Genomic DNA, 41,283 nt, shown 5'->3' with positions numbered 1-41,283 from the left:
CACTCGCACCTTGAAAACTGAAGACATCAACAAGACATCAAATTTTTATAACCATGTCATTAGACGTGTGTTCTTAGAATACCAAAATGCTAGATCAAGGTATGAAGGGCGTACGGTGGATGCCTTGGCACTAGGAGCCGATGAAGGACGCGACGAACAGCGATATGCTTCGGGGAGCAGTAAGTATGCTTTGATCCGAGGATTTCCGAATGGGGGAACCCACCATCCGTAATGGGATGGGACATGTTACGTGAATACATAGCGTAGCGTGAGGCAGACCCGGGGAACTGAAACATCTAAGTACCCGGAGGAAGAGAAAGCAAATGCGATTCCCTGAGTAGCGGCGAGCGAAACGGGAACAGCCCAAACCGGAGAGCATGCTCTCCGGGGTTGTAGGACACTCTATACGGAGTCAAAAAGGAAGACAGTAGGTGAACGACCTGGAAAGGTCGGCCGAAGAAGGTGACAGCCCTGTAGCTGAAACTGTTTTCCCTCCAGAGTGGATCCTGAGTACGGCGGGACACGTGAAACCCCGTCGGAATCCGGGAGGACCATCTCCCAAGGCTAAATACTCCCTAGTGACCGATAGTGAACCAGTACCGTGAGGGAAAGGTGAAAAGCACCCCGGAAGGGGAGTGAAATAGATCCTGAAACCGTATGCCTACAAGTAGTCAGAGCCCGTTAATGGGTGATGGCGTGCCTTTTGTAGAATGAACCGGCGAGTTACGATAGCGCGCGAGGTTAAGCTGATGAGGCGGAGCCGTAGCGAAAGCGAGTCTGAATAGGGCGCACGTAGTGCGTTGTCGTAGACCCGAAACCAGGTGATCTACCCATGTCCAGGATGAAGGTCAGGTAACACTGACTGGAGGTCCGAACCCACGCACGTTGAAAAGTGCGGGGATGAGGTGTGGGTAGCGGTGAAATGCCAATCGAACCTGGAGATAGCTGGTTCTCCCCGAAATAGCTTTAGGGCTAGCCTCGAGGTTGAGAGTTCCGGAGGTAGAGCACTGATTGGACTAGGGGCCCCCACAGGGTTACCGAATTCAGTTAAACTCCGAATGCCGGCAACTTATACTCGGGAGTCAGACTGCGAGTGATAAGATCCGTAGTCAAGAGGGAAACAGCCCAGACCGCCAGCTAAGGTCCCAAAGTGTATGTTAAGTGGAAAAGGATGTGGCGCTGCCTAGACAGCTAGGATGTTGGCTTAGAAGCAGCCACCATTCAAAGAGTGCGTAATAGCTCACTAGTCGAGTGGCGCCGCGCCGAAAATGTAACGGGGCTAAACATACCACCGAAGCTGCGGATTCCGTAAGGAATGGTAGGGGAGCGTTCCAAACCGCTGTGAAGCTGTACCGGAAGGAGCAGTGGAGCGTTTGGAAGTGAGAATGCCGGTGTGAGTAGCGAAAAGAGGGGTGAGAATCCCCTCCGTCGAAAGCCCAAGGTTTCCTGAGGAAGGCTCGTCCGCTCAGGGTTAGTCTGGACCTAAGCCGAGGCCGAAAGGCGTAGGCGATGGATAACAGGTTGATATTCCTGTACCACCGATCCACCGTTTGAACAATGGGGGGACGCAGGAGGATAGTGACGCATGCGGATGGAAGTGCATGTGTAAGTTTCGAGATCGTCTGATTGGCAAATCCGTCAGGCACCAAGATCGAGGAACGACGCGGAGTCCCCTAGGGACGAAGGTCACGATTTCACACTGCCAAGAAAAGCCTCTAGTGAGGTGGAAGGTGCCAGTACCGTAAACCGACACAGGTAGGCGGGATGAGAATTCTAAGACGCGCGGGATAACTCTCGTTAAGGAACTCGGCAAAATGGTCCCGTAACTTCGGGAGAAGGGACGCTCTACATGAGTAGAGCCGCAGTGAATAGGCCCAAACGACTGTTTAGCAAAAACACAGGTCTCTGCTAAATCGCAAGATGACGTATAGGGGCTGACGCCTGCCCGGTGCTGGAAGGTTAAGGGGATGGGTTAGCGCAAGCGAAGCTTTGAACCGAAGCCCCAGTAAACGGCGGCCGTAACTATAACGGTCCTAAGGTAGCGAAATTCCTTGTCGGGTAAGTTCCGACCCGCACGAAAGGCGTAACGATTTGGGCACTGTCTCAACGAGAGACCCGGTGAAATCATAGTACCTGTGAAGATGCAGGTTACCCGCGACAGGACGGAAAGACCCCATGGAGCTTTACTACAGCCTGATATTGAGGCTTTGTGCATGATGTACAGGATAGGCGGGAGACGTCGAGACCGGAGCGCCAGCTTCGGAGGAGTCACCCTTGGGATACCGCCCTTCATGCATAGAGTCTCTAACTCGCAGCCGTAATCCGGCTGGAGGACCGTGTCAGGCGGGTAGTTTGACTGGGGCGGTCGCCTCCTAAACAGTAACGGAGGCGCCCAAAGGTTCCCTCAGAATGGTTGGAAATCATTCGTAGAGCGCAAAGGCAGAAGGGAGCTTGACTGCGAGACCTACAAGTCGAGCAGGGACGAAAGTCGGGCTTAGTGATCCGGTGGTTCCGCATGGAAGGGCCATCGCTCAACGGATAAAAGCTACCCTGGGGATAACAGGCTGATCTCCCCCAAGAGTCCACATCGACGGGGAGGTTTGGCACCTCGATGTCGGCTCATCGCATCCTGGGGCTGGAGTAGGTCCCAAGGGTTGGGCTGTTCGCCCATTAAAGCGGTACGCGAGCTGGGTTCAGAACGTCGTGAGACAGTTCGGTCCCTATCCGTCGTGGGCGCAGGAAATTTGAGGAGAGCTGTCCTTAGTACGAGAGGACCGGGATGGACGCACCGCTGGTGTACCAGTTGTTCCGCCAGGAGCATCGCTGGGTAGCTACGTGCGGACGGGATAAATGCTGAAAGCATCTAAGCATGAAGCCCCCTCCAAGATGAGATTTCCCTTTGAGTAATCAAGAAAGACCCCTCAGAGACGATGAGGTAGATAGGTCACGGGTGGAAGCATGGTGACATGCGGAGCTGAGTGATACTAATCGGTCGAGGCCTTGTTCTAGCAGATGATTGCCCTTCTCGAGAAGGGCTTTCTCCGCCAATGTATAGCGAACCGGAGCGTCCTTTTTCACGATGACGGATAACCCTCGTTCCTGACAGAGTTGATCGCTCTCCTCACGGATCCGATGTAGGTCCTTCTTCGTGGACTGATACTTGCTGCCACTCTCGAAATTCACGGCATTGATGATGATGTGATTATGAATATGCTCCTTGTCCGTATGCGTGTAGATGACGGCTTCATGCCCTTTAGAGATGGCTCGAGCGAGTTCTTGTCCGATCTCGTTCGCTTGTTTGGCTGTCACTTCCCCTGGCTTAAAGGATTGAATGACATGGTGGGCTTGAATCCCGTCCGGTTTGCCCCATAATTCTCTCGTCGCCTTCATCTGAGACTTAGCATACTCTGGCGGACAATCGACCCCTGATCGTTCTTCTGCTCGTTTCTCGGCGTAAGAAATGAGTTTGTTGGCTACTTTTGTATTGCCGAGTTGAATTGTTGCCATATCTGATTCAACTCCTTCTGTATGTTTTCCAGTTCTTCTTTCGGTACTGATTTGCCCTCATTTGCGTGTTTGGTCATCTGATTTACGTTGTTCCCAATGGCACGCAATTGCCGGGCAATCTCAAATGCGCCCTCTCGATCAATCTTCGGTGGTCGCATTCTCGATCCTTGTGCCTGCTTTTTGACATAAGCCGGCACACTCATTTGAAAACTTTCTGCTATCTCAGAAAGTTTCTCAAATTCGGATTCACTCACTCGAAAATTGACCTGTCGGTTCTCTTTTCGGTTCGCCTTCACAACAACCGCCCCCTCTGAATACGTACGAATTATGCCTCGAAAGATGGACGAGTAAAATCCTTTTACTCGTCCATCTTATTCTATTCATAGAGGGGTTGGCAAGCTTCGTATTTGCTAGCCACTTTGTGTCGCACATACAGCTTGTCGGGGGTTTCCCCGAGCCCCTTTCTTCGGAAAAAAAATAGAAATTTAATCTGATGTATTTTTTCTCTTACGAAAAATGTTATATTTTTCATATATTTAAGAGAGAGGTGTGTTTTTTTGGAAAGTACGTTTACTTTACTTAATGCTGTATTTTATTTAATTACCATTCTGATTTTATTTAACGTTCTTTATTTAGTATTTTTAAAAGCAAAAATATCTGGATCGATATACATTGCGTTTAATTCACTAGTTCTGGCAGCAATAGTAGTGATTCTATTATTCAATTCAGGTTATTTAACTGATGAATTAAATTTATCTGGAAGTAGTGTTCCTTTTTATACAACTATAATTAGCGGGATATTAGCAATTGTATCCATTCCGTTGTCCTTAAAAAACAAATAAAAAAAGCGACTGATCAATTCAGTCGCTTTTTTTATTTGTTTTTATTTAGGGTTACAAGCCTTAGCCATTGTTGCAGGTAGACTAGTAGTAGTTCTGTGTGGTTCTAAATTCCAAGGAGTTTTTGCTTTTCCAGCACCAAGAACATGACAATGGAATTGGGCGCTCATGGCACTTGTATTCTTCCATTTTGAACTACTTGACCATTTAGCTTTTAAAAGTGAAAATGCATGACCTGCATGTGCCATTTTTATGTTGCCATTAGAAGTGATTAAGGGTGATTTTTTATCTGGATGTATGCTCAAAGAAACAACACCATCACGCGTAATCCAAGAAACTGAGTCGAAGTAATCTGAATATTTATAAGAATCTAATGAACCCGCAGCATATGTTGGACTACCCAATCCGCCGACTAAAAATCCTAGTAAAGCTAAACATGCAATAACCTTTTTTAATGCAGACATTCCAAATACCCCCAAAATTAATTTTTATGCCACCAAAATATAGTATAATAATTAAGGATAAGCAAGTTATCTTGGAATAAAGAGCCTTTTTTGAAAAAAAGAAGTTTTTAATAGCTAATTAAATTATATTTTTTTCATAAATCTTCTATTGGATATAGAATGTTTAAATTTCATATAGTAAATAATTCGAGGGATTTAAAGAATAAAAGAGTAAAATAAGGTGTTGTCAGAAAAAAAATAGAAGAGTAAAATAAGCAGTAACAAATTACGGACGAAAACACAAAAAACGCCACTTCTCCTATCTACTTGTCGCCAAACGAGTAGATGATCAACGAAGTGACGCTTTTGAATAGCGAGTGCACGAACACTCGTTATTGAATCGTTGAAGACACACAACACGTGGCTTCAACTAAGATGAACTTATCATACTAAGTAAACCTGAAACATTCAAGGTTTTAGTACAGAAAAAGGACATCATTCAGTAGCGAGTTTAAGAAACTTGCTACTGAATGATGTCCTTTTTGTTTTGCTTTACATAAAAAGAGGTTTGCACTCGCTCTTCAAACGAGTAGGTTCATCTAGCCGACGCAGTAAAATAGATCGGTCATTACCGCAGTTCCAGTAGGTGATGCGACGTTAGCAGGGGAAGGACGTAAAGCCCTGTACATAGCCTAAGTCCTCATAAGGATAGGGTAAAAATCGTTGAGAGGTTCAGACGGGGTCATATGGTACGAGACCGTAGGCAGTCCCACGACAAACGGTGGGGAATTTCCTAGTAGGCGGCTGTATGATTGCTGTGACACGACCTGATGTGGCTTCTGGCCACGTCAGAGTGGATTATATGACGAGTCGCCGAAAGGCAGCAAGGTAGGGCGTGGAAACGCCTTGTGTGCGCGATGATGCGCAGCGAGTCATATCGTGGGGGCGTGATTCCCCTGCAGTCTTGGAACGCCTAGACATACGGATACCTCGTCCTACACTGGACGCAGAAACGTTGGGCAGATTTAATCCTTTTATTTTCAAGGGGTTAGTCTGCCCATCCAGCCGTTTTCCTCGCCTTCCTACCGCAGTATGTACTTGCTCTTCTAGTGCATCAAGTCTTTTAGATTAAAAAAAGGAAAAGAAAATGCAGGAAAGATGAAGATCAACGACTGGAGAACATGTCGTGCGAGGAACGTTGAAGGAGGGAGCGAAGCGAGTCCATTCAATGTGACGCAGTACGCCAGCAAACGAAGTGAAGGCGTAAACGCCGAAAACGAAGTGCGGTAGTGATCTAGAAAAAATTTAATATAAAAAAGAAAGCCGAAGGGTTATTTGAACTTTCTCTTTTGTATTAGTGTTTTGATCTCTTGTGTTTATTTAATTCTTTTGCTGCATTGGATTTTTGTTTTTTAGTAGAACAGGGATCTTGTAAAATGCGACCTGCTTTACTGATTTTTGATCCTTTGTGTCGTGTCATGTTGTCACTCCTTTCTTGATAAAAAGAAGTACACTTGTTCTTAAATTTGTACTTTTAATTCACAATATAAAATGTTTCTTGTAAAGATTATTTTTGGGTCATATTTCAGTTTTAAACGCAAGATTGCGTGAAATGACAATTCCTCGCAACGATACGCTTGCTGCAGAGCCAAACACGAAAAAAAGGGGCAAATCCGCCCCTTTTCACAAACTTTTACTTTTTTTATGTTAATAAATTAATATTTGTACTGCATAAACCAAAGCGATTAATAATAGTAAACCAATCGTGTTTACTATTATTTTTTTTGGAAGAGAAATTTCAGAAGAGTACTTGAAAGTAGCTACATAAAGAGCAAAAACTGTTAAATAAAGCACAATAAACGATTCACTTACAGCGAAGATAATAGTCCCGATAATAACAATCATTGATATGACCATGTTGGCTTTACGGTCTGTAATCGTCTCGAACATGCTATCACTCCTTTGCTCAAGCATAATCAATTACAAACGACTATTCTATACATTTTATGGTAATTCTATATTTGCTAGTGAAGCAATGAAACGAATAATAAGATAGATCGGCACGAGGAAGATTGCCGTCATTAGTCCTTGTTTTGCCGCATCCAACCATTCTGTCTTGATGATTTTCCATCTAACGCTCGAGATCTTGTTCGAAAGATTTTTTGATATTTCGTTTAGCTGTTGTTCGTGCCTGCTCTTGAGACTGCTCATTTCTGTCTCGATCTTCTGCGTGTTGTCTTGAAGAATTTGTTTCAACTGGCTTTGTTGCGCGATGATGCTGCTGTTGGCCTTCTCGCTCGTTTGCTTGAGTTGGTCGCTGATCAGTTTGTGGCTGCTGTTCAACTGGTCGAGGTGTGTACTCTGTATGTTCTTCAGCTGCTCGTGAAGGACTTGTTGGTTCTTGGTGAGTTGGCTCGAGTAGGTTTCGATCAATGCCTGAAGTTGTCCGTTTATGCTGCTGGTATGCTTTTCGAGTTCCTTGCTTCGACTGCTCAAGCTTTCGGTTGAATTCTTCATAATCAAATGCGTCACTTCTTCGGTGTCCTTGCTGATCTGAACGAGGTTCTCGATTTCCTGTTGGAACGTCATCTCTTTCTGAACGACCTCCTGCAGGACGGTCGATAGATAGCCCTCGACGGCTCTCAGACGCATCAGAAGCTCCTGTTCGTTCTGAATCAAGGGTTCTTGCGTCCGATGGAGTGGTGCTTCCTGTTTGTTCTCCACGTGATACTCCGGTGTATCCTCTGACTTCACCATCGTTTGTTCTTTCGCCTTCAATTGGTCTTTCAAACCCATCCTTGATGACCTCCCTCTCATAATCTGCCCCGAGTTTGTTGTCTCGTACTCGTTTTTTATTCGCATGATCGTAATACGTCGTCGTGTTTCCCCGTTCTCGTACTTCAATCTCATGTTTTTCAAACAGATAGCCTTTGAATGCTTCGTAGTCCGTCGTTTCTTGCTTGGCTTCCTCGATCTTCGTCCGGATCTCGTCCTTCCAAGAGGTCTTGCCCTTCTCGAGAAGGGCTTTCTCCGCCAATGTATAGCGAACCGGAGCGTCCTTTTTCACGATGACGGATAACCCTCGTTCCTGACAGAGTTGATCGCTCTCCTCACGGATCCGATGTAGGTCCTTCCAGATCGAAAAGGTTCAAGCGAGTATGCTGTCTGAGATGGATTGGTCGGATGAAGAAACAGCAGAAAAGAAAGCAGCTACTATCTTAAAGGGATAAAACAAAACAGCAACATCGCTTTAAAAAAAAAAGCGATGTTGCTGTTTTTGCTTACTTGAAATATTTCTGCTGTAAAATAAACTGTTCAAAGCTGAATTTTGAAATAATCCGATGCCCAGAGCGATCCAACTTCCGTGTTTGAAGATACGCTTCAAATGTGGATACTATCTCTTCCATATCCAATCGTTGTTTAACACCTACGATCATATACGGTTTAAAATTTTCTTCCATTTCTAGAATAAGTGCTTGTGCCTCTGTGAGTGTTTGTTCCATATTCATCAACCTTCCTTCATTCAATGGGATTCCCTTTATTCATCTGCTTATTTCAATTCAATCTTTTTTTCACCAAGCTCTTTTCCCGCCATTCCTTGAGTTGCTTTCAATGTGACGACCGCTTTTGGATCATCGATATCGTAAGCCATGACTCCCTTCGCGGTACCCCCTGGTTTGATGTCATCAAGCTGATGTTCTAAATAAGAGGCATACTTCTCTTCTTGTGGTGTCATGCCTACCTCTAACTTATTGATCGTATCGGTTCCTTCTTGTGTCGCTTCGAAACAGGCAATCCACGTGGTCATTCCATTCAATGGTTCCTTACTATCATTTGTCGTCTCGTATGTGAAGACGAGTTGTGGCTTCTCGCGGAAGTATTCTTTACTTGGCTCAAGCACTTCTGTCGAGAGGATCTTGACTGTCGCCATGTCGATTTTTAGAGTATCGTCCTTGAAATAAACATCCTCTTTTTTCGTTTCCGCTACCTCGACCTTTTCAGTCGGATTCGCTGCTTTTTTAGGTGGATCTTCTATCGTTTCTTGTGTACCGCATCCAACGAGTGATAACCCTAGCCCAACGATCACGACCGCTTGTCCTAACTTATTCATCTGCTTCAGCTCATTTCCTTTTTAGTCTTCCCATAGTTCTTCCATCAACTCATCGATTTCGTCTGACAGTCGTTGCCGCTCTTGGTCATCCTTTTCGATATGACCGTACTCATCGATCCAGATGACATCACCGGATTCAACCGTCATGGGAAAGCGAGAAATAAGGATGTCCCGCATCCCGTCGTCGAACTCGACGACGACCCACTTTCCTTCAATTCGATCGATGATCCCTTTACGCTTACTCATTTTGACTTCTTGATCGTGTAGGACGATCCGTTCCCTTCAAAGACGATTGTCCCATTCTTATCCGTCCGTAGCATCGTCGCCTTCGCCCGCTTCAGGTTTGTCACGACTTCGTTCGTCGGATGTCCGTAAGCGTTCTTCCCAACGCTAATGACGGCATATTTCGGTTTGACGTACTTGAGGAACGTCGCACTTGTTGATGTCTTCGCCCCATGATGCCCGACCTTGAGGACGTCCGCACGCAACGTCTTCTTCTTCGCGATCATGTCTTGCTCCGATTTCAGTTCCGCGTCGCCTGTGAACAGGAACGTATTCTTCTTATACGCAACGTGCAACACGGCGCTCCAATTGTTCAAATCACTGTTCGCATAATCCTTCACCGGTCCGACGAACTGCGCCTTGACGCCTTTGACCGGAAGCGAGACTCCTGCTTTCGCTGTCTTGATCGTCAGCTTCTCGCGTTTGACGGCCAGCAGGAAATCCTTATAGGCTTGCGTCGTGTGTTTGACCTTCGGGGCATAGACACTCTTGACCTTGAATGAGTCAAGTACCTCATCGAGTCCACCAATATGGTCGGCATCCGGATGCGTTGAGATCAGCATCTCGATGTCACCAACCTTCTGCTTCTTCAGATAGGCGACGAGTGCATCGCCTTTCCCTTTGTTACCACCATCCATGACGATATCCTCACCACTCGGCATCTTGATGTAGATCGCATCACCTTGTCCAACATCGATGTAATGGACCTTAATTTTCGGAGTCGCGGCCTCCGCACTCTGTAACGGTCCTACCAATAAGCCCACACTTGCGAGTACCAGACTGGCGCCCATCCATTTTCTCTTCATCTTGCATCGCTCCATTTCTGATTTGTAAGTTATCTTCAGTATACCGTGAATACCAGGAGAATAATGGGTATATTTCCCACCTATCATTTTTTCTTGATAGGTCGCATCTTTTAACAAGAAACATATAAAAAAACAGACCTTTAACGGGCCTGTTCCAAATAGTGTTGCTGAATAAAAGCGAGCAGTATATCGACATCAACGAACCAGGTCACATGCTCGATCGAACCATCTACTTCTCGTACCAATCGAACTTGTGCATCAATGATAGTCACTTTTTGCGAGTGCTCCACCATGTCCATCCATTTTCTAGACTCTTCGTTTTCCAAAGTTGTATTCATTTTCGTCACTCCTCTTTGGTTTGCTTGAACACAGCATATAATCGTGAAGGATATCTTACGAATCCGTTTAATCGAGATAAGCACGACGATAGTTGAACCAACGAAGGAGTTAAGGACGAATCTAGGACTATTTCCACTTCATTCTTTAAAATACGGCGAATCATTTAGAATAGGAATCCCATCATAATTGGTACTTGCAGATTAAATCAGTTTGAGACTCCTAAACTTATTTTCTGGTCTTATCACGCTCCGTGCCTTCCGTCGCAAGGATCAGGAACGTAGAGATGCCTCACGCTAGTGAGTCGCAACTCTCGTTATCGATCCGGCAGGAAGGCAGCGGTGCGATGAGGATGTTGCTGCTACGCAGCCTACAGCCTCACGCATGAGCCCGAAAGTTCTTCTCTTGTCACTACTAACACATACAAACTAAATCGAAACGAACAGAGGATAATCCACTCAAAGATAAAAGATGTACATACGTACACCGACAGCAATTCCACTACTTCTTCTATGACCGCTTCCTCAACAACCAGCACCTCTCACGAATCGACATCAGACGATTCGAAGCCTCTCTAGCCCGCAGTGGATTCGTCCACTGCGGGCTTCTTTCCTCACTTGGATTTGGTACAAATCCATTCCGTATCTGCTTGTACATCTTTCAAAGAAAAACGGATTCGTTTTTCGTCCATGCTTTACGCGCGGACAGGACGGGAGTGTCCCACCTGTCTACGCTGAAGGGTAAATTTAAAGCAATCCTTGGGCTTTTAAGCTGACATAATCGTCTCCTGCCCCGACGACGATATGGTCAAGCAATTTGATACCGATGATGCGTCCGACTTCCTGCAAGCGTTCCGTCACCTCGATGTCCTCGAGGGACGGCTTCGGGTCGCCGCTCGGATGCTGATGGCTGACAATGAGCGACGTCGCATTGTTGAGGATAGCGGACTTGAAAATTTCACGAGGGTGGATAATGCTCGAATTGATGCTCCCGACATGCGCCCGGTGAACGGCGATGACCCGGTTCTTCGTGTTCAGTAGGATGACAAGGAATACCTCACGGTCATCGTCCTGGATGAAGCGTCTGGCGACAAGGAAAGCGTCCTCTGGTGACGTGATATGCGTCGTCTCGAGGGGGACGTCCGGTTCCCGGACCTCTTGGCGGATACGTGTGATTTCAACGAGTTTGGTCAGTTTCATGGAAAAGCTCCTTTCGCGAGTGAGATGCAGTCCGACACGGTGCCGTCCTGTTGACGGGAACGCAGCGAGCGTCGCGAGACGGGGCAAGGGTGACCGCAGGGAAAGATCAAAAAAAGCGAATAGCGCACCGGGACGAAGGCTTCCGGAGCCCGCGAGCGAAAAGCTTGCTTTGAGCCAAAACGCGGAGGAAGACGAGGAACGGCAGCGGCTTTTTTTGATGGCCCTTGCGCCGACGAGGAGCGAGCTAGAGTACGGAAACAGGACGGCTTTCGATCCCTTTCATCAGACAGAGCGGTCCCGCTCTGGTCCATTTGAACATGATTTCAATCTACTTTTTCATCTAATCGTACTCATTCATGATGTTTAGCCGCTGAACTTCATCTTGCAAAGAATATTTTTCTGAATCATTATCCTCAATTCTATGTACTAAAAGCTTAGTTTGTATTACAATGTATTACAAAGGAGCTGATAATCATGAGTACCATTTCCGTACGTCTGGATGATCAGGATACACGACTCATCAAGGAATATGCGAAAGCAAAGAACATCACGATTTCTACGCTTGTTCGCGATGCTGTCCTCGACCGTATCGAAGACGAAATCGATTTACAACTCTATCATGATTCCATGGCAGCACACCGTAAAAACTCAGAAGCTATCTCTTTCGATGATATGATGAAGGAACTTGATTCAGAATGACAGCATATACGGTAGAGTTTGAGCGAGGAGCTCAAAAGTCTCTCAAGAAGATGGATCCCCAACAAGCGCGGATCATCATGTCCTGGATCAAGAAGAATCTGGTCGGGACGGATGATCCGCGTCTTCATGGTAAAGGATTGGTCTCGAATCGCTCGGGTGAATGGCGCTATCGCATTGGCGACTATCGTCTGATTGCTGACATTCAGGACGAAAAAGTCGTGATCTTGATTCTTGAAATCGGACATCGTCGAGATATCTAGAATTAATCGTTCATTCATGTTTGTTTAAAAAAGTAAAATAGTATATTTCAAAGTTTATTTATTTTCAAAGAAGAATATCTTTAATCATTTCTACTCTAATTAATTAAATAACGCAAAAGTATATGTATAAATATTATTAGAAAAGGATGTTGTGACATGCATAAGCAATTAATGCACTATACATTGTTTAAAAACAATATCAAAGTCGCTTCTGGAAATTTAGAAGCGCATGGTTCCTCGGTTTATGAAATGACTGAAGATGTTGTTCAAAAAATAAAAGAAAAGCATTTATTACTGGAATTAGAGTTCATTGATGTTTCAAATTTTTGGACCTTTGAAGGTGAATCAAACAACGAAAATATTCGTTTAGAATTCGCACCTCAAGGCATATATGCGGATAAGTTCGGATTAGAGGAATAATCATCTAATCAGTGAAAAATTTACTTTTAAAGATTAGTAAACTATGATGAATTAGAAACATATATTCGGTTTAGCTAATTAATAGAGAGGTTGTTTTTTTATGAATCACAAAATTTTTTCATTTTTTTCTGGAAGTGGATTTTTAGATTTAGGTTTTGAAATGGGTGGCTTTGATATTGTTTATGTAAACGAAATCCATAAACCTTTTATGGAGTGTTATAAATATTCAAGACAATCATTAAAACTTCCAACTCCTCATTATGGTTATCACGAAGGAGATATTACTGATTTACTTAATCCGGATAACTTAGAAGGATTAAACCGTGCAGTTCTTGAACAAAAAGAATACGGGAATATTACTGGTTTTATTGGTGGACCACCGTGTCCCGATTTCTCTGTAGGTGGTAAGAATCGAGGCGGTGAAGGTGAAAATGGCAAGCTGACAGGAACATATATTGATTTAATCTGTAAGGAGCAACCGTCATTTTTCTTATTTGAGAATGTCAAAGGTTTATGGAGGACTAAAAAACATCGTGCTTTTTATGAAGAGATGAAAGCAAAACTTCATTCCAGTGGTTATGTAACTACAGAAAGATTGATTAATTCATTAGAATATGGAGTTCCGCAACAAAGAGAACGTATAATTTTAATCGGTTTTCATAAGGATTTCTTGGACTCTAACGGTTACTCTAAAAATTTGAATGATAACAATATTCCTGAAAGTCAATTTCCTTGGAAAAAACACATGAAATATACTATGGATCAAATAGAAAGTATCCCTTTTCCTTCTACTAACGAGTTCAAGGAAAATTCTGAATCTATTTGTCCAAAAGGCATACCTAGCGAACTAACTGTCGAGCATTGGTTTAATCTAAACGATGTATTAAATCACCCAAATTCACATCAGTACTTCCAACCACGTTCCGGTTTGGCTAAATTTAAAGTTATCGATGAAGGCGACGATTCTAAAAAATCTTATAAAAGACTCCATCGTTGGAGATATTCACCTACAGCTGCATACGGAAATAATGAAGTGCATCTTCATCCCTACAAAGCTAGAAGGTTATCGATAGCAGAGGCACTAGCAATTCAGTCTCTGCCTAAAGACTTTGAGTTGCCACAAGACATTACTCTGTCTAACGCTTTTAAAACTGTAGGTAATGGTGTGCCTTATTTAGCATCTCTTGGACTTGCTAAAACAATACTGGATTTTTTGGAGGACAATCATGAATCAGATTACCGCAAGGAACTTGGTAACAATGATATCGCAATTACCAAGGAACCAACAGTATAACTATATACACAGTGCGACAAGAGGTGTAATTGAAATTGTTGATGTCACTTTACCTGAAGGACCAATTAGCATTAAGCGTTACAATCCAGCTAAAGGTCAATCTTCAAGTACTTCAGCACCTGTAACTATTTCTTCTCAAATGATTCAAAGGGTTGCTAATGCATTTACTCCAAACAATCCAATAAACTTCGATAGAATTCTTGGAGCAAGTTACAACACTCGATCTGTTTTAGAATCTCTTATAGCACACACTCCTCAGTTTTATCATTGTAAACCAGGTAGAGTTGATAATGTAGGTAGAAATTCAGCTAAAGTCAAAAAAGGACATAAACATTTAGTATGGATGCCTGATAATCCGCATCCTCTTGGTCAACTTGCAGAAACTGAAACTGCTGTCATTATCTCTGAAGTTCCTAGTAATGCAATTTATTATGATCCTATTGATATTACTAATACCCAGAGCCAATTTGAAATAGATGACATTGATATACAACGTCGTCATTCACAAATTCAAGTGGCATTGATTAGAATTGGTGAACAGTTAGGTTTTAGAACATGGATAGCTCAAAATGATAGAGGAATCTTGTATAATAATCGCAGAATTTCTGAAATGTCGAGTGTAGTAAAATCACTTGATACCGAAAATATGATTTTTCCTCACGCAGGTGCCGTTAGATCAGCTCACCTAATTGATTGTATTTGGTTTAAGAATGGGAGATTAATGCCAGCTGTTATGGAGGTTGAACATAGTACGGGTGTAACAAGCGGGTTGACTCGCATGAAGAATTTTTACGATCATATCCCACCATATCGAGATACTCGTTATGTAATAGTTGCTCCAGACGAAGAACGTGGGAAAGTAGTCCGTGAAGCTAATCGACCACAGTTCAGAGATTTAAATACAAGATTTTTCTCATATTCTGCAGTCGAAGAACTTTATTCTTTATGTCAAAGAAGACGAATTCGAGGAATTACAGAAGAGTTTTTAGATAGTTTCATGGAATCAGTTGTAACTGATGCAACTCATTTGCCATATTCATAATATGATCCAATATAATAAGAAAATTTTTCTAATCCTGAAATACAAACTTTTAATGTTGTATTTTAGGATTTTTTTATAAGGATAAGAAATACTGTATGAAAAACGACCATTATGTATACAAAAATGATTAGTCTTTCACAAATGTGTATTTAGTTGGTCTATTACATAATTTAAAGTCTATTAACTCATCTTTTTATCAATATGCTTTAAATAGCGTTTTTTACGTAAATAAGACAAATAGAACCTGCGTTTGTATTTCGACATCGAAATGCAAACGCAGGTTTTACAGATTCATTCATTGAATTAGTACAAACAAGTATTTTATACAGTCTCACAAATTAAACATATTTTAAGTTAAGCAATCAGTAAATACACTTATTTTAGTCTACCGTAATGACTATCGGATACCACTTCCAACCATTCTGGTGAACCAGCTGTGATTGCAATATGCTGGAACCAACTATTTTTAGAAGCTCCATGCCAGTCCTTTACTCCGTCTTGTGTGACGACCACATCTCCAGACGTTAGAAAACGGGCTTCTTTCCCTTCTTCCTGATACCATCCTTCGCCACCTGTCACTAAAAGAATTTGATACCCACCTCGATGGATATGCCAGTTGTTCCAACAGCCTGGCTCAGAGGAACGATGACACTCGAGGTGATTCTGCCAACTTGTGCCTGATGAATGGCGTTATACCATAGGTGATTATCATCTAATTACTTACATTCAAGATGAGATAGTCACTACCTTGCTGGACATTAGAGCAATGTCTATAAATGATATCTATGTATGCGTAAAAAATTTACATCATTCGTGCGGATTTCAATATACATCGCATATTCTGCTGCGAGGCACTATCCAAAATCGTCCGTATCGATAAATATATTGATACCGATTCGATAGAAATGATCTAACGAGCATTAATTAATTACTATCTATATAAATTTAAGGTTTTCGACAAGTTCTATCATGGTTTCAGCAATTTATTCGTTTCTATCATGAAGAATAATGCTCAGGTCTTTTAACTGGATTGGGTCCGTTAGAATTCTGGATTCAAGACAGTTAAGAGTTTTCTATTACTTTAACTACATTTAATAAAAGCAGTTCACCACAGATACACATATTTTTAAATAAAATATAGAGAGTATACAAAAAAGAAACGACTTTAATAATTAGTCGTTTCAAAAGGCATTACTTAAAATTATCCCTTCTAATTCCTACTGCAAGATAATCAGCTTATTTCCTGCATATTTTTTAGTTCTTCTACCCCATAAATTATTTGTGTTTGTCTAACTTTTAATTCTTTATTAAGAATTAATAATTGTGGTGTAGTCTTAACATCAAAAGCTCTATAAGCATCGTCACTAAGTAAGACATTATTATCCATGTCGCCACTGTAGTTCGATGGGAAGACAATTTTTACATTAACGTGAAGTAAATGGCGTTGATTAAAAATTTCTTTGCACGTTACACATGTTTCTGACAGAAAAATAAATGATAAATCTTCTTTCACGGTATTTAGTTCACTCAGTTTAATCGTTTTTTTATTAGAATTTTTAAAAGTAATATCGCCTAATTCCATATCATTTAAAGCTTGATTTTTATAAGTAAGATTCTCTTTCGAAAGTTTGACTAAATTTTGTAGTGTTTTCATTAAAAAGTAAATAATTCCTGATTGGATAAGCAATACTGTAGCAAAGATTAAGTATAAGACTGTATTTTTCATTATTTTTTCTCCTAACATGATTATGATTATGATTATTAGTTTAAAATTTGTTTTGCGTATTTTAACGCGTATGTCGTAAGTATAAGAGTAAATCCTAATTCTAAAATGACTAAGTTAAAGCCAGTAGAACTATACGTTTCTAAATGAAAAAGAGAATAACTTATGCCCATCAAAATTATATTCCTAATTAACAATAAAGATTTAGGAATATTGATCATATCCATAACACCACCACATTCGCATTTTTCTTTAGCGAATAAAATAATGTATAACGTATAAAGCGTTAACAAAGATAGAATTAAAAAATTTGCTTCTATATAGAACAAAAGAATGATTGGTAATATACATTCAATTATTCCAAATAAAACAGCGATTTGTGAAAGATTTTTAAACCCAATCGATTTTACCATGGGATTGATATCTCCCAAAATGGTCGCATAATAATTTTTTTTAGAAATTTTACTCAGTCCTGCTGAGAAAAACAATGTTATAAATATTATTTTGATTAAAGTAGAAAAATAGAAATCAATCAAAATACGGACACCTCACTTTTAGTTAGTAATTTTATTCTTTTGTTCCTCAATTCATAACAATGAGGAGTTATTTCTTTTAGCCTTGGATCATGTGAAATTAAAAACACAATTTTTCCTCGTTGTTTTAATAAATTGAGATCTTGAATAAGCATTTTAATTTTCTGGTCATCTAGATGATTAGAAGGTTCATCAAAAATATAGACATCACACTCTTTCAATAAAGTTCTGGTTAAAAATAAGAGTTGCCACTGACCACCAGAGAGATCAATACCATCCTCAAATTCTAAATCAAGAATTTTTGAAAAATCACTTTCAAATTGTTGGTAAAAACTATTTACCAGTTTAAAGTCGCTATGTAACACAGAATCGTGACTACTTAATAAATTGTGTAGAAAATCTCCGACCATTTTTATATTCCATTGATGTAGCACTGAAGCTTTTTTCTGCATAAAACTTTTTAAAGTCTCTTTGTCTAATAAATAGTTATTGTTGAGACTAACTTGAATATTAGAATCATAAATCCCAGTCAGACAGTTTAAAAGAGTACTTTTGCCTTCCCCATTTGCTCCCTGTAGCGTAAATATTTCTCCACTCTTAATCGTAAGTGGTTCTTCAACTTTCAATATTTCTTTATTAGGAAAAGCATAATTTAAACGCTGCAAGCTAAATGTATGTATATTTTCTTCTAAAATAGTGTCTTCAGGTAATGACTCTTTTTTCGAAGAGATATCTGTACTTTCTAATTTTAAATGAGTAATAAACTCTTCAATATACCTAGTTCTATTCTTAAACTCTCTTAATTCCACGTAATTATCACCTAACTGTGAAATTGAGGACTGAAAGTTATTCATGCTTTGAAGAATCAATACAATTTTAGCTGCAGAAAACGTAGCAGATTTCCAAATAAAGAAGCAAATAAAAATAAAACTGCTTGTCATAATCATTTCAGTAGAAATGTTAAAATGACTAAGTTTCTTTAATTGTTGAGCTTTTATAGATGTAATTTTTTCATAATGTACAACCCATATTTTAAATAACTTTTTAAAGCTGTTATTCAAGTAAATTTGTGGTTGGTTTTTTGAGAACTTCATTTCAGACAATAACTTATCATTCATTCTTGTATCATTTAACAATTCGATCGTTTGTTCAAATTGAAGCTTACCTATGTAACGGTTTACTGCAATCGACAAGATACTCGCAATCAACACAGATAATACAATGAAAATATTTAAACTTAACACTAACAAAAGAGTTCCTGATAATGTAATCAAATTTCTAATAATAGAAAAGAAAGTCTGATATAAGCCTGAAATTTCTTGATCAAATCCTTCTATGATCGATACTTTATTTTGAAATTTTGGTGATTGTAAGTATAAAAAATCTTGCTGTGAATAATAGGTATTCAATGTTTCAACAAAATTCTTTTTTATGTTCTTATTAAGATGTAAAAGAACAATCTTCATATAATCATTTATAACTGGACCGCTTACAATGCTTAAAATTAATAAAAATGAATACAGGATAAAAGAGTCCAGAGACTGATGCTCAGTTACAATCTCAACAATCTTTGTAAAAAGATATACACCTGCAACCGGAAATATTCCTAAAAGAATATTTCCGAATATCAGTTTAATGATATTCTTATCGAAATAGCGGAATAACAAAAAAAACATATTACCTCCTAAATAATTTGAATATTGACAACAGTTAAATATTAACTCATAATCCAATATATAGCCAATATTAATTGTTGAAATCCAATATAAGGTTTCGGAGGTACTATGCTTGTTCTCTTTCTGATCATTTTAATTATTTATATCGCAATACTTTTTAATTTTTCTAAATTATCTAAACGTTCTAAGGAAAATTTACCTATTGTCCTTTCCTTATCTGATATGATACCGTTGGATATAGTTGGAAAAAACGTTTCTTCTGTATTTCCAGAATCAGTTTCAAAAAGTATTCTTCCAGATCAATATTATGTATGGGTATCTAGTACTTGCAATGCTTGTGAGAAGTCCTTAAAAGAGGCCTGTGAACTACTAGATCATAATAACAATATTGAGAAAAAATTATTAATTCTAACTACTGAACCCAATACAAAATATCAAAAATTACATTCTAAATTTGAAGAAGTATCTTTATTCGAAAAAATCTCTACTTATGATATGGGAGAAATTCTTTATTCAACACCTTGTTACTTTAAGGTAGATGCGAACAAAAAATTTTCTGATATTTCACTTAATCCTAATTTTCAGATTTAATATCTTTACTTGAAAGGAGGTGAGAAAAATGACTAAGTTCTTCCAAAAATTAGTGGATAATGGTCCACAATACATTGTTGTATGTTCAAGCACTTTTCGTGATTTCAAATGCCGCAATAAAAGTGGTTGTGGTGGTGTAGGTAGCAATGCTACATATTCTTATGACCGCGATCGTGGTACAGGTACTGACTGTGGCGGTTACAAATTTGAGAACTGCGGATGTTTCATCTAATCAAAAATCCGTAAATATCAAAAAAGAGCATACTCTATGCTCTTTTTTGGTATTTACTAATATACTTGAGGTATCCATCAATGAATGCTAAAAAAATGTATATATTTACACTAACTATTCTAATAGTAGTTGTAATTATAAAATTTACATCGGCTTATACTTACGTAACATATATTAAGGCTCCAGAAAAAAAATATGACACGTTCGACTTTTTTGAGCGAAAATCGACTGGAGTATCTGTTAAAAGACCTGAGGGTGATGGCTATGACCTAAGAACTTCTAATCAAAAAGGTGGAAGCGGAGGCAGCCCGGGTGCAGATACTTCTAAAAGTAGTCTTTGGACAAATACGAAAAGTTTAGTTAAAACAACTAAGTCCTTTACTATCCCTATAGCCTTAGTTGTTTCTATCATTTTAATTTACTTCTATCGACGTAATAAACGTAAAAAAAGACAGAATACTTCTGTTAGTTTTTCAAAAAGTGTAGATGATCTTCAACTTGCCATGCATACAGTGAAACCATTACATACTGAAGAAAATCAATTAATTGATTTCAATTCTAGTTTACGCAAATTAATTTTTACATTTAATGAATCACTATCTTCCAAGCTAAAAAGAAAAGAACATGAAACACTCTCAGAATGGTTTAATCGTATTCACTTTTCTCCAACAAATCATTTTGTATACGAAGAACATCGTTACGGAGAAGTTACTCTCGACAAATTAAATTCGGATGACATTAATTTATTAACTAAAGAAATGAAAGAATTTTTAGGGGGATAAACCTATGCATATTCAAGAACTACTTAAAGAAATCAATACTATCTATCTTGGGAAACCAGAAGTAGTTGAACTATGCTTTACAGCATTGCTAGCTGATGGACATATTTTATTAGAAGATGTACCAGGAACAGGTAAAACGATGTTAGCCAAAACTATATCTGATAGTTTCCATGGAAAGTTTTCACGGATTCAGTTTACTGCTGATTTACTTCCATCTGATATCATTGGTACTGACTTCTTTAATCTCAAAACACAGGAATTTGAGAACAAGCAAGGACCCATTTTTTCAAATATTGTATTAATTGATGAAATCAATCGCGCAGTTCCACGTACACAATCTGCGTTACTTGAAGCGATGGAAGAGCGACAAGTAACTATCGGAAGAGAAACATATCTCTTACCTTCTCCATTCTTTGTTATCGCAACTCAGAACCCAATTGAATCATCCGGAACTTTTCCTCTCCCTGATGCTCAACTGGATCGTTTTATGATGTGTTTAAACATGGGATATCCTGAATCACATTATGAAGTACAATTACTTGAAGAAATTATGACAAGTACACGACGTTCAACTAATCTTTCTATCTCGTTCAATGAATTGATTGAGCAAAAAAAATCAATTTCAAACATTATTATTTCTAAAGATATTTTGCAATATATTGTTGATTTAGCGGGTGCAACGCGTTCTCATCGATATGTAGAAACTGGAGTTAGTCCTCGTGCTACTATCGCCTTGGCTAAAGCAGCACGTAGTTATGCTTACTTAAAAAATCGCGATTTTGTTATTCCCGAAGATATCAAACATTTGGCACCTTTTGTTTTAGCTCATAGACTTACTTTGTCAATAGAAGGTGAAATCAAAACTACAAAACAAGAAATACTACTGGAAATTTTAGGTCAAGTTCACGTACCGGTAGAAGTAGGGATGTGATTATGTGCATACTACATCAGATATTCCTTTCTACTTAGAGAGGAAACTAATTCCCATACACATCACTTTTATTTTAATCTTTTTATTTTTTCCTTATACATCTTGGATTTCTTATATTTTTGCTATACTTTTATCCTTATCGATTTACATTGAGTTGTATCGGAAAAAGTTACAATCAAAATTCAAAGTTACATTTTCTCAGGAAGATCAAATTCTTTTTAAAGAAGAACGCAGCACATTTTCTATGAAAATTGAGAATAGAATTCTTATGAATGATATGAGCAAGGTTATTCAAATTCGTAAACCACATAGTAATGCGTATTCTGTAACATTTAATAATGAAAACGATACAATTTTCCAATTGAGTGAACTTCCTGATACGTTAAACTTTGATATTGTCGGTCATCAACGAGGACCTTTCCTCCTCGATGAATTTGCAATTATGGTGAAATTACCTTTAGGCATAGGTAATATCGTAGTCTCAGTACCTCCTCTCTTAAACTGGACTGTATATCCATCGATTGAGGTTAAAAATCCAAGGAAAATCCGTACTTTATTTAATTTAGGAGATCGAGCTACCAATCATTCTCCAATCAAAGATCGCTCGCAGCAAATTTCATCACATCCCTATACTATTGAACCTTCGCGACAAATCGATTGGTTTGCAACTGCTAAGCGAGGTAGTCTACAAGCTAAAATTTATCAGCCAAGTGCACAAGATACATTTACTATTATGCTTGATCTTTCTGCTTTAAATGGACCCGGTCTTCATCATCAGTATGAAGAACTCATTTCTCAAACTGCACTTGTAAGCAGAGAACTTATTTCAGAAGGCGGTAAAATCGAGCTATTTATTAACAAAATAGATGGGACAGGTAGAGTGACACATCTAAAAATACAAGAAGGTGCTGGTCACTTAAAGAAAATCTTGTATGTTCTTTCACAACTCTCCGAACGTGATGTATATGTCCCACATGTTAGATATAATTCTTACGTCAATCGAGTAAAAAATAAACAAAGTCAGTTGGTAGAAATCGCATTACCTTAATCATCAATCTTTAGAAATTAAAATTTTTGCTCATAGTGAACTGAGCCCTGAATAGCGGAAGATTGATAAAAAAAACCATTCGGTTTTTTTCAGATTGTAGACAAACCCTCATTTCGTAATTGAAATGAGGATTTGTTGTATGTAATGGTGACTAACATATGAATAAGACACGTTCAATTGTTTCCTGATATTTTCGATACAACGCTCGATTCACATCTGTTTGTCTGAGATGCTCTACTTAGTCCATCGCTTCTTGCCAGAGATGACCGAGAATGATTTTTCTGTGATCACGACTCTGCGTACACCGCGAAAGGCGTGGACATGTCTCGCAAATACGAGGATCAGAGACATACTCCCAATATTTATCCCGTGTCGTCGTCCGATAATGGAGAACTTGATTGTTTTCGCATAAATAACAGTCATAATGTTCGTCATAGTAAAAGTCTTTTGTTTTTAACATTCCTTTCACGCCTCTGGGGCGTGTACAAGGGAAGACGACACTGTCGTGGACATTGCCAGGTGTTACAATCATTCCTAGGATAAAAACATGCCGATTCAGATGGTATGACACGAATAAGCGAATTGCTTCTAACGTTCCTCCTTCACGTAATAGCCACTCTCCGGATCTGTCGTACTCTCCTTTATCTGACGTTCTTTAACACTCTTCGTTTTTGGGATGAAGGGCTTTTTTCCATGTAAGATCCGATCCTCTTGAACTAATTCGTCTTTTTACTGTTGGGCAGCGCGTCGAACGAGCTTCTTCTTGAAGTTTCTTTGTTTGCGTTCGCCTTGATGTGGGTTGAGTCGATAAAGATGACCGAAGGGGCACACGAACCCGACTTCGACTCCTTGGGTGAGGACGCGATAAAAAAATACTCTCAAAGACGTCCGTCCCCTGAAAGCGACGGACGTCTTTCTTCCCGAATGTAGAGAAATGGGGTACCTTCTGCCAGCCCAAGACCTAAAAACCAACGGTACGGTACGCCATGTTAGTCTCAATCTCTTTGATGGTACGTCGCATGGAAAGAATACCGAATACATATTGAAGAAGCGCCATCTTGATTAACAGGACGAGGTCGATGCTTGGTCTGCCGGTGTTTTCGCTATGCAATTTCTCAACGGCACGATAGATGAAGTCGACATCGATGACTGCATCGATTTTTCGGACGAGATAGTCTTCGGAAAACGATTCGAGGTGAATAAAAAAAGCGTACTCTTTCTTATTTAAGAGAAAAAACTGCACTTTGTCTTTAGTCTGAAAAGTGTACGCTGGCGAACACTTTTTTATCAAAAAATCCAAAACTAGTTTTTATAATAATGAGGATGAACTAGTATTTTAAAATTTTTCATTGATTTATAATAGAGAAGTCAGCTGTGGAATATCAATAAAGAAAAGTGTTATGAAAAGGATTATAAAAATTGGTCTTATTAAATTAGAGAATATAAAACAAAGAAAGGTGACGTAGGGTTACTGGTGACTACACAATTACTCAAGTTCATATCTAACTCATCAAGGAAAAACAGACCGGAAATGCGGTCGCCGAGATTGCGAAGTACTCTGCTAAAAGTAATGACATGGGCGTCAGTCTAGCAATATTCTAGACCTTCTACAATTCTTTGAAGGGTAAGCAAGTCATTTCTTGTAGTGGTCTCTTTAAAGAGTACATGTTGAAGTACAAAGCAAATGAATTAGAACATTACATGGAGAAGGATAAGAGCGAATACTTTTACAAAATCATGGCGAACTGGATTGCTGATTAATCTGAAGTTGTGCTGGAGTAATCCAGTTAACAGAACTCGAAAAATTAAAATACAATGGCAAAAATATTGATGAATTTGATATAGATTGATTTTACGAAAGGGTTGTTTAGATGAGTAAAAGTAAAGAGAATAATTTTTGGAAAACTTCATTTTTTAGTGGTATAGGTCCTGTTATTTTTACAGGTTTAATTACATTTTCGATAGCGTATATGAATTTAATTGCTGATGGTAAAACTAAGCCGATAAGTTTTAAAGGTTTCTCTCTTTCGGAAGATGTTCAGTTTATTTTACTTTTATCTTTTGTGGTTTTTATAGTTCTTTTAACTTTGAGAAGTATAAGAAATGCGATAGTTAAGTACAATGATTCAAAGCAAGAAACAGAAAGTTTAGGCGGGTCTTTTTATGGCGGCAATATTAAAGGGAACTTAGTTTTTAGAGAAACTTCAGAAGTGAGTTTTTTCTTTGAAACTGAATCTACAGTTTCTTCGGATCTTTATGGTAATGACAATTCTCCAATGATTTCCAATGTATATGTCAACGATATTTCTGGACCTTTTTGTAATCAAGATGATTTAGAATATGATGGGGTATGTGGTACAGAATTAACTGAATCTAAAACTTTTTTTGGACGCTACACATACGAATGTGTCGGTTGCGGAAAAAGAATAAAATCAAATTATTCTTCTCCCACACTAAGAGCAAAGGTTGAAAAACTTACTCTATCTTCGTTAAAGAAACAACTTAAAACAGGGCAGTTAAAAAGATAATTTTATCTTTTTGTAAAACATTAAATCTAAAGGAGAACGGAAATGGCTCAACAAATCTTTTTAAAAAAACAAGAGAAGATCGAAAAAATTCTTTCTGAATACGAAAAACAACCAAGTATTGAAGAATTAAAAAGAGCATTCAAATCTTTTTATCCTGATGATTGGAATAAAATAAACGCTAGATATAATAAGCATGAACAAAAAAGTAAAGGTAAACCTTTCCCTATGCCTCATCCTGAAAAGTACTTAGAAAATATATTCAAAGTACATTTAAAGAAAAAGAAATTAGAAGATCAAAAAATGATTGTGTAATGCAGAATAGGAGTGCAGACTTGTGCGACGGAAACGTACACAGTTCTGCACTCCTTTTGCGAAAAAAGAAAAGGACTTGCCAGCACCCACAAATTCATCCTAACGTTTAAGTTGCGAAACAAGAACGTTAAGGAGATGAAAGGAATACTAACAATGTCCGAAATTAATTGTATCAAATTTTTAAGGAACCATAAATCCTATTCCATCAATAAGATCGCGAAAGATCTTAACCTAAACTGGTGAACTGCTAAAAAATATGCCGATGAGTCTTTTCTACCAAAAGAAAGTCATTCTTCAAAGCGTGGCATGATGTACGGCACCCGTTGGGGCGAAATGATCGAGGACTGGCTACAGGAAGATGCGATGATGAAAAAGAAACAACGACGAACCAATAAAAAACTATATGAGACATTATGTACATATGGATTTGAAGGGTCCTACCGGACCGTCTGTCAATTCATCAAAGAATGGCGCCTAGGTCGCGATGTAGAAAACGATAGTCGGTACGAGCGTTTGGCCCATCCTCCCGGAGAGGCGCAGGTAGATTTCGGTGTCATGGAAGTCGTGAAAGACAGTCATGCGGTCGATGTGCATGGCCTGATCCTATCCATGCCGTATAGCAATCGGACAGCTGCGGTGGCGTTACCCGCAGAGAACTAGGAATGCTTCCTGACCGGGCTGAAGAGACTGTTCGAGGAGATTGGAGGCGTGCCGCAGCAATTACGTATCGATAATCTTCCGGCAGCCGTCGCTAAAGTACGTACGACAAAGGAAGAAGCCATCTATACGGACGCCTTCCAACAATTCGTGGCGCACTATGGTTTCGAAGTACAAAGCTGTAATCCCTACAGTGGGAATGAGAAAGGGAGCGTCGAAAACAAGGTAGGGTATGTCCGTTACAACTTCCTCGTCCCTTCTCCCGTAATGAATGACTTCGAATCATTGAACCGAAACCTCGCTTCATCCCTCAGGGATGATATGGAACGTATCCATTACGAAAAGAAGGTACGCATCAAGGATCTAGTCGCGGCGGAGCAAAAGCACCTTCTTCGACTGCCGGAAGAAGAATTTCCAGTATTCAGGGAGGAACTGTTGAAAGTGAACAAGTATGGAGAAGTGACTATCGATCAAACGAAGATCCTCGTTCCATCAGGTTCTCGACATGGACAAGTGAGAGCAATCCTGAAATGGGACCACATGAAAATCATTTCTCGTCACGGAGAAATACTGTATGAAGAAAAGCGACCATACATGATGACGAAACGTGTATTGCCATGGGAAAGTATCCTCAATGAGTGGTACAAAAAACCATGTAGTTATGGTCATTCGCGCCACGCAGAGTACCTCCCCGGACGAATTCGGGAGTATCTGAACATCCACAATTTGATAATCCGTAGAGAACGTCTGGGATGGTTACGCTCTAAATTAGTCATGCATTCGCTCAACGAGATCGATGAACGATTGTATGAGTTACTGAGTCAGAGTGATGCGTATTCCGACATCGAAGAGCATCCCTACGATGTCGACTGGAGTAAATATGACAGTCTGAACCGTCCATGGCAAAGTGAGGTGCAACCGTGAGTTTAAAAGAGATGTGCAAGTCCCTCCGATTAGCTTACGTCGCTGAAATTTATGAATCGATTCCGATGGAATCGTCCGAGAAGTTTCTCACGATACTCTTCGAGACGGAGATGAGACTTCGTGAAGAAGCAAAGGCAGAACGGCTCATAAAAAAAGCGAAGTTCATTAATAATAAATCGCTTGAAGACTATCGCTGGCATGACAATATTTACTTCCCCCGTCACCTGAAGAAAGAGGAATTGATGTCACTCTCTTTCATCGATCATCAACAAAATGTGGTACTCACAGGTGCCCCCGGCACTGGTAAGACACATCTTGCGATTGGTCTAGGACGGGAAGCCTGCCGCAAAGGAAAAGAGGTGCGTTTCTTTCGTGTTTCGGTGCTCGTAGAGCAACTCACAAAAGCATGGCGTGATGGAAAGCTGAGTAGCTTCCACTCACGTCTCGAATCTGCGGATCTTATCGTATTAGATGAAATGGGCTATCTTCCATTATCCAAAGAGTCCGCAGAGCTCCTCTTTCATCTCATAACAGACTGGTACGAAAAGAAAAGTATCATCATCACATCGAATCTAGAATTCAGTCAATGGAATCGTGTTTTCGCAGATCCAAGATTGACGTCAGCACTTGTAGATCGCGTTATCCATCATGCGCATATTCTGACATTCACGGGTGACAGTTATCGAGTTACACACGCATTATCACGAAATTGAAGCCTACTGGCAAAGTTCTGTACTTTTTTCTGCAATTCACTGCACAAACCTATTGCAAAATACAAAAATGATTGCAAAATCTTTAGATTTATAGAGTTTTTTATACTTTTAACGTTTTTTCTATATAATTTTTTAAATGTGTATGTAGACCTTTTTTAAGATTTTAATGTAGAAATTAATAAGCATGGTAATAAGATTCTAAAGGTGATGCTTAAGCGTCACCTTTTTTCGTGTCCAAAACATGAAACGACATCTGTCTTTAGTGGCGCAACCATTCTCTTTTTACCTCGTAGAGACCGTCTCTTGCTTTGCAAGAGTATAGCGGGCTATGTTCATATAAAATCAACGCCGACAACTTCCCCTCTCGCTTCTCTCGGTCTTTGTTTGGATAAGGAGGAAAAAACTATGTCGATCGAATTCGCCTGGAACGCTCAAAAGAACCAAATGTCTGACATCAAAGGCAAGGAAAGAGAACAAGAACGAGAAGGACAAATCAAAAATGACATGATAGATCGAAACCGCCCCCACCTCAATTAGGACCTCGTACAAAGTGAATTAAATCTCTATCAACGAGCAAAAGAACGGGTCGATCAATTCAAGTCTGAAAACAAACGAGTTCAAAAAATCGGTCATCACTTATCCGAATATCATCACCATTCCAGAATCTACAGCAAAGAAAATATCGAACGAACAAATGCACGATTACTTCAAAACGTATCATGATTATTTCGTTGATCGATTCGGAAAAGAGAATGTCCTCAGTTCGAAAATCCCCCCGACGAATCGACGCCTCACATACACCTTCACTTCATGCGCATCGACAAAGAAAACGGACGATAATGAATAAGGCGACATTGAACGAGATCCATGACAAGATTCCGGAAAGGCTGCGGGCAAAAGGATTCGATATTGTGCGCTGATCGGGAGAGAAAACGAAAGAGAAACTTGATATTCACCAGTACAAGGCAAAAAAAGAATTTGAAAAAGAAGTCGAGAGTATTGGGAAAGAAATAGAAACACTCAAGTTCAATAAATCGATGATTAGTCGTGAGATCTACCAAGAGAAAAGTCGAGCGTCCGTAGAAATCATGAGCATCAAGAAGAAAGCCAAACAACAGATTGAGGATATCCGAACAGAAGCCAAGCAAACCTTCTCTTTGATACAAGAAAAAGTGTAGACTTTCAAATTCGATATGACAGAACAACAGGAACGTCTCATCATGGACACACAGGACATGAACCGACTTTTGGATGCCACAAAGAAAGACATCGAGGAACATCAAAAACAACTCTTTGAGCGAATCGGTGAATCTCGATCTGAAGCCGAACCTATTGAACAAAGTATCGATGTCGAACGATACGTTTTTAGAACTAAAAAAGCGAGCGGAAGTCGCGGGACGGATGCAACGGGCATTGCGAATCTCTGAGCAACGAGTCCAGACGCTGGAGAAGGATAATAGACAAATGGAGAATAGCGCTTTGAAGCGTCAGAAAGATAGCCAATTAGGTGAGATGTTCACCTTGGGAGTCGAGGTCTTCAAGCGAGTGATCGACAAGATTCGAGACATGGTAGCGGCTCAACGGGATAAGGACGGGAATCCACAAGTAACGAAAAAGTTGATGGAACACGCTTTGTGATATGCGAAAGAATACGTCGGTCAGAAGATGAACATGCAGAAAGAAGCCACGCCACGAAATGAGTACGAAGAGATCGGGAGAGACATTGCGATCAAATCGCTTGCTGCCAAATAGAAAGAAAAGGGATACGGCTCTGGTTTAGAGCGTTAGGAGTCCGTACGCCCGTTTCTAAGCTATAATATTGTCAACTGACGGAATAACGAATAGAACCCCTCAGAATCACTCGCAGGGCGTTGAACCGAACCCTGAATGGTGGACAATTGATAAAAGACCCCATTCGAGGTTCGGTTCAAACTCTAGAGCTCAATTCATATTTAATAATCACTATTATTTTTTATTTTTAGCTTGATATTCTTATCATTTGTGTTAATAGTTTTTATGATATTTTCAATTTTTTTTACCAGTTTAATTTTATTTTCAGAGAAATAAGGATTTCCCAATTTATCATGGCCCAATTTTAGATTTAAAAATGCTCGAAGGATAAACTCTTCATTAGTAAATCTTTTATTAATGTTTTCAAAGCTACGAATGAATACAAATATTATTCCATAAAAAATACCTAGTGATTTTATAAAATCAATCATTGATGAGAATAAGATGCCCCACCAATTTGTCATTTCTATTTTTGTTATTTCAATTCCAAATGATATTACATAACCATAAATTGCTGTTGCGAACAAAGCAAGAAACGCAGTAAAAAATTCAAAGATTCCAAAGATTCCAACTGTATGTTTGGAAGTTTTTAAATAAAATAAATTATAAGAAATTAATAAAGTCAGATATACTCCGAAAAATAGTAAAAAAATCGAAAGTACTATAAATAAAATTAGAAGAGTATTTTGAGTATTTAAACTGTACTTTTGAATGAAAGTAGAGGTACTTGTAACACCTCTATGGAATAGAGAAACTTGTTTACTTGTAAACAACCAAAAAATTAATGGCGGCATCAAATAACATATATAGAGTAAGATACTCAGAAGTAAAACTTTTAATTTTTTCAAATTTATTTTTTCCTCCTATGTCTTGAACGATTTTTAATAGTCGACCTTCGCACAACATTTAATTTATATAAAGTAAACTACTTTCTCACTACACACACTTCAATTAGTTCATGACTATATTCTTTTATATGACTCTAAAGTCGTACCTCCTATCTTTTACTACAAGTAATTTTATCAGTCTTCTACTGGAGAAATATATATCAATACATCTTTTGTATACATTATCTCATTTTGATGTAAATAGCATTTGAATCGATTTTCTTCAAATGATCTTAATGTGCCATAAATTAAATACAAAGACAGATTATTATCATTATATACATTAAAAAAAATTAAAGAGATTAAATAAGAATTAAAGAAATTAGAAAAAACAAAGCAGCTAAAAACCCTTTTATATCAACAAATATCAGATATTTTAACAGCTGAGAAACGAGTAGAATAATTTGCATTAGTTCAGTTATATTTTTTTTAGATAGAATAATTTTTGAGTTACTTCGAAATTTATTGTTTAATTAACAATTTTACTTTTTTATTTGTTCAATAAATTTGTTTTTTTTCCTAAATGGTATAATGCTGTCTTCTTAAGTAAAAATATAAAACTATTGAAAAAAATCTGGTCATGTAATCTCATTTTAATTTAAATCAATGAAAAACTAATGGTTTTCATTGATTTTTTTCATAAAAGAACATAACAAATAGACTATCATGCGATAGCCAATTTTTCTGTATGTCTACGTAAACGCTCATTGAGGTACAGTATAGGTGATTCAAAAAACAGCTGATAAATGTCTGATTCTTGAAGAAGCTCACCGTATTGATGGAAGTCATTGCGAATTGCGCGCAGTACTTCATCGCATGCTGTGAAGCCATAAGTGTCACTAAGCGACTGAAGAGAAGAAGAAGATACTTCAAGTCGATCAAAATCGATATAGTCACGCGCTACTTCGCGAAGATCAAACCAGCTAATGAGTGTGCTTGCACGTTCAGTTTCCCGGATTTTTTTACTATCCACTTGAGCTTCTAGTTTCACGTGGAACATAAGCGGACGAGTAACGGTATGCATCCGGCGTTTAAGTGCAGCATTTTCTTTTAAAGCAGATAGGAAGTCTTTTGTATTTTCAACAAGATGAACGTTGAAGAAGCGCGACAGTTGATCAAGCATACCCTTCACTGCGAGACGATGACCACAATAGCGTGGTAAGAACCCACGAACCTCATCATACGTGAGTGTCGCTTTGTCTTGCGACTGAACATGGATATCTCGTTCTACTTGTACGAGTGCACGTAATGCTACTCGTAGAATATTGACATGATCAATGTCCATTAGTTGTCGAACCATTCCACACCAAAGTGAAGTATAGCCTGTCTTAGAGCGATGTGTATCGGCTTCTTCAAAAAGATCACGATAGTTTTCAAGATAGTCAATGAGTTCAATTGTCACAACGCCAGAGAAATGAACGGAGTAACGAATGAGTCCAACTGATTCAAAAAGGCGTAGGTTATTATGTAATGAACGAACTGAAGTTCGAGCATAGTTAGCTAACATATCATTCTCAACAAGCGAAATAATACCTTGATCATCGCAATGAGATAGAAGAGTCAAAAGATGTCGAATACGAGACTTCGTCCATTTCAAATCCAAGAAAGGCTTAGGGATATTATAGTGATGTTGCTCATACAAAAAACCTTCTTGTCGCTTTGTCCAACGAGTTAATCCGCTCATTGCAATGAGTAATTTGTTTGCGACTAATACATGTCGATTTTCTTGATTCATTGACATACCTACACCTCCTCTACTATGAATTACTACAACTAGTATCCATTTCCATAAAAGAACTGTCAAAACGCGTTTCTGGTACGGTAAATGACGACCAACCTATTAAAAACGTTGATATGAAGCCATTTTCAGCTACAAAAAAAGTGTTATTTCAGTACGGTCTAAAACGACCAAAACATCAATAATCCCTTCGTAGCGCCACTCATGGCACCTAGAATCATAATTTTTCATGATATTAAACTAAGTAAATGTCGTTTCGGTACGGTAAAGAACGACCAAACCTAATAAAGTGTTGTTCCAGTACGGGATATTTCGTCCAAAACATATAAAAGTGTAACTTCGGTACGGTAAGAAGCGACCATTTAAAGAAAATAGTGCTCAAAAATAAATTTTAAAAAAGTGATAATTTTCGTTAAAGGTCATTCTGGTACGGAAATTTTTGACCAAAATACTTAAATGTCGTTTCGGTACGGTATTTCGCGACCAAAATACTATAAATGTCGTTTCAGTACGGTTCAAAACGACCAAACTACTTATGTATTATTAGAAATATGCAAATCTAGGACGAAACAATATTACCAAAATTAAAAAATGGTCGTTTTTCGACAAAATTCGATATGAAGGTACATTTTAAACTGATTAGTTAATGTACAAGGTAGATCGTATGACCTTTATTCATACAAAAAACGCTTATATAATTTTCATAAGACTAAATCTTAAAAAAATATAAAAGCGTTTTTTAAATTACTTAAATTTTGAATTTTTTATATAAGTTATTTCTTTCTTGTGAACTGTACTTAATGACTTTAAGTATTCATTTATTTTTTATGAGAGGATAGTTGTGTAATGCAGAATAGGAGTGGTTCTTACGCAATGTTAGTGAATGTTGACGAGCATATTCCCAACTAAACATTATCATTTTCTTACAATATTAATACTCCGGATCTGGATTGCGACAGAGCACTCGAATACGGAGTAGATCGAAGTTAGCCCGCCCATACATGAGGCGTTTGATCATTTTCAATCGATTGACATTGCCTTCCACGTAGCCATTGTTTTCTTCGTACTGACAGGCTGCCAAAATGACCGGAAGGTCTTTCTTGAGGCGACGCACAAAGCGAGCGAGTCTCGGATGTGCCGTGACTTTCGGGTTCATAATCAAACGAAGTAGTTCATCACTATCTCGCACACGTATTGCTTCTCGGAATCCTTGGATGAAGCAGAATGGGATTGAAAGATCCGGATATTCGCATAACAAATCTGAAACATCTGCGATGTCTTTCTCATTCTTTTTCGGCCATTGCCAGAGTAATCGACAAGCATCTTTACGCGATAAAAAGAGCGGATTTTCTAGAAGCAGCCCCCTACGAATATCTCGAGCCCGATAACGGATAGCCCCGTAAGATCCCTTATACCCTAGACCTCTGAGTAGTCGATTGATTTCCTTCAATGTCAAATGGTTCATGACGTACTCTCTTAAATAATCCATATAGCGATCAATTGAGTGGGAACGTTTCGGTCGTAGTGACGAGGGGTGATAATTAAGCTCATTATACTTCTTGACAGTTCGCCAATTCAGGTGAAGAGAACGAGCGATTGCATTCAGGGACATGCCCTTTCGATGCATGGATTGAACAGAAGAGACAAGTATTTGGCGATTAGAATCAATGGAAGGAAAATCTGTTGTAGAGGAATTCCCGTCCTCTACAACAGACTGGCTCTTATGGATAGGTAAGCGACTAGGTAGCACACGTCTACAAATAGTAACGAGCAACTCCCACAGATTGTGAATCAGATGGAAACGATCACTCACTACGACGACGCCTTTTTTCTGAAGTGTTTCCTGATACCCCGGGAATCTGTCTGAAGAAGCTCGAACAGGTTTTTCAATCAATCGATCCATCCATTCAATCAACTCTTCAGGATTCCGTGAACAGAATAATTCGATTGGACGATGGGTTTGTGCATTGCAGATGATTGTTCCATAACGATGTCCTTTTTTGAAGGCGAAGTCATCAATCCTAATGATATCGGGCTGTTCCGAAGGAACAGGGACACGTCTCAAAATCTTGAGAAGCGTATCGTGACTGATCCGTATACCAATCAATCGTCGGGCAAACACGTGCCGCTTCCTTAGCATTCATGGCAAGCATCAACGTCGTCAATACATGATCGGTCCGGTTGGTCCGCCGAGAATAAGGTACCGCCCACTCGAGGCGTTCAGTAAAAATGATGCGTTCACAGTTCGGGTTATCGCAAAACCATTTCGGAACTCGAAGCATGAGTCGGATACATTGCTGTATTCTGAACAGATCACGAATCCTTCTCCAAGTGAAACCGTGCCTTCTGTCACAACGTGTACGGCAGTCCGGACAGTGGCTAGTGCAAGAAACGAGATGCGCCATAAGGTGTGTCTCGTGATCATTCTTTTCCATCGTCATTATGCGAATACGCGGATCCAGTTCTTCGATCTCGTACATAGGAATCAGTCCTTTTTAACTCTATTCCCATAGTATTGAAAACATTACCTCACTAACATTGCGTAAGAACCACAAACCTATTGCAAAATACAATAGTTACTACAAGATTTATAACTAATAGACCAATTAATATTCCAACGAACACCTTTTTTCTTGTAAGTTTTAATGTCCCCTTTTTTTTCATTCTAAGAATTAAAAGTATAATTAAAAAAATTAGTCCTGCTTGTATTAACGATTGCATAATCCCCTCCTTATTGACGTTCAGTCGATACGTTACTGCCCATGTACTATTGGCAATAATACGACTAGATTGAGTTGTTCTATACCTATTTTAATGTTTCTATTTTTACAGTGAAAGAACATTGCTGCGATCATCAAGTTCCCAACGTTCTAAGGGATGGAAGTAAAGAAAGTAGTAATCTCCTGAACGATGCCAGTCTTGAATAATAAAATCGAGTTCTTTAATTCGATCAAGATTCGTTTCGAGTTCCTTTAAGTTTTCTGCTTTCCGACTTTTATTGAACCGGATAGAGTGCGTGAACTGTCGCCAGTGCCGCTTCGCCGGGATCTCCTCCTTGAGTTGGAAAGAGTTGAGGCGTTCTTTTTGTAGGACGAACGACAGATGATAGGCGAACGTGCCCTTCAATCGTTCGATTTGCTCTCCGTAGATGCTAATAATCTGTTGCTTGAGCAGATCGTCATAGACCTCTTCCGAGACAGTCACAGTGATTTGCGTGTCGCGCTGGATAGCAGATGCTCCACTGATTTTGACGGACGAAAATAGACCGAAGATGGAAAGGTCACCATCCTCATTACGTACCGCGACCCGGTAGTAACCTAACTTAACGAGACGCTGCGTTGTAAGGGTATAGCTCTTCCCACTGTCATTCCCATAAATCTTCTTGACCAACTTTGAGATAGGGAACACAATCTTTCGATTCGTTTGGAAAGTCAGATCGCGATAAGAAAGAATTTCGTTGAACGCTTCAAAATCACGTGAATCAAGATCAGGCACCTTTCCATCTAGTTCGGCAAGGAACTCGTTGCTAACGAGGACGGAGAGGTTATTTGGTACACCCTGCTTGTATTTAGGTACGACGGCTGAGTAATCATGCAAGTCTAGTGAAAGGTCCGTCAAAGTTCCTTCCCCTTGGTTAAACTTCTCGGTCGTGTTCTTCATACGATCTGATAGACCGAAGAACGGTACGGTGATCGAGGTAGACGTCGCTACATGCGCTTTTGGTTGTGCACGTTTTAATTCCTTAGCCACTTCACCAATAACCATGAGGATATCAGTTCGCATGGTCGTTGTTCGTTGATTCTTAGTCTTTTGTCCCCAATGTGGATACGTATGGATTAAGAGATTATTGTTTTCAGCCCATTCTTCTAGTTCACGTATGTGTTCTTGCATTAATTGTTCAACGCTAGCAACAGAAAACTTTCGCTGGAAGCCTTCTTTCCCTGCAATATTCCAAAATTCGTGGTACATTTTGTGGAGTCCCCGCAGCTCTTTCATTGGTCCCTTGTTTTCAAGATAATTTCGAATTGCTGAGCGGACCCAGCGACGTTTTAGTTTTTTGAACGAATAGTAACGGAGCTTAGTATAAACGTCTTCTTCATTTTGATATTCATAGTATTCTTCATAAAGTTGATTGACATATGTTTCTACGTCAGCGATATCAATGGATGCAAGTTGTTCAGTGACATCATTTTCGAGCAATGTCTTCGCTGCTTGAGAAACAACGAGCTGTCTATGCTGTGTGGATGATGTAGAATCCATAATGCATCTCCTCCTTAAGTCATTGTAATTAGCATATCATGAGACATCGTTTTTAACTTAAAAAGTATAAGTTGAAAACATGTGTAGAAATGTATATGTACACATCTATATATGAGTACAAGACAGCGGAAAGTACATGAATGAAAGTGTTTAACTATACGTAAGTACATATATGTGTGTGTATATGTATTTAACCATACATAAGTAAATGAGTACAACCATACCGAAGAACGATAGTTTATTTTTAATTTTAGTTTTTATATAGAAGAAACTCGTTATAAAATGATTCGATCTATTGGTTATACTACACATAATTGATGTACGTTTTTCTAAGATTTAACTGATAATCCGACGGGATTATGCCTGATTTCTTTCGTAATATCTCGGTACTCTATTTTTCACCTTGCTGTCGTTCTCCTTGAACTGGTATTCTTAATAAGTAATGTGTACAACCATACAGGCTAAATACTTAATCACAGTGTATAACTCATCGTATTATGAATGAAAATATTTTTTCATAGGGAGGTTTCTTTTCATGTCGAAACAAGCCATCGTCATCAATATTTCGAACTTCAAGGGTGGATCTGGAAAGTCGACAACGACAGTCGGTGTCGCTCACGAAGTTGCAAAGATGGGGTTTAAAACTCTCGTCGTTGACTTCGATCCTCAAGCCGATGCGACAGCGTTCTTAATGCCTGATTTGAATCTAGACGAGAATATGACCGTGTTCGAAGCGTTTCAAGCGGGAGACTTGAAGCTTGCCTTATACAATGTCCGTGAAAATCTCGACTTGATTGCATCTGATTTTGACCTAGTCGGATTGCAACTGTATTTGAATAAATTCAGGGGACTCAAGGCACGTGCAAGTGTCCTTCATGCATTGATTGAACCGTTACGTGAGGAGTACGATTTCATTTTCATCGATATTCCACCGACGTTATCGGATAACGCAAACAATGCGTTCGTAGCTTCAGATTTTCTCGTGATTTCCTTGCAGACTCATGGTACGTCTCTCCGGGCAGCGCAAAAGTTCTTGCCGTATCTTGCTGAAACAATCACGTATTTCAATGAAGATCTTCAAATCGCTGGTATTCTATCTGTCATCTTCACGAAGGGGGCAAGTAGTGACACACGAGTCATGAAACAAGCAGCGGAGCAATTTGGAGATGCAATGTTCGATTCGACAATCCTATACCGCGAGCGTATCAAGTCTTGGGGAGAACACGGTCTACTCGACGAAGATGGCGATCGATGGGACAAAGATGCTCTTAAACAATACCGCGAGTTCGCTCTTGAACTGATCGGTCGCATTAATCAATTTAACTCTGAAGAGGAGGTTACCTCATGAGCAAACGGATGAACGAAGACTTATTAAAAAATACATCACGTACTGGTAAACGTAGTCCACTTTTACCGCAAACAACGCAACGTCATACGGTACAAGTACCAAGGGAATTACACAGACGCCTTCGTCAAATTGCTTTCGACAAAGAAATTTCAATGGCAAAAGTTATCGAAGAAGCTCTCGATAAAGCTGGACAATAAACGAAGATCTACCGATATAGCAGCTCTTCAGATTGTAAACAAACCCTCATTTCGCAGTTGAAATGAGGGTTTGTTGTACGTAATAGTGACTAAAATACGAATAAGACATGGATCCCAGGAATCTCAAGACCAATTCGCGAGCTTTTTAAGATTCAAGGCAATGAAAGAAAATATCGCTTGAAGCGTCGTTTTTTTACTCCACAGTAACGAACAGGTCTAACGCATACCATGCTTTTCTTTAGCGTCTTCGAAGACACGTTCATTTGTTTCCTGACGTTTTCGATACAACGCTCGATTCATAACGTCTTCTAAATACGATGCGCATACGTATACCAAACGTAAATACAATTAAAATAATAAAAAAATAAATTTGATATCGCAGAAAATCTAAAAAGAGTCACAAAGAACTCGACAAAACATCGGTTTAAAAATGGTACTCACGTATCATTACATGTTCTCTAAGAACTAAGCGTTTTTGAACACAGCCATAAGAGCGAAAATTCCTCCTGCTCTTATGGCTTTTTCTATAGCTGTAGAATGATAAGAAGCTTATTGAGCTGGCTATCTTTGGTTCATATTTTCAAAAGAGAACGGAGATAAGTAAACAATCATGATCGTAAAAGGACATCTGAAATAAAAAAACAGAAGAGATTAAAAATATAATACTGAGATGAAAAAATAATTGAGGAGATTGTTTCAATTTCTTCATCCAACGGATGAGATGAGTTATAAGATCGCAGGACAACCTGTGATCCTAGAGGAAAGGAGGAATAACGCATGCCCAAACTCAGATATTGGAGTGACCGAATTACTTTAGCACAGCAACGCGATGTTGATGGAAAAATCCGTGAACTCGGAAAGCAACTTCAACGTCGCACTGGTGACTTTAGCGCTTTGGATTTGTTTAACGCGGATATTTTTGCATACGGTGTTTTTCTAGATCTCGACTTAACAGATGAAGAAATCGTTGCACTGATTCAAGAACGACTACAGATTTTAACTAGAATGAGCAAGGAGTTTACAGCTATCCAGTCAGAAAACGGATTTCATTACATGTTTTCTGAAAAGTAAGCGTTTCTGAACAAAGACATAAGAGCGAAGATTCTTTCTGCTCTTATGTCTTTGTTCGTATTGCGAACATCGAGACCTTGTCGAACGACTTTCTTGACGATCTCTTTGAAACGCTATTCCTTTATTTGATAATTGCAGCTCGTTGATTGTCACGTAATCCTTAGCTATACAAAATCACGAACTTGCCATTTACCGGAAACTACTTTCCTCGTCCGGTACCGCATCATGGAACTTCTTAAAATCTTGCTTTGATTGATGCGAAATATGTCTTTCAGAATAAATTATGAAATCCCCTTCCGGACAATAGACGGGCGGCGTCATTCAGATGATGCATAAGGCACGTGTGAACGTGTCCTCCGCTCGCGAAAACCTTATTGACCACGTGTCGACACCAAAGCAAAACGCTAGGACCGGTCGTGGTTTGGACTGGTAGCGCATCGATTCTCTCTCTTTTCTTATAATAAAACTTGCTTACTGACAGTGTTATTGGTGTGCACAACCATGAAAATATACTTGAGTACAACCATACGCGAGTACATGTACTTACGACATCATGTAAATAGTTTTCCTTCGGTCGGGAATCGTTCCAGGAACAACTCATAGTTTTCCTTCGAATAAAGGTCGAGGACGATATCCGTGATTTCATCGTACTCTTCCGGAAGGTCATGGTGATGGCGGTCTTCTCGATATCCGATGGCGACGCTACCTTCTTCAATTTTCTTAACGGTCGGGTGACCGAGATACGATAGGTCGGGTGAAGACGAATCATTTTGATAGACGATGAGGCAATGTACGCTATTGTCACCGATCCAGAAGTTCTCGATATATTTAATATCACCGGGGACCAAATACCAGAAATGCTGCCATTCACTCGTTGGGAATAATCGTTGCCCGACATGTTTTTTAATTGGTTCGATCAAGAGTTCCGCGACGGGCAACATTTTGATGTTCGACTGAGTTGTTTCATATACTTTGATCTTGTCCTGCATCTTCTTGATTTTTTTCTTCAGGCGACGAATTTCCTTGTTCATCAGATCCATGACGACCCGTGATTGCATATATTCGTTTTGATATTGTTCACGACCTTTTTGATTGTTCGTCTCAGGCATGCTAATATCCCCTTTACAGTTTTGACTCGTTCATCGTACCTAAAAAAATCAATCTTGGCGAGTTGTGACAGGTGTAGATTTATATAGATCGGATAGGGTCTGTTATTGATTGTATACAGTAGCTATCGCGCGCTCTATTGATGTGTACAAACATACGTGAGTATATATGTACATGTATGATTATATGTTTGTATGGAGTATGAATGTTTACGTGCGAGTATTTGTTTACTTTGAATGTGTTCAAAAAGTAACTTGGAGCGAAGTGGGGGGGACTTCTCGGATTTACTCCTCGTCGATCCGGAAGAAGTGATTTCGATCACTTTGCTCGGTCACTTGCTGGTTAAAGTAATAGTGGAATGTCTCCCGTTCGTAGACCTCGGACTTCGCGTCACAGGAATATTCGACGCCGTGACGACGGAGTAACAAGAGACCATAAGGATATTGCCGATGGAAATGGAGTTCCGTATCGCACTAGTCTTCCTGATGGGTCACGACACATTTTTTGATGAACCGATCAATCTTTCCTTCGAGCATCATGATATCACTTGCCAGGTTTGTTGAACTGTCTGATACGGGAATCCATCCTTCGTGAAATAAAGTAGATGATGATCCCGTCCATACTTGACGAGCGTTCCTTTCGTACTCAGATCAGTACTCATGACATGGATGAACTTCTTCAAGACGAATCAGAACGCTTGTGTAATATCTTGCTCGAGCGATGCGGGCGACGTGTCCGAAATAGTCAAAGAAATAACAATCGGTATAGACGCCGGTCAAGAACCACTGATCCGCTGATTCATAGGCGTACGATGCATTGAATCGTGCCGTTCGTCTTCGAATAGAAATGAAAATTCGGCATCTTCGAACCGCACCTCGAAGGTTTACTCCTCGACATCAATCACTAGAAGTGGTGCTTTCATAAGGAAACGATCGAGGAAGACTTCTAAACTCTTTTTCATGTCATCGCTGTCGAACTGGATGGAACGCTATACAT

At 39.4% G+C, this 41,283-nt stretch carries 41 protein-coding genes, 1 rRNA gene and 5 pseudogenes; 22 read left to right on the top strand and 25 right to left on the bottom strand.

Features of this window, described 5'->3' with window-relative positions; genetic code table 11:
* The first annotated feature begins 92 nt into the window (after positions 1-92).
* Positions 93-3,008 (top strand): 23S ribosomal RNA (locus tag A0126_RS15360).
* Here the strand turns inward: A0126_RS15360 and A0126_RS19615 are convergent.
* The 13 genes and pseudogenes from A0126_RS19615 to A0126_RS15305 all read right to left on the bottom strand — a co-directional run.
* Positions 2,995-3,507, bottom strand: a pseudogene (locus A0126_RS19615) (relaxase/mobilization nuclease domain-containing protein); the annotation flags it as partial. The gene A0126_RS15360 and the pseudogene A0126_RS19615 sit on opposite strands and share 14 nt — an antisense overlap.
* Positions 3,474-3,803: a MobC family plasmid mobilization relaxosome protein gene (locus A0126_RS15350; protein WP_088838372.1), complete on the bottom strand. Its 330-nt coding sequence runs from the start codon at positions 3,801-3,803 to the stop codon at positions 3,474-3,476. The pseudogene A0126_RS19615 and the gene A0126_RS15350, both read right to left, overlap by 34 nt.
* 587 nt (positions 3,804-4,390) lie before the next feature.
* The gene (locus tag A0126_RS15345) at positions 4,391-4,810 is read right to left on the bottom strand and encodes a DUF2599 domain-containing protein (RefSeq protein ID WP_088838371.1); all 420 of its coding nucleotides are present in this window, start codon (positions 4,808-4,810) and stop codon (positions 4,391-4,393) included.
* A 1,333-nt stretch (positions 4,811-6,143) separates the two neighbouring features.
* The gene (locus A0126_RS19730; RefSeq protein ID WP_255407420.1) at positions 6,144-6,269 is read right to left on the bottom strand and encodes a hypothetical protein; all 126 of its coding nucleotides are present in this window, start codon (positions 6,267-6,269) and stop codon (positions 6,144-6,146) included.
* 227 nt (positions 6,270-6,496) lie between these two features.
* The gene (locus A0126_RS15340) at positions 6,497-6,739 is read right to left on the bottom strand and encodes a hypothetical protein (protein ID WP_088838370.1); all 243 of its coding nucleotides are present in this window, start codon (positions 6,737-6,739) and stop codon (positions 6,497-6,499) included.
* Between the two features lie 54 nt (positions 6,740-6,793).
* Entirely contained in the window at positions 6,794-7,585 is a 792-nt protein-coding gene (locus A0126_RS15335) for a hypothetical protein (protein ID WP_239456789.1), read from the bottom strand.
* Between the two features lie 46 nt (positions 7,586-7,631).
* Positions 7,632-7,907: pseudogene (locus A0126_RS19890) on the bottom strand (relaxase/mobilization nuclease domain-containing protein); the annotation flags it as partial.
* A gap of 163 nt (positions 7,908-8,070) precedes the next feature.
* A complete protein-coding gene (locus A0126_RS15330; RefSeq protein WP_088838368.1) occupies positions 8,071-8,292 on the bottom strand; it encodes a hypothetical protein in 222 nt (73 codons plus the stop codon).
* Positions 8,293-8,339: 47 nt separating this feature from the next.
* Complete coding sequence (locus tag A0126_RS15325; RefSeq protein WP_088838367.1) at positions 8,340-8,900, bottom strand: DUF5067 domain-containing protein; 561 nt, start codon at positions 8,898-8,900, stop codon at positions 8,340-8,342.
* Between the two features lie 21 nt (positions 8,901-8,921).
* Positions 8,922-9,146 (bottom strand): DUF3006 domain-containing protein, encoded by a 225-nt coding sequence (locus A0126_RS15320; RefSeq protein WP_088838366.1) that lies wholly within the window; start codon positions 9,144-9,146, stop codon positions 8,922-8,924.
* Positions 9,143-9,988, bottom strand: coding sequence for a ComEC/Rec2 family competence protein (locus A0126_RS15315; RefSeq protein ID WP_088838365.1), 846 nt, complete (start codon positions 9,986-9,988; stop codon positions 9,143-9,145). Before A0126_RS15315 ends, A0126_RS15320 begins: the two co-directional genes overlap by 4 nt.
* A gap of 140 nt (positions 9,989-10,128) precedes the next feature.
* Positions 10,129-10,326 (bottom strand): hypothetical protein, encoded by a 198-nt coding sequence (locus A0126_RS15310; protein WP_088838364.1) that lies wholly within the window; start codon positions 10,324-10,326, stop codon positions 10,129-10,131.
* Between the two features lie 744 nt (positions 10,327-11,070).
* Positions 11,071-11,523 (bottom strand): JAB domain-containing protein, encoded by a 453-nt coding sequence (locus tag A0126_RS15305; RefSeq protein WP_088838363.1) that lies wholly within the window; start codon positions 11,521-11,523, stop codon positions 11,071-11,073.
* Between the two features lie 474 nt (positions 11,524-11,997).
* Between A0126_RS15305 and relB the strand changes: the two genes are divergently transcribed.
* The 5 genes from relB (at position 11,998) to A0126_RS15275 (ending at position 15,238) form a co-directional block, all read left to right on the top strand.
* Positions 11,998-12,222 (top strand): type II toxin-antitoxin system RelB family antitoxin, encoded by a 225-nt coding sequence (gene relB, locus A0126_RS15295; RefSeq protein WP_088838361.1) that lies wholly within the window; start codon positions 11,998-12,000, stop codon positions 12,220-12,222.
* A complete protein-coding gene (locus tag A0126_RS15290) occupies positions 12,219-12,482 on the top strand; it encodes a type II toxin-antitoxin system RelE family toxin (RefSeq protein WP_088838360.1) in 264 nt (87 codons plus the stop codon). Before relB ends, A0126_RS15290 begins: the two co-directional genes overlap by 4 nt.
* Before the next feature lie 156 nt (positions 12,483-12,638).
* The gene (locus A0126_RS15285; protein ID WP_088838359.1) at positions 12,639-12,902 is read left to right on the top strand and encodes a hypothetical protein; all 264 of its coding nucleotides are present in this window, start codon (positions 12,639-12,641) and stop codon (positions 12,900-12,902) included.
* 100 nt (positions 12,903-13,002) lie between these two features.
* Positions 13,003-14,196, top strand: a complete 1,194-nt coding sequence (locus tag A0126_RS15280; RefSeq protein WP_088838358.1) for a DNA cytosine methyltransferase — start codon at positions 13,003-13,005, stop codon at positions 14,194-14,196.
* Positions 14,129-15,238, top strand: coding sequence for a restriction endonuclease (locus A0126_RS15275; protein WP_204251409.1), 1,110 nt, complete (start codon positions 14,129-14,131; stop codon positions 15,236-15,238). Before A0126_RS15280 ends, A0126_RS15275 begins: the two co-directional genes overlap by 68 nt.
* Before the next feature lie 375 nt (positions 15,239-15,613).
* Here the strand turns inward: A0126_RS15275 and A0126_RS19610 are convergent.
* The 4 genes and pseudogenes from A0126_RS19610 to A0126_RS15255 all read right to left on the bottom strand — a co-directional run.
* Positions 15,614-15,874 (bottom strand): annotated as a pseudogene (locus A0126_RS19610) (cupin domain-containing protein); the annotation flags it as partial.
* A 595-nt stretch (positions 15,875-16,469) separates the two neighbouring features.
* Entirely contained in the window at positions 16,470-16,964 is a 495-nt protein-coding gene (locus A0126_RS15265; protein WP_088838356.1) for a hypothetical protein, read from the bottom strand.
* A 35-nt stretch (positions 16,965-16,999) separates the two neighbouring features.
* Positions 17,000-17,497 (bottom strand): MauE/DoxX family redox-associated membrane protein, encoded by a 498-nt coding sequence (locus tag A0126_RS15260; RefSeq protein ID WP_088838355.1) that lies wholly within the window; start codon positions 17,495-17,497, stop codon positions 17,000-17,002.
* Complete coding sequence (locus A0126_RS15255; RefSeq protein ID WP_088838354.1) at positions 17,494-19,170, bottom strand: ABC transporter ATP-binding protein; 1,677 nt, start codon at positions 19,168-19,170, stop codon at positions 17,494-17,496. The genes A0126_RS15260 and A0126_RS15255 overlap by 4 nt, the downstream gene beginning before the upstream one ends.
* Positions 19,171-19,278: 108 nt before the next feature.
* Between A0126_RS15255 and A0126_RS15250 the strand changes: the two genes are divergently transcribed.
* The 5 genes from A0126_RS15250 to A0126_RS15230 all read left to right on the top strand — a co-directional run bounded on the left by A0126_RS15250 (position 19,279) and on the right by A0126_RS15230 (position 22,754).
* A complete protein-coding gene (locus A0126_RS15250; protein ID WP_088838353.1) occupies positions 19,279-19,761 on the top strand; it encodes a hypothetical protein in 483 nt (160 codons plus the stop codon).
* Positions 19,762-19,789: 28 nt separating this feature from the next.
* Complete coding sequence (locus A0126_RS15245) at positions 19,790-19,993, top strand: hypothetical protein (protein WP_088838352.1); 204 nt, start codon at positions 19,790-19,792, stop codon at positions 19,991-19,993.
* 80 nt (positions 19,994-20,073) lie between these two features.
* Positions 20,074-20,775, top strand: coding sequence for a hypothetical protein (locus A0126_RS15240; protein WP_088838351.1), 702 nt, complete (start codon positions 20,074-20,076; stop codon positions 20,773-20,775).
* Between the two features lie 4 nt (positions 20,776-20,779).
* Positions 20,780-21,706, top strand: coding sequence for an AAA family ATPase (locus A0126_RS15235; protein WP_088838350.1), 927 nt, complete (start codon positions 20,780-20,782; stop codon positions 21,704-21,706).
* 4 nt (positions 21,707-21,710) lie between these two features.
* On the top strand, positions 21,711-22,754 hold the full coding sequence (locus A0126_RS15230) for a DUF58 domain-containing protein (RefSeq protein ID WP_088838349.1): 1,044 nt from the start codon (positions 21,711-21,713) through the stop codon (positions 22,752-22,754).
* A 166-nt stretch (positions 22,755-22,920) separates the two neighbouring features.
* Here the strand turns inward: A0126_RS15230 and A0126_RS19605 are convergent.
* A pseudogene (locus tag A0126_RS19605) lies at positions 22,921-23,934 on the bottom strand (transposase); the annotation flags it as partial.
* A 691-nt stretch (positions 23,935-24,625) separates the two neighbouring features.
* Here A0126_RS19605 and A0126_RS15215 point away from each other — a divergent pair.
* From A0126_RS15215 to A0126_RS15195, 7 genes are all read left to right on the top strand, one after another.
* On the top strand, positions 24,626-25,282 hold the full coding sequence (locus tag A0126_RS15215) for a hypothetical protein (protein WP_088838346.1): 657 nt from the start codon (positions 24,626-24,628) through the stop codon (positions 25,280-25,282).
* Positions 25,283-25,324: 42 nt separating this feature from the next.
* On the top strand, positions 25,325-25,594 hold the full coding sequence (locus tag A0126_RS15210) for a hypothetical protein (RefSeq protein WP_088838345.1): 270 nt from the start codon (positions 25,325-25,327) through the stop codon (positions 25,592-25,594).
* 366 nt (positions 25,595-25,960) lie between these two features.
* Entirely contained in the window at positions 25,961-26,254 is a 294-nt protein-coding gene (locus A0126_RS19600; RefSeq protein ID WP_239456787.1) for a hypothetical protein, read from the top strand.
* Positions 26,255-26,302: 48 nt separating this feature from the next.
* On the top strand, positions 26,303-27,175 hold the full coding sequence (locus A0126_RS19595) for a hypothetical protein (protein ID WP_239456785.1): 873 nt from the start codon (positions 26,303-26,305) through the stop codon (positions 27,173-27,175).
* Between the two features lie 11 nt (positions 27,176-27,186).
* On the top strand, positions 27,187-27,888 hold the full coding sequence (gene istB / locus A0126_RS15200) for an IS21-like element helper ATPase IstB (RefSeq protein ID WP_088838536.1): 702 nt from the start codon (positions 27,187-27,189) through the stop codon (positions 27,886-27,888).
* Positions 27,889-28,293: 405 nt separating this feature from the next.
* Positions 28,294-28,425 (top strand): plasmid recombination protein, encoded by a 132-nt coding sequence (locus tag A0126_RS19590; RefSeq protein ID WP_239456783.1) that lies wholly within the window; start codon positions 28,294-28,296, stop codon positions 28,423-28,425.
* Between the two features lie 683 nt (positions 28,426-29,108).
* Positions 29,109-29,315: a hypothetical protein gene (locus tag A0126_RS15195; RefSeq protein ID WP_088838344.1), complete on the top strand. Its 207-nt coding sequence runs from the start codon at positions 29,109-29,111 to the stop codon at positions 29,313-29,315.
* Positions 29,316-29,840: 525 nt separating this feature from the next.
* Here A0126_RS15195 and A0126_RS15190 read toward each other — a convergent pair.
* From A0126_RS15190 to A0126_RS15170, 5 genes are all read right to left on the bottom strand, one after another.
* Positions 29,841-30,527: a hypothetical protein gene (locus A0126_RS15190; protein WP_088838343.1), complete on the bottom strand. Its 687-nt coding sequence runs from the start codon at positions 30,525-30,527 to the stop codon at positions 29,841-29,843.
* 703 nt (positions 30,528-31,230) lie between these two features.
* Entirely contained in the window at positions 31,231-32,307 is a 1,077-nt protein-coding gene (locus tag A0126_RS15185; RefSeq protein ID WP_088838342.1) for a hypothetical protein, read from the bottom strand.
* Positions 32,308-33,235: 928 nt separating this feature from the next.
* Complete coding sequence (locus A0126_RS15180; RefSeq protein ID WP_162288278.1) at positions 33,236-34,426, bottom strand: transposase; 1,191 nt, start codon at positions 34,424-34,426, stop codon at positions 33,236-33,238.
* On the bottom strand, positions 34,326-34,709 hold the full coding sequence (locus A0126_RS19885; RefSeq protein WP_369834798.1) for a transposase family protein: 384 nt from the start codon (positions 34,707-34,709) through the stop codon (positions 34,326-34,328). The genes A0126_RS15180 and A0126_RS19885 overlap by 101 nt, the downstream gene beginning before the upstream one ends.
* A gap of 421 nt (positions 34,710-35,130) precedes the next feature.
* The gene (locus tag A0126_RS15170; protein WP_088838339.1) at positions 35,131-36,564 is read right to left on the bottom strand and encodes a hypothetical protein; all 1,434 of its coding nucleotides are present in this window, start codon (positions 36,562-36,564) and stop codon (positions 35,131-35,133) included.
* Positions 36,565-37,099: 535 nt separating this feature from the next.
* Between A0126_RS15170 and A0126_RS15165 the strand changes: the two genes are divergently transcribed.
* Together A0126_RS15165 and A0126_RS15160 are read left to right on the top strand one after the other, a co-directional pair.
* Positions 37,100-37,912: a ParA family protein gene (locus A0126_RS15165; RefSeq protein ID WP_050678792.1), complete on the top strand. Its 813-nt coding sequence runs from the start codon at positions 37,100-37,102 to the stop codon at positions 37,910-37,912.
* Positions 37,909-38,109: a hypothetical protein gene (locus A0126_RS15160; RefSeq protein WP_050678793.1), complete on the top strand. Its 201-nt coding sequence runs from the start codon at positions 37,909-37,911 to the stop codon at positions 38,107-38,109. The genes A0126_RS15165 and A0126_RS15160 overlap by 4 nt, the downstream gene beginning before the upstream one ends.
* 123 nt (positions 38,110-38,232) lie before the next feature.
* Here A0126_RS15160 and A0126_RS19585 read toward each other — a convergent pair.
* Positions 38,233-38,409 (bottom strand): annotated as a pseudogene (locus A0126_RS19585) (transposase); the annotation flags it as partial.
* A 477-nt stretch (positions 38,410-38,886) separates the two neighbouring features.
* Here A0126_RS19585 and A0126_RS15155 point away from each other — a divergent pair.
* Positions 38,887-39,180 carry a hypothetical protein gene (locus tag A0126_RS15155; RefSeq protein ID WP_088838338.1) on the top strand — a complete coding sequence of 98 codons (294 nt, stop codon included), beginning with the start codon at positions 38,887-38,889 and terminating at the stop codon, positions 39,178-39,180.
* Between the two features lie 551 nt (positions 39,181-39,731).
* On the opposite strand, the gene A0126_RS15150 is transcribed toward A0126_RS15155, so the two are convergent.
* Positions 39,732-40,289 (bottom strand): hypothetical protein, encoded by a 558-nt coding sequence (locus tag A0126_RS15150; protein ID WP_088838337.1) that lies wholly within the window; start codon positions 40,287-40,289, stop codon positions 39,732-39,734.
* Positions 40,290-40,541: 252 nt separating this feature from the next.
* Between A0126_RS15150 and A0126_RS19230 the strand changes: the two genes are divergently transcribed.
* Entirely contained in the window at positions 40,542-40,712 is a 171-nt protein-coding gene (locus A0126_RS19230; RefSeq protein WP_157898511.1) for a hypothetical protein, read from the top strand.
* Positions 40,713-41,283 lie beyond the last annotated feature (571 nt).

The organism is Exiguobacterium sp. N4-1P, from assembly GCF_002214325.1.
This window is presented reverse-complemented; position numbering and strand designations above follow the sequence as displayed.

Coding starts and splice junctions, on each gene's coding strand:
- A0126_RS15345 (WP_088838371.1), bottom strand. CDS start 4,810: ATGTCTGCATTAAAAAAGGTTATTGCATGTTTAGCTTTACTAGGATTT.
- A0126_RS19730 (WP_255407420.1), bottom strand. CDS start 6,269: ATGACACGACACAAAGGATCAAAAATCAGTAAAGCAGGTCGCATTTTA.
- A0126_RS15340 (WP_088838370.1), bottom strand. CDS start 6,739: ATGTTCGAGACGATTACAGACCGTAAAGCCAACATGGTCATATCAATG.
- A0126_RS15335 (WP_239456789.1), bottom strand. CDS start 7,585: ATGGGTTTGAAAGACCAATTGAAGGCGAAAGAACAAACGATGGTGAAG.
- A0126_RS15330 (WP_088838368.1), bottom strand. CDS start 8,292: ATGGAACAAACACTCACAGAGGCACAAGCACTTATTCTAGAAATGGAA.
- A0126_RS15325 (WP_088838367.1), bottom strand. CDS start 8,900: ATGAATAAGTTAGGACAAGCGGTCGTGATCGTTGGGCTAGGGTTATCA.
- A0126_RS15320 (WP_088838366.1), bottom strand. CDS start 9,146: ATGAGTAAGCGTAAAGGGATCATCGATCGAATTGAAGGAAAGTGGGTC.
- A0126_RS15315 (WP_088838365.1), bottom strand. CDS start 9,988: ATGAAGAGAAAATGGATGGGCGCCAGTCTGGTACTCGCAAGTGTGGGC.
- A0126_RS15310 (WP_088838364.1), bottom strand. CDS start 10,326: ATGAATACAACTTTGGAAAACGAAGAGTCTAGAAAATGGATGGACATG.
- A0126_RS15305 (WP_088838363.1), bottom strand. CDS start 11,523: ATGAAACTGACCAAACTCGTTGAAATCACACGTATCCGCCAAGAGGTC.
- relB (WP_088838361.1), top strand. CDS start 11,998: ATGAGTACCATTTCCGTACGTCTGGATGATCAGGATACACGACTCATC.
- A0126_RS15290 (WP_088838360.1), top strand. CDS start 12,219: ATGACAGCATATACGGTAGAGTTTGAGCGAGGAGCTCAAAAGTCTCTC.
- A0126_RS15285 (WP_088838359.1), top strand. CDS start 12,639: ATGCATAAGCAATTAATGCACTATACATTGTTTAAAAACAATATCAAA.
- A0126_RS15280 (WP_088838358.1), top strand. CDS start 13,003: ATGAATCACAAAATTTTTTCATTTTTTTCTGGAAGTGGATTTTTAGAT.
- A0126_RS15275 (WP_204251409.1), top strand. CDS start 14,129: ATGAATCAGATTACCGCAAGGAACTTGGTAACAATGATATCGCAATTA.
- A0126_RS15265 (WP_088838356.1), bottom strand. CDS start 16,964: ATGAAAAATACAGTCTTATACTTAATCTTTGCTACAGTATTGCTTATC.
- A0126_RS15255 (WP_088838354.1), bottom strand. CDS start 19,170: ATGTTTTTTTTGTTATTCCGCTATTTCGATAAGAATATCATTAAACTG.
- A0126_RS15250 (WP_088838353.1), top strand. CDS start 19,279: ATGCTTGTTCTCTTTCTGATCATTTTAATTATTTATATCGCAATACTT.
- A0126_RS15245 (WP_088838352.1), top strand. CDS start 19,790: ATGACTAAGTTCTTCCAAAAATTAGTGGATAATGGTCCACAATACATT.
- A0126_RS15240 (WP_088838351.1), top strand. CDS start 20,074: ATGAATGCTAAAAAAATGTATATATTTACACTAACTATTCTAATAGTA.
- A0126_RS15235 (WP_088838350.1), top strand. CDS start 20,780: ATGCATATTCAAGAACTACTTAAAGAAATCAATACTATCTATCTTGGG.
- A0126_RS15215 (WP_088838346.1), top strand. CDS start 24,626: ATGAGTAAAAGTAAAGAGAATAATTTTTGGAAAACTTCATTTTTTAGT.
- A0126_RS15210 (WP_088838345.1), top strand. CDS start 25,325: ATGGCTCAACAAATCTTTTTAAAAAAACAAGAGAAGATCGAAAAAATT.
- A0126_RS19600 (WP_239456787.1), top strand. CDS start 25,961: ATGAAAAAGAAACAACGACGAACCAATAAAAAACTATATGAGACATTA.
- istB (WP_088838536.1), top strand. CDS start 27,187: ATGTGCAAGTCCCTCCGATTAGCTTACGTCGCTGAAATTTATGAATCG.
- A0126_RS19590 (WP_239456783.1), top strand. CDS start 28,294: ATGTCGATCGAATTCGCCTGGAACGCTCAAAAGAACCAAATGTCTGAC.
- A0126_RS15195 (WP_088838344.1), top strand. CDS start 29,109: ATGGACACACAGGACATGAACCGACTTTTGGATGCCACAAAGAAAGAC.
- A0126_RS15185 (WP_088838342.1), bottom strand. CDS start 32,307: ATGTCAATGAATCAAGAAAATCGACATGTATTAGTCGCAAACAAATTA.
- A0126_RS19885 (WP_369834798.1), bottom strand. CDS start 34,709: ATGGCGCATCTCGTTTCTTGCACTAGCCACTGTCCGGACTGCCGTACA.
- A0126_RS15170 (WP_088838339.1), bottom strand. CDS start 36,564: ATGGATTCTACATCATCCACACAGCATAGACAGCTCGTTGTTTCTCAA.
- A0126_RS15165 (WP_050678792.1), top strand. CDS start 37,100: ATGTCGAAACAAGCCATCGTCATCAATATTTCGAACTTCAAGGGTGGA.
- A0126_RS15160 (WP_050678793.1), top strand. CDS start 37,909: ATGAGCAAACGGATGAACGAAGACTTATTAAAAAATACATCACGTACT.
- A0126_RS15155 (WP_088838338.1), top strand. CDS start 38,887: ATGCCCAAACTCAGATATTGGAGTGACCGAATTACTTTAGCACAGCAA.
- A0126_RS15150 (WP_088838337.1), bottom strand. CDS start 40,289: ATGCCTGAGACGAACAATCAAAAAGGTCGTGAACAATATCAAAACGAA.